This window comes from Mycobacterium sp. pR1184, from assembly GCF_041287235.1.
GTDB lineage: Bacteria > Actinomycetota > Actinomycetes > Mycobacteriales > Mycobacteriaceae > Mycobacterium.
In genome coordinates this window covers 1-57,196 of record NZ_JBGGKR010000006.1, presented here as the reverse complement: position 1 = coordinate 57,196, position 57,196 = coordinate 1, and the positions used below count along the sequence as shown (strand labels likewise).

At 63.0% G+C, this 57,196-nt stretch carries 53 protein-coding genes (1 of these 53 cut by a window edge); 31 read left to right on the top strand and 22 right to left on the bottom strand.

What is annotated here, in order from left to right; translation table 11 throughout:
* The 6 genes in view from ACAG21_RS12300 to ACAG21_RS12275 are tightly spaced (at most 43 nt apart) and all read left to right on the top strand, a layout consistent with a single transcriptional unit that may run on beyond the window.
* Positions 1-545: the 3' portion of a hypothetical protein gene (locus tag ACAG21_RS12300; RefSeq protein ID WP_370496389.1), read on the top strand. The gene continues 31 nt to the left of window position 1, outside the view; the window shows 545 of its 576 coding nt (coding positions 32-576); its start codon lies beyond the left edge, outside the window; the stop codon is at positions 543-545.
* Between the two features lie 43 nt (positions 546-588).
* Positions 589-1,719: a 4Fe-4S dicluster domain-containing protein gene (locus tag ACAG21_RS12295; protein WP_370496388.1), complete on the top strand. Its 1,131-nt coding sequence runs from the start codon at positions 589-591 to the stop codon at positions 1,717-1,719.
* Entirely contained in the window at positions 1,712-2,572 is an 861-nt protein-coding gene (locus ACAG21_RS12290) for an FAD/NAD(P)-binding protein (protein ID WP_370496387.1), read from the top strand. Before ACAG21_RS12295 ends, ACAG21_RS12290 begins: the two co-directional genes overlap by 8 nt.
* Positions 2,573-3,331, top strand: coding sequence for an oxidoreductase (locus tag ACAG21_RS12285; protein ID WP_370496386.1), 759 nt, complete (start codon positions 2,573-2,575; stop codon positions 3,329-3,331).
* On the top strand, positions 3,328-4,620 hold the full coding sequence (locus ACAG21_RS12280; RefSeq protein ID WP_370496385.1) for a Ni/Fe hydrogenase subunit alpha: 1,293 nt from the start codon (positions 3,328-3,330) through the stop codon (positions 4,618-4,620). The genes ACAG21_RS12285 and ACAG21_RS12280 overlap by 4 nt, the downstream gene beginning before the upstream one ends.
* Positions 4,617-5,075, top strand: coding sequence for a hydrogenase maturation protease (locus tag ACAG21_RS12275; RefSeq protein ID WP_370496383.1), 459 nt, complete (start codon positions 4,617-4,619; stop codon positions 5,073-5,075). The genes ACAG21_RS12280 and ACAG21_RS12275 overlap by 4 nt, the downstream gene beginning before the upstream one ends.
* On the opposite strand, the gene ACAG21_RS12270 is transcribed toward ACAG21_RS12275, so the two are convergent.
* Positions 5,062-5,469, bottom strand: coding sequence for a DUF302 domain-containing protein (locus tag ACAG21_RS12270; RefSeq protein WP_370496382.1), 408 nt, complete (start codon positions 5,467-5,469; stop codon positions 5,062-5,064). The genes ACAG21_RS12275 and ACAG21_RS12270 overlap by 14 nt on opposite strands.
* Positions 5,470-5,543: 74 nt before the next feature.
* A complete protein-coding gene (gene mgtA, locus ACAG21_RS12265) occupies positions 5,544-8,201 on the bottom strand; it encodes a magnesium-translocating P-type ATPase (protein WP_370496380.1) in 2,658 nt (885 codons plus the stop codon).
* A 217-nt stretch (positions 8,202-8,418) separates the two neighbouring features.
* On the opposite strand from mgtA, the gene ACAG21_RS12260 reads away from it, so the two are divergent.
* Genes ACAG21_RS12260 through ACAG21_RS12250 form a run of 3 tightly spaced genes read left to right on the top strand, consistent with a single transcriptional unit; the run spans position 8,419 to position 11,866 of the window.
* The gene (locus tag ACAG21_RS12260) at positions 8,419-9,600 is read left to right on the top strand and encodes a site-2 protease family protein (RefSeq protein WP_370496379.1); all 1,182 of its coding nucleotides are present in this window, start codon (positions 8,419-8,421) and stop codon (positions 9,598-9,600) included.
* 31 nt (positions 9,601-9,631) lie between these two features.
* Positions 9,632-10,426: a universal stress protein gene (locus ACAG21_RS12255; protein WP_370496378.1), complete on the top strand. Its 795-nt coding sequence runs from the start codon at positions 9,632-9,634 to the stop codon at positions 10,424-10,426.
* Positions 10,427-10,471: 45 nt separating this feature from the next.
* Positions 10,472-11,866, top strand: coding sequence for a bifunctional lysylphosphatidylglycerol flippase/synthetase MprF (locus ACAG21_RS12250; RefSeq protein WP_370496377.1), 1,395 nt, complete (start codon positions 10,472-10,474; stop codon positions 11,864-11,866).
* Between the two features lie 20 nt (positions 11,867-11,886).
* On the opposite strand, the gene ACAG21_RS12245 is transcribed toward ACAG21_RS12250, so the two are convergent.
* The 7 genes from ACAG21_RS12245 to acsA all read right to left on the bottom strand — a co-directional run bounded on the left by ACAG21_RS12245 (position 11,887) and on the right by acsA (position 18,707).
* Positions 11,887-12,330, bottom strand: coding sequence for a pyridoxamine 5'-phosphate oxidase family protein (locus tag ACAG21_RS12245; RefSeq protein WP_370496376.1), 444 nt, complete (start codon positions 12,328-12,330; stop codon positions 11,887-11,889).
* A gap of 91 nt (positions 12,331-12,421) precedes the next feature.
* A complete protein-coding gene (locus ACAG21_RS12240; RefSeq protein ID WP_370496375.1) occupies positions 12,422-13,399 on the bottom strand; it encodes an NAD(P)H nitroreductase in 978 nt (325 codons plus the stop codon).
* A gap of 88 nt (positions 13,400-13,487) precedes the next feature.
* Complete coding sequence (locus ACAG21_RS12235) at positions 13,488-13,748, bottom strand: acyl carrier protein (protein WP_370496374.1); 261 nt, start codon at positions 13,746-13,748, stop codon at positions 13,488-13,490.
* A 6-nt stretch (positions 13,749-13,754) separates the two neighbouring features.
* Positions 13,755-14,963 carry a dihydrolipoamide acetyltransferase family protein gene (locus tag ACAG21_RS12230; RefSeq protein ID WP_370496373.1) on the bottom strand — a complete coding sequence of 403 codons (1,209 nt, stop codon included), beginning with the start codon at positions 14,961-14,963 and terminating at the stop codon, positions 13,755-13,757.
* Entirely contained in the window at positions 14,960-15,937 is a 978-nt protein-coding gene (locus ACAG21_RS12225; protein ID WP_370496372.1) for an alpha-ketoacid dehydrogenase subunit beta, read from the bottom strand. Before ACAG21_RS12225 ends, ACAG21_RS12230 begins: the two co-directional genes overlap by 4 nt.
* Positions 15,934-16,905 (bottom strand): pyruvate dehydrogenase (acetyl-transferring) E1 component subunit alpha, encoded by a 972-nt coding sequence (gene pdhA / locus ACAG21_RS12220; protein ID WP_370496371.1) that lies wholly within the window; start codon positions 16,903-16,905, stop codon positions 15,934-15,936. The genes ACAG21_RS12225 and pdhA overlap by 4 nt, the downstream gene beginning before the upstream one ends.
* On the bottom strand, positions 16,902-18,707 hold the full coding sequence (acsA, locus tag ACAG21_RS12215) for an acetate--CoA ligase (RefSeq protein WP_370496369.1): 1,806 nt from the start codon (positions 18,705-18,707) through the stop codon (positions 16,902-16,904). The genes pdhA and acsA overlap by 4 nt, the downstream gene beginning before the upstream one ends.
* 242 nt (positions 18,708-18,949) lie before the next feature.
* Between acsA and ACAG21_RS12210 the strand changes: the two genes are divergently transcribed.
* Positions 18,950-19,936, top strand: a complete 987-nt coding sequence (locus ACAG21_RS12210) for a nitroreductase family protein (RefSeq protein WP_370496368.1) — start codon at positions 18,950-18,952, stop codon at positions 19,934-19,936.
* Positions 19,937-19,982: 46 nt separating this feature from the next.
* Here ACAG21_RS12210 and ACAG21_RS12205 read toward each other — a convergent pair whose 3' ends face one another.
* The gene (locus ACAG21_RS12205; protein WP_370496628.1) at positions 19,983-20,318 is read right to left on the bottom strand and encodes a nitroreductase family deazaflavin-dependent oxidoreductase; all 336 of its coding nucleotides are present in this window, start codon (positions 20,316-20,318) and stop codon (positions 19,983-19,985) included.
* A 333-nt stretch (positions 20,319-20,651) separates the two neighbouring features.
* Here ACAG21_RS12205 and ACAG21_RS12200 point away from each other — a divergent pair, with 333 nt between their 5' ends.
* From ACAG21_RS12200 to fdxA, 9 genes are all read left to right on the top strand, one after another.
* Positions 20,652-21,464, top strand: coding sequence for a universal stress protein (locus ACAG21_RS12200; protein WP_370496367.1), 813 nt, complete (start codon positions 20,652-20,654; stop codon positions 21,462-21,464).
* A 309-nt stretch (positions 21,465-21,773) separates the two neighbouring features.
* The gene (locus tag ACAG21_RS12195; protein ID WP_370496366.1) at positions 21,774-22,205 is read left to right on the top strand and encodes an HSP20 family small heat-shock protein; all 432 of its coding nucleotides are present in this window, start codon (positions 21,774-21,776) and stop codon (positions 22,203-22,205) included.
* Positions 22,206-22,217: 12 nt separating this feature from the next.
* Entirely contained in the window at positions 22,218-24,263 is a 2,046-nt protein-coding gene (locus ACAG21_RS12190; RefSeq protein WP_370496365.1) for an erythromycin esterase family protein, read from the top strand.
* Positions 24,264-24,288: 25 nt separating this feature from the next.
* Positions 24,289-25,263, top strand: coding sequence for a 1-phosphofructokinase family hexose kinase (locus ACAG21_RS12185; RefSeq protein ID WP_370496364.1), 975 nt, complete (start codon positions 24,289-24,291; stop codon positions 25,261-25,263).
* Between the two features lie 139 nt (positions 25,264-25,402).
* The gene (locus ACAG21_RS12180) at positions 25,403-26,059 is read left to right on the top strand and encodes a response regulator (protein ID WP_370496363.1); all 657 of its coding nucleotides are present in this window, start codon (positions 25,403-25,405) and stop codon (positions 26,057-26,059) included.
* A 244-nt stretch (positions 26,060-26,303) separates the two neighbouring features.
* Positions 26,304-27,953 carry a GAF domain-containing protein gene (locus ACAG21_RS12175; RefSeq protein WP_370496627.1) on the top strand — a complete coding sequence of 550 codons (1,650 nt, stop codon included), beginning with the start codon at positions 26,304-26,306 and terminating at the stop codon, positions 27,951-27,953.
* 135 nt (positions 27,954-28,088) lie between these two features.
* The gene (locus ACAG21_RS12170; protein ID WP_370496362.1) at positions 28,089-28,646 is read left to right on the top strand and encodes an N-acetyltransferase family protein; all 558 of its coding nucleotides are present in this window, start codon (positions 28,089-28,091) and stop codon (positions 28,644-28,646) included.
* Between the two features lie 13 nt (positions 28,647-28,659).
* Positions 28,660-29,544, top strand: a complete 885-nt coding sequence (locus tag ACAG21_RS12165) for a universal stress protein (protein WP_370496361.1) — start codon at positions 28,660-28,662, stop codon at positions 29,542-29,544.
* A gap of 85 nt (positions 29,545-29,629) precedes the next feature.
* Positions 29,630-29,989, top strand: a complete 360-nt coding sequence (gene fdxA / locus ACAG21_RS12160) for a ferredoxin (protein ID WP_370496360.1) — start codon at positions 29,630-29,632, stop codon at positions 29,987-29,989.
* An 11-nt stretch (positions 29,990-30,000) separates the two neighbouring features.
* On the opposite strand, the gene ACAG21_RS12155 is transcribed toward fdxA, so the two are convergent.
* Both ACAG21_RS12155 and otsB read right to left on the bottom strand, forming a co-directional pair.
* Positions 30,001-30,816, bottom strand: coding sequence for a universal stress protein (locus ACAG21_RS12155; RefSeq protein ID WP_370496359.1), 816 nt, complete (start codon positions 30,814-30,816; stop codon positions 30,001-30,003).
* Between the two features lie 129 nt (positions 30,817-30,945).
* Positions 30,946-34,539, bottom strand: a complete 3,594-nt coding sequence (otsB, locus tag ACAG21_RS12150) for a trehalose-phosphatase (RefSeq protein WP_370496358.1) — start codon at positions 34,537-34,539, stop codon at positions 30,946-30,948.
* Between the two features lie 140 nt (positions 34,540-34,679).
* Here otsB and ACAG21_RS12145 point away from each other — a divergent pair, with 140 nt between their 5' ends.
* The 8 genes from ACAG21_RS12145 (at position 34,680) to ACAG21_RS12110 (ending at position 45,009) form a co-directional block, all read left to right on the top strand.
* Positions 34,680-35,588, top strand: coding sequence for a universal stress protein (locus ACAG21_RS12145; RefSeq protein ID WP_370496357.1), 909 nt, complete (start codon positions 34,680-34,682; stop codon positions 35,586-35,588).
* Positions 35,589-35,647: 59 nt separating this feature from the next.
* A complete protein-coding gene (locus tag ACAG21_RS12140; protein WP_370496356.1) occupies positions 35,648-36,535 on the top strand; it encodes a universal stress protein in 888 nt (295 codons plus the stop codon).
* A 40-nt stretch (positions 36,536-36,575) separates the two neighbouring features.
* Positions 36,576-38,123, top strand: a complete 1,548-nt coding sequence (locus ACAG21_RS12135; protein ID WP_370496355.1) for an AAA family ATPase — start codon at positions 36,576-36,578, stop codon at positions 38,121-38,123.
* 16 nt (positions 38,124-38,139) lie between these two features.
* A complete protein-coding gene (gene ppsA, locus ACAG21_RS12130; protein WP_370496354.1) occupies positions 38,140-40,431 on the top strand; it encodes a phosphoenolpyruvate synthase in 2,292 nt (763 codons plus the stop codon).
* 33 nt (positions 40,432-40,464) lie between these two features.
* Entirely contained in the window at positions 40,465-41,568 is a 1,104-nt protein-coding gene (locus ACAG21_RS12125) for a 3-oxoacyl-ACP synthase III family protein (RefSeq protein ID WP_370496353.1), read from the top strand.
* Positions 41,552-42,448, top strand: coding sequence for a 3-oxoacyl-ACP synthase (locus ACAG21_RS12120; protein ID WP_370496352.1), 897 nt, complete (start codon positions 41,552-41,554; stop codon positions 42,446-42,448). The genes ACAG21_RS12125 and ACAG21_RS12120 overlap by 17 nt, the downstream gene beginning before the upstream one ends.
* Complete coding sequence (locus ACAG21_RS12115) at positions 42,448-43,842, top strand: wax ester/triacylglycerol synthase family O-acyltransferase (RefSeq protein ID WP_370496351.1); 1,395 nt, start codon at positions 42,448-42,450, stop codon at positions 43,840-43,842. The genes ACAG21_RS12120 and ACAG21_RS12115 overlap by 1 nt, the downstream gene beginning before the upstream one ends.
* 384 nt (positions 43,843-44,226) lie before the next feature.
* The gene (locus ACAG21_RS12110; protein WP_370496349.1) at positions 44,227-45,009 is read left to right on the top strand and encodes an SDR family oxidoreductase; all 783 of its coding nucleotides are present in this window, start codon (positions 44,227-44,229) and stop codon (positions 45,007-45,009) included.
* Positions 45,010-45,087: 78 nt separating this feature from the next.
* Here the strand turns inward: ACAG21_RS12110 and ACAG21_RS12105 are convergent, their stop codons facing one another.
* From ACAG21_RS12105 to ACAG21_RS12075, 7 genes are all read right to left on the bottom strand, one after another.
* Positions 45,088-47,979, bottom strand: coding sequence for an RND family transporter (locus ACAG21_RS12105; RefSeq protein WP_370496347.1), 2,892 nt, complete (start codon positions 47,977-47,979; stop codon positions 45,088-45,090).
* On the bottom strand, positions 47,976-48,392 hold the full coding sequence (locus tag ACAG21_RS12100) for an MmpS family transport accessory protein (protein ID WP_096288146.1): 417 nt from the start codon (positions 48,390-48,392) through the stop codon (positions 47,976-47,978). Before ACAG21_RS12100 ends, ACAG21_RS12105 begins: the two co-directional genes overlap by 4 nt.
* A gap of 301 nt (positions 48,393-48,693) precedes the next feature.
* Positions 48,694-49,302: a TetR family transcriptional regulator gene (locus tag ACAG21_RS12095; RefSeq protein WP_370496345.1), complete on the bottom strand. Its 609-nt coding sequence runs from the start codon at positions 49,300-49,302 to the stop codon at positions 48,694-48,696.
* A 58-nt stretch (positions 49,303-49,360) separates the two neighbouring features.
* Positions 49,361-50,302, bottom strand: a complete 942-nt coding sequence (locus ACAG21_RS12090; protein WP_370496344.1) for an alpha/beta hydrolase — start codon at positions 50,300-50,302, stop codon at positions 49,361-49,363.
* 72 nt (positions 50,303-50,374) lie between these two features.
* Positions 50,375-50,995, bottom strand: a complete 621-nt coding sequence (locus ACAG21_RS12085; protein WP_370496342.1) for a hypothetical protein — start codon at positions 50,993-50,995, stop codon at positions 50,375-50,377.
* A complete protein-coding gene (locus tag ACAG21_RS12080) occupies positions 50,992-51,594 on the bottom strand; it encodes a methylated-DNA--[protein]-cysteine S-methyltransferase (protein WP_370496341.1) in 603 nt (200 codons plus the stop codon). Before ACAG21_RS12080 ends, ACAG21_RS12085 begins: the two co-directional genes overlap by 4 nt.
* Positions 51,581-52,072, bottom strand: a complete 492-nt coding sequence (locus ACAG21_RS12075) for an RNA polymerase sigma factor (protein ID WP_370496626.1) — start codon at positions 52,070-52,072, stop codon at positions 51,581-51,583. The genes ACAG21_RS12080 and ACAG21_RS12075 overlap by 14 nt, the downstream gene beginning before the upstream one ends.
* A gap of 175 nt (positions 52,073-52,247) precedes the next feature.
* Between ACAG21_RS12075 and ACAG21_RS12070 the strand changes: the two genes are divergently transcribed.
* From ACAG21_RS12070 to ACAG21_RS12060, 3 genes are read left to right on the top strand one after another with little or no spacing between them, the layout of a single operon-like run.
* Positions 52,248-52,760 carry a methylated-DNA--[protein]-cysteine S-methyltransferase gene (locus tag ACAG21_RS12070; RefSeq protein WP_370496340.1) on the top strand — a complete coding sequence of 171 codons (513 nt, stop codon included), beginning with the start codon at positions 52,248-52,250 and terminating at the stop codon, positions 52,758-52,760.
* Positions 52,760-53,473, top strand: a complete 714-nt coding sequence (locus ACAG21_RS12065; protein ID WP_370496339.1) for a 2OG-Fe(II) oxygenase — start codon at positions 52,760-52,762, stop codon at positions 53,471-53,473. Before ACAG21_RS12070 ends, ACAG21_RS12065 begins: the two co-directional genes overlap by 1 nt.
* Positions 53,474-53,508: 35 nt before the next feature.
* Entirely contained in the window at positions 53,509-54,174 is a 666-nt protein-coding gene (locus ACAG21_RS12060) for a nitroreductase family protein (RefSeq protein WP_370496338.1), read from the top strand.
* 12 nt (positions 54,175-54,186) lie between these two features.
* Here ACAG21_RS12060 and ACAG21_RS12055 read toward each other — a convergent pair whose 3' ends face one another.
* From ACAG21_RS12055 to ACAG21_RS12045, 3 genes are all read right to left on the bottom strand, one after another.
* On the bottom strand, positions 54,187-54,510 hold the full coding sequence (locus tag ACAG21_RS12055) for a cupin domain-containing protein (protein ID WP_370496337.1): 324 nt from the start codon (positions 54,508-54,510) through the stop codon (positions 54,187-54,189).
* Positions 54,511-54,656: 146 nt separating this feature from the next.
* On the bottom strand, positions 54,657-55,268 hold the full coding sequence (locus ACAG21_RS12050) for a sigma-70 family RNA polymerase sigma factor (protein ID WP_370496336.1): 612 nt from the start codon (positions 55,266-55,268) through the stop codon (positions 54,657-54,659).
* Positions 55,269-55,419: 151 nt separating this feature from the next.
* Positions 55,420-56,337, bottom strand: a complete 918-nt coding sequence (locus ACAG21_RS12045; RefSeq protein ID WP_370496335.1) for a LysR family transcriptional regulator — start codon at positions 56,335-56,337, stop codon at positions 55,420-55,422.
* Positions 56,338-56,549: 212 nt separating this feature from the next.
* Between ACAG21_RS12045 and ACAG21_RS12040 the strand changes: the two genes are divergently transcribed.
* Positions 56,550-57,134 (top strand): carboxymuconolactone decarboxylase family protein, encoded by a 585-nt coding sequence (locus ACAG21_RS12040; RefSeq protein ID WP_370496333.1) that lies wholly within the window; start codon positions 56,550-56,552, stop codon positions 57,132-57,134.
* Positions 57,135-57,196: the final 62 nt, after the last annotated feature.

The following is a 57,196-nucleotide window of genomic DNA, read 5'->3' as shown; positions in this document are numbered from 1 at the left end:
GGTCAATCGCTCGCATTGTCGGTCGCAACGGCTTGCTTCGCCGATCCGATCGCGTGGAAGCTCTGGTCACACTCATCGCGTTCGTCGTGGCTTTGCTGGCGATTCCCTTCGCGGGGGTGGCGGCCGGCAGCACTTACGGTGTGCGCGAACGGGTTTATGTCCAACAGGCGCACCAGCGTCATGCGGTCACGGCAACGATCACGCAGACTGCCGTCGATGATTCGGGTATCGCGGTCGTGCAGGCGAAGTGGCCTGTACCGCAGGGTGAGCGCACGGGCCAGCTCGAACTTGCCGATGCTGTCGAGGTGGGCGACCGCACCACGGTTTGGGTTGATATGCATGGTGATCTCGTGACGGCGCCGACCCCCACCTGGCAGGCGGTGGGGGACGCGTTTGCCGCCGCCCTGGGGACGTTGCTGGTTATCGCTGCCGGGGTGGTAGCACTGGTGATCAGCGTGCGTTCACGGCTCAATCACGCCCGTGACGCTCAATGGGATCGTGAGCTGAATTGCCTGCAGGGAGACGGCGGCCAGACGATTCCTTGAGAGACGAGCGCCTCTATGCAGCGCACCCGACGGGACGGATGATATGTCGATGGCCGGCGAAGATTCTCAGGTCGCAGTGTTCGACGCGGCGGCACTGCATCGTCTTGTTGAGGTGTTGGTTGAACAGGGCTATCGGGTGATCGGTCCGACCCTGCGGGACGACGCGATCGTGCTGGCAGAGTTGGAGTCGGCGAACGATCTGCCCCGCGGCTGGGGTGTAGACGTGAGCCCGGGACATTATCGGGTGCGCCGACGCGAGGATGACGCGGCATTCGGGCATTCGGCCGGCCCCCAGTCCTGGAAACAGTTCCTTCACCCACCACGGCAGCGACTGTGGGCCGGTACTCGGGACGGGACAAGCCTCGACGAGGATGACGAGGTCCCCCGATACGCATTCCTGGGAGTGCGAGGGTGCGATCTGGCCGCAATCGGAACCCTCGACGGCGTGCTCGGCCGCGCCGAACATCCCGACAACTCGTTTGTCGGACGTCGGCAGCGGACCTTTGTCGTCGCGGTGAATTGCACGGAACCCGGCGGACTTTGCTTCTGTGCATCGATGGGTACCGGTCCCGCGGTCGGGTCTGGTTATGACCTCGCGCTCACGGAGCGTGTGGAGGGGGCCACTGCGTCGTATCTTGTCGACATCGGTAGCCGGCAGGGTGCCGATGTGCTCGCGCAGATACCGCACCGTACCGCCGAAAAACAGGAAATCGATTGTGCGCGAGCCGATGTCGAATCGGCATCGGGTCGGATGGGCCGGCAGATGCCGGACGTGAACCTGCGTAACCTGCTGATCGAGTCGAGAGAGTCACCGCAGTGGGACGAAGTCGCGAGCCGTTGCCTGACGTGCGGCAATTGCACGATGGTGTGTCCGACCTGCTTTTGCACGAGTACCGAGGACGTGAGCGACCTCACCGGTGAGCATGCCGAGCGGTGGCGGCACTGGGCGTCATGTTTCGAGTTCGATTTCACCTTCATCCACGGCGGGGGCAGCGTTCGTCAGTCTGGGGCATCGCGCTACCGGCATTGGCTGACCCACAAGCTGAGCACCTGGCACGACCAGTTCGGGATGTCCGGCTGTGTCGGCTGCGGAAGATGTATTGCCTGGTGTCCCACCGGGATCGACATCACCGCGGAGATGAACAAGATGGCCCGGACGGCGGACGATGAGTGACACGGTGACCGGTGTTGCGCCGGCCGCGCATTCCGCGATGGCGCCGGTACCTTATCGAGTGCGCAGCCGTGTCGTGGAGAGCCCCGATTCGGCAACGCTCACCCTGGTCCCGCTCGGCGAAGCACTGCGCCGTCCGCAACCGGGGGAATTTATGATGTTGTACGCCTTCGGGGTAGGCGAAGCCGCGATTTCGATCAGCGGCGACCCGACGGTTACCGACGGATCGATCACCCACACTATCCGCGCTGTCGGTGCGGTCAGCCGTGCCTTGCACGACGCCGAACCAGGCACCGTGATCGGGATACGGGGTCCGTTCGGCACATCATGGGGATTGGCCGAGGCTGCTGGGCGAGATCTGGTCATGGTCGCCGGCGGCGTCGGATTGTGCCCACTGCGTCCCGCCGTGCTGGGGGCGCTGGCCGAGCGCGCGCGCTACGGCAAGGTGACGCTGATCGCGGGCGCACGCTCCCGAGCCGATTTCGTCTTCGCGGCTCAACTCGAACAGTGGGCAGCAGAACCGCAAATCGAACTGCATCTTGTCGTCGACGCGCCGACGCCCGGCTGGAAGGGCGAGGTCGGATTAGTCACCGCACCGCTGAGCCGGTTGGAGCTCAACCCCGATCGCACCACGGCCTTTCTCTGCGGACCAGAGCCGATGCTGCGCTTCGGGGCAGCCGCACTGATCGCGAAAGGACTGGCCGCCAAGGATATTCGCGTCTCACTGGAGCGCAACATGCAGTGCGGGGTTGGGTGGTGCGGCCATTGCCAGCTGGGTCCGCTACTGCTGTGCCGCGATGGCCCGGTTGTCGGCTACGACATAGCCGGACCACTGCTTGCGGTGAAGGAGCTTTAAATGACCCGAACCAGCTTGGCCGTGTGGAAGTTCGCCTCGTGCGATGGTTGTCAGTTGACGCTGCTCGACTGCGAAGACGAGCTCCTGACCCTCGCTGATCAAGTCGAGATCGCCCACTTCGCCGAGGCTTCCAGCGCGACGGTCGGCGGCCCGTACGACGTGTCACTGGTCGAAGGTTCGATCACTACTCGACACGATGAACAGCGGATCCGGGCAATCCGGGACCAATCGAAACTGCTGGTCACCATCGGCGCCTGCGCGACGGCCGGGGGAGTGCAGGCGCTGCGCAACTTTGGCGACATCGCCGAGTTCACCTCGGTCGTCTATGCCAACCCGGAGTACATCGACACGCTGGCGAGCTCCACTCCGGCATCGGCACACGTCGAGGTGGACTACCAGCTGCCGGGTTGCCCGATCGACCGCGGACAGTTGCTCGACACTCTCGCGGCGCTGCTGATCGGACGCAAGCCGCGGCTGCCGGCCAAAACGGTGTGCACCGAGTGCAAATTGCGCGGGGTGACTTGTGTGATCGTCGCCGACGGCACCCCGTGTCTCGGACCAGTCACCCACGCCGGCTGCGGAGCACTGTGCCCGCGACATCGTCGCGGCTGCTATGGCTGTTTCGGGCCCTCCGCGGCGCCGCGGACCGCTACGCTGATTCCACTGTTGCGCCGCGACGGTATGTCCGACGCCGACGTCGACCGGGTTTTCTCGACATTCAATGTCGCCAGCTTCGCCGCCGAACGGAGCAATGAATGACGCCACCAATCCGCAGTCTGCGGGTCGACGCGCTCACGCGGGTGGAAGGCGAAGGCGCACTGAACGTTACGCTCAAGGATGGCGAACTCGAGAGTGTACAGCTCAATATCTATGAACCACCTCGATTCTTCGAGGCGTTCCTGCGTGGGCGCGCCTACACAGAACCACCGGACCTGACCGCTCGGGTATGTGGAATCTGTCCCGTGGCGTATCAAATCAGTGCATGCAACGCGATCGAAGACGCGTGCGGCATCCAGGTGGACGAGGATATCGTCGCGCTCCGGCGGTTGCTGTACTGCGGCGAGTGGATCAACAGCCACGCGCTGCACATCTACCTGCTGCATGCACCCGACTTCCTCGGCTACTCCGACATCGTGGGCATGGCACGCGATCACCCGGCCGCTGTGGAGCGGGGGCTGGCGCTGAAGAAGGCCGGCAACCAGTTGATGGAGTTCGTCGGCGGTCGCGCCATCCACCCGGTCAATGTCCGGCTGGGCGGCTTCTATTCCGTGCCAACGCGATTGGAATTCGTGCCGATCGCTGAGCAGTTGCGCCGAGCGTTGGATGACGCGCTGGCCACTGTCGAGTGGGTTTCGCGCTTTGAGTTCCCCGACCTAGCGGTCGACCACGAGTTTCTGGCACTCACGGCGACAGGCCGGTACCCGATCGAAAACGGCGCCATCGCGCGCAGCGCGGGCGTGCCCTTTTCGGTTGCCGATTTCACCAGCCACGTCGCCGAAGCTCAGGTTCCCCATTCCACGGCGCTGCATGCGACCCTCGATGGCGGTTGCTACCTGACCGGGCCATTGGCCCGATACTCATTGAACTCTTCGGCACTCTCGGTGGTCGCTGCCCAGGCGGCAGCAAGTGCCGGGCTACCGCCGGAATGCCGAAATCCTTTTCGCAGCATAGTCGTCCGCGCCGTCGAAGTGGTGTATGCGATCGAAGAGGCGTTACGGATCATCGCCGAGTATCAGCGTCCGGCGCACCCATTCGTTGACGTTGAAGCCCGCAGTGGTATCGGACACGGCGTCAGCGAAGCGCCTCGCGGCCTGCTGTATCACCGATACGAGATCGACGCGGATGGACTGGTTTCCGCCGCGACCATGATTCCGCCAACATCGCAGAACCAAGCGGCCATTGAGGCCGACTTAGGCCGCGCCGTCTCCGACAATCTGTCCCTTGACGACGCCGCGCTGACCATGCTGTGCGAGAAAGTAATCCGCAGCTACGACCCCTGCATCTCATGCTCCACACACTTCTTGACACTTCGGGTTGAGCATCATTGACCGGCGAGGTGGTCATTATCGGCCTCGGTAACATCCTTCGCAAGGACGACGCAGTGGGCATCGTCGCCGCCGTGGCGCTCAAAGACCTTGACTTGCCCGGTGTTTGCGTAGTAGCCGGCGTCGCGGAACCGCTGAGCCTGCTCGATGCGTGGTCGGGGGCGCGGCTTGCCTTGGTGATCGATGGCGCGGTTTCCTCGCCGCCAACGCCGGGCCGGGTCCGCCGTTGCTCGGTCGGTGATGTGGTCGACTCTTCGGGTGCATTGAGTTCGCACACGGTCGATGTCGGCCGCACTTACACGCTCGGCAAGGCGCTTGGAAATCGGGTACCCGACGTGCTTGTGGTGTTCACCATCGACATCGCGGACACCGATCACGGCGTCGGTTTGACTCCACAGGTCGCGCGCGCCATTCCGCATGTCGTCGAAATGGCGGTGGATGAAATCAACCGCAACTAGCATCGAGCGAGGCGATGGCGGCGCCCAGCTTGGTGGTGACCTCGTCGGCGATCGCGATCAGCGCCGGTTCGCCGGTTACCTCCAGCAACAGTTTCGGATCCATCGCCTCGACGATTATCGTGCCAGGATTGCTCTGGTCGGCGCGCAGCAAGATATTGCAGGGAAGTAGCAATCCAATCTCTCGATCGATGTTGATTGCTTGGTACGCCAAGGCTGGATGGCACGCACCAAGGATCAGATAATCCTCCATCTCCACACCGAGCTTGGTATTGAGCGTTGCTTTGATATCGATTTCGGTTAGCACGCCAAACCCCTGTTGCGCAAGGGCTTCTCGGGTGTATTTGACCGCGCGCTCGAAGTCCGTATTCAGGTGGGTCGACAGCGCGATGCTCATAGCAAACATCCGATCGTTTGGAGACCTGCCACGGTAGGGGCGAAAGTCCCAAGACCGTGGATTTCGAGGACCGTTTAGGCGGCCGGCGATGGTAGTGGCCCCGAATGACTGAAGCGGGCCGCTCGCCGGTGAATGCGGTGGGCCGTTCCCCGGGTCCGCAACAGTCGATCCCCGATGTGCATCGGACTCGAATAGAACCATTTCTTGGTGATCTCCACCAACACCATGTAGGTGAGGGTGAGTCCTAGCAAGGCGGCGAAGAACTGCCACGGTAGCGCCCGAAATCCAAGGTTGGCGGCGAGCGGCGACACCGTCAGGATCACGCCGAGCGCAACTATCGACAAAGTGGCGGCGGTGAGCAGTCCGCCCGGTCTGCTGCGCAGGAACGGCACCCGCCTGGTGCGAATCGCGAAGATGATGAGCGTTTGGGTGGCAAGGGATTCCACGAACCAGCCGGTGCGAAACTCGATCGGTCCCGCATTCAAGACGCCGAGCATGAGGCCGAACGTGAGGAAGTCGAACAACGAACTGATCGGCCCGAACGACAGCATGAACCGTCGTATGAACGCGATGTTCCAGTGCGCGGGTGCGTGTAGCTGCTCTTCGTCCACCCGGTCGGTGGGAATCGCGAGCTGAGAGGTGTCGTAGAGCAGATTATTGAGCAAGATTTGACTTGGCAGCATCGGCAGGAACGAAAGGACGGCCGATGCCGCGGCCGCACTGAACATGTTGCCGAAATTACTTGAAGTGCCCATCAATACGTATTTGATCGTGTTAGCGAAGATACGCCGGCCCTCGGCGACACCGTCGGCCAACACGCCGAGGTCCTTCTCCAGGAGAACCACGTCGGCGGCGTCCTTGGCGACATCGGTGGCCGTGTCGACCGAGATCCCGACGTCGGCCGAATGAAGGGCCAGGGCATCGTTCACTCCGTCCCCGAGAAAACCGACCGATCGCTGGGAATTCCGCAGCGACGAGATGACGCGGGCTTTTTGCTCCGGTGAGATGCGAGCGAAGATCGTGTGGTTGCGCGCTACGACGGTGAGTTCTGCGTCACTGAGCTGCTGCAACTCGGCGCCGGTGATGGTGCCTTTGGACGGCAATCCGATGTCGTTGCAAACCTTTTCGGCGACGCTGGCATTGTCGCCGGTGGCTACTTTGACCTCGATTCCCAACGCCTTGAGTCGTGACAACGAATCATGCACGTCGGCTTTCGGGTTGTCCGCGAAGACCAGAAAGCCCTCGAGTGTCAGAGCAGCCTCGTCGGCTGCGCACAACGTCTCCTGACCCGGCGCTGGTTTACTGGCTATCGCCACGACTCGACGCCCGTCGGCAAACAACCGTGTCAAGGTCCGTTGCGCGGCTTCGGGGACGTCGTCGCAGCGTGCCATGACCTGTTCGGGTGCGCCTTTGACCACGATGCGCCTACCGCCGTGGCCATCGACGAGCGCCGAGGTGGCCCGTCGGGTGTGATCGAAGGGCAACGTCGCCAGGCGGGTGACCGCGGCGATGGCGGGCCGACCGCGCCACAGGGCCGCGTCGAGGTCGTTCGCGCTTACCCCGCCTGTCGACGGGTCGACATCGGTGGCGAGCAATCCGGAATTCAACACCGAGTCTGCGTGGGTGCCGAAGACATCGACGGCGTCGATCAAGTCGAGTCGGCCGTCGGTCAACGTGCCGGTTTTGTCCGTAATCAAGATGTCGATGTCGCCGAGGTCCTCGATACACACGAGGCGCTTCACCAGGACCTTCAGGCGGGCCAGCCGTCGTGAACCCGAGGCCAAGCTCGTGCTGACGACAGCGGGAAGCAATTGGGGCGTGATGCCGACCGCGATGGCCAATCCGAACAGCGCCGCATCGATGAGTGGCCGTCGCAGTAGCAGATTGCTGACGATGATGATGACGGTAAGTGTCAACGCGACTTTCAGAAGCAGATAGGAGAAGCGTCGCAGTCCCTGCTGAAAGTCGGTCTCCGGTTGGCGCGAGCCCAAACCGACTGCGATGCGACCGAATTCGGCGGCGGCACCGGTCGCGAAGATCACGCCGGTCGCCTCACCCGCACTGACCACGGTGCCCATGAACGCCAAACTGGATGCGTCGGTGATGTTTGCATCCGGTGCGGCCGGCTCCGCCGACTTCTCCGACGGCGCCGATTCGCCGGTGAGGATGCTTTCGTTGCATTCCAATCCGTTCACCGTGATCAGTCGCACGTCGGCGGGCACCAATTCACCGAGTTGGAGACGGATGACGTCCCCGGGGACCAGAGCGGTGACGTCGACACGGCCGAACTGGCCGTCGCGGCGAACCACGGCCGTATGACGGACCCGCTCGTGCAGAGCGGCCGCTGCCCGTTCTGCCCGGTATTCGTTGAAAAACGACAGGCCAACGCTGATGAGCAAAATGATGCCGATGATGATGGCCTGTGTTCCGTCGCCGAGGAAGAAGGACAGTATCGCGGTAACCGCCAAGAGCACCAACACCGCATTGTTCAACTGGCGGCCGAGCACTGCTAGAGCGCTAACCCGATGGGTCCGAACCGAATTCGGTCCGATTGATGCCAGCCTGGATTCCGCCTCGAGTGAGGAGAGCCCCTCTTGAGAGGTATGCAGCGAGCGCATCACGTCGGTGAGCGGTGCGCTCGCGACGTCCTGCAGCGATCGGGTAGCGAGCCTAGGGGCATCATCGTCGAGGGTCGACCCACTGGTTCTCCCCGCGGTGTGACAGGTGCCCATGCGTCCACGATGGCCGCTGCACCGGTGTCGCTGTAGCGCCGGAAGGCCGGTTACCCCTCGCTGAAAGTCACTAGGTGCTAGGGCATTAAGTCCCTAGTTCATACGCATGGGACTTCAGGCCCTTTTCAAATGCAGGGGAAGACGATCGGATGAAGTCCGGAGGTCAGCTGGCCGACCTTCAACTCATGCGACACACACGCTTTCGGAGGTTTCCACGGTGTCTGAGGCAATCCCGTTGGGACGATTTGCGGGTTTTCCGGTGCGGGTTCACTGGAGCGTGATGGTGATCCTGTGGCTGTTCACGTGGAGCCTGGCAACCACATTGCCCCACACCGTCGCAGGATATTCGCGGCCGGCTTACTGGTTGGCCGGAGCGTGCGGCGCGGTGGTACTGCTGGCATCGCTGTTGGCCCACGAACTCGCCCATGCAGTGTTGGCCCGTCGCTCCGGGGTACCCGTCGACGACGTCACACTATGGCTTTTCGGTGGTGTGACGAGTTTGCAAGGAGAGGCGAAAAGTCCAAAGGCCGCCTTTCGTATCGCATTGGCGGGCCCGGCCACCAGCCTGGTCCTGTCGGCGGTGTTCGCAGGGATAGCGGTTGCGCTTTCGGCCTTGCACGCCCCGACCATCGTCGGCAGCGTCGCCGGGTGGCTGGCCAGTATCAACTTGTTGCTCGCGCTGTTCAATCTGCTGCCGGGTGCCCCTCTGGACGGCGGGCGGCTGGTGCGCGCCTACTTATGGCATCGCCACGGCGACAGTGTGCGCGCGGCGATCGGCGCGGCGCGTGCCGGACGAGTGGTCGCGATCATCCTGATTGTGTTGGGGCTGGCTGAGTTTCTCGCTGGCGGCCTGATCGGTGGTGTCTGGTTGGCGTTCATCGGCTGGTTCATCTTCGTCGGCGCCCGCGAGGAAGAAGCGCAGGCGACCAGTCAGCAGATCTTCGCGGGCGTGCGTGTTGCCGACGCGATGACCCCGCAGCCGCATACCGCTCCCGGATGGATAACGGTCGAGGATTTCATCCAGCGTTATGTACTCGGCGATCGGCACTCGGCGTACCCGGTTGCGGCCCCGGACGGATCGATCACCGGCTTGGTCACGTTGCGGCAGTTACGCGAACTCGCGCCCCATCGGCGCACCACCACGAACGTTGGCGAGATCGCCCTGCCGTTGCAAAGTGTGCCCACCGCCGCTCCGCAAGAGCCGCTTCAAGATTTGTTGCGTCGGATGGCGCCTGCTGGTCCTCGCAGTCGCGCTCTGGTCGTAAACGCGGGCACGGTCGTCGGCATCGTCACGCCCAGCGATGTGGCACGCCTTATCGAGGTCTATCAGCTAGCCCGGCCCACGTCGGACGGAGTCGCCGATCATCACGATGTGGGCAGCTATTCCGGTGCCGGGTGAGCCGGTGATGATCACGGAAGGAGTACGGACCATGAAACCTATCGTCGTGGGTATCGACGGTTCATCGGCCGCGATCGCCGCCGCGATTTGGGGTGTCGATGAGGCCGTTGGGCGCGGTGTCCCGCTGCGGCTGATCTCGGTCATCAAGCAGACGCACTCATCGCCGGAGGACTACGCCCGCGATCTCGAGCATGCCGAAAAATCGCTTTGGAAGGCGCAATCCGCGGTCGAGGCAAGCCAGAAGCCCGTCAAAATCGAAACCGACATTCCGCGCGGCCCGGCTGGATCGGTCATGGTGGAGGCGTCACGCGATGCCGAGTTGATCTGCGTCGGCTCGACAGGCATCGGGCGCTACGCCCGCGCCCTGTTAGGCTCCACGGCAACCGAACTCGCCGAGAAGGCCCACTGCTCCGTTGCGGTGGTGCGGACGGATCCGGACCAACCGCCGCCCGACATCAACTGGATCGTCGTGCGGATGACCGATGCGCCCGGCAACGACCGCGTCGTCGAATACGCTGCGTGGGAGGCGAAATTGCGCGAGGCGCCCATGTTGGTCCTCGGTGGTCGGCCCGAAGACCTCAGCGAGCAAGCCGACGGCGCTTTCGAACGGCGAGTGCAGGATTGGCAGCGCCGTCATCCCGAGGTGCGCGTGTACCCAATTACCACCAAGTACGCCATCGCCAGCTTCCTGCGCGTCAACGAGGAGCGAGTGCAACTCGCCGTGATCGGCGCCGCGGAGGCCGCTGCGCTGGCGCATCTGGTGGGTCCCTCCGGGCATCCGCTGTTCCACCACGCCGAATGTTCAGTTCTCGTGGTTCGCGAATAAGTGGGCCCGCCGGTGAAGATCAAGCACCGAAGTGGTGAAGCCGCAATGGTGAACGCCGGGGGGCGGGTGCTGGTCAAAAGCGATGTTCGGATGGGCCGCGTCGTTTGCGGGTTGACGATGTTGGGTGTCGTAGCGTGGACGGCGGCGCTGGTCGTCAGTGACCAATTCGGTTACCGCCCGGTTGCCCCCGGCCGATTCGGTTGGTCGCTCGCGCTACTTGCCGCGGTGGCATTGATTGCGCGAGGGGTCTTTCTCGGCCGCCCGGTGACGAGTAGGCATGCGATGGCCGCGGCCGTGAGCGTGTGTTTAGGGCTTGGTGTGCACTTCTTGTCATACGGTGCCCTGGGCAACATTGCGTTGGGTGCCAGTGGACTCGCGCTGATGTGGCCCACGGCGACGCGACCTCAGCCCGAGCTACTGCCACAGGTGTGGGCTCTCGTCCAGGTCACGCATGGGGATCCCTTGGCGCCATTCGCCATGCGCTCGAGCAAGAGCTATTTCTTCAACGTCGACAAAACCGCGGCTATCGCCTATCGCACCCGGCTTGGGTTCGCCGTAGTCAGCGGCGACCCGATCGGGGACGAGACCCAATTCCAGGCGTTGGTTGACGATTTCACCCCCATGTGCCGCAGTCGGGGTTGGCGCATCCTTGTATTAGCCTGTGGCGAAAGATATTTGAAACTATGGCGTACCAAGACGGGTGGGCGGCTGAAGCTCGAGGTCCCGATCGGACGCGATGTCGTCGTTGACGTTCGTCACTTCACCCTGAAGGGCAGACGCTTTCGCAACCTGCGCCAAGGTGTACAGCGCACCCACAATTGCGGTATCACCACCGAAATCGTTGACGAGCAGGAGATTTGCGGCCAGCTGGTCGGCGAACTGACCGAGGTCCTGTACGCCGCGCACCACGCGGCCGGTACCGAGCGCGGGTTCTGTATGACTCTGGACGCAGCCTTGCAGGGCCGATTCCCGGGGATCAAGTTGGCGATCGCTCGGGATCGCGACGGTCGGGTGGTGGCGTTTCACCGATATGCGACCGCCGGGCACGGAACGGAAGTGAGTCTCGATGTGCCCTACCGTCGACCGGACGCTCCCAACGGGGTAGACGAGCGGCTCACCGTCGACATGATTGCCATGGCGAAAAGCCAGAACGCAGAGAGGCTTTCGCTGGCTTTCGCAGCGTTTCCGGAAATCTTCCAGGCCGCCCACCCCGGCGGGATGCAGCGGCTCGCGTATCGGTTGATTCATCTGCTGGACCCATTTATCCGGCTCGAGTCCTTATATCGGTATCTCCGCAAGTACCACTCGCTGGGCAAGCGTCGCTACGTCCTGCTGCGTGCCGGCCACATCCCCGCGGCGCTGCTGGTACTGCTGTCGCTGGAGTTCACACCGCGGCCACACCACGCGCGGCCGATTCGAACCGGCGTGCCGCGACGCTAGCAGCAGTCCCGCGAGCTCGGTCAGATGTGAATGGACTGTTCCATTGGCGGCGAGCCGAATTGGAAACGCCGGCCCGTCACCATCTCCGGAATCACCCGTACATAGTGCGACTTCTCGGAAGTCGTCCACGGCAATACCTGAGCACGCTGCGCATCCGCGATCTCCTCGTCGCTGCGAAGAGAGCGCGCGGTGCCGCGCACGATCACACTCCAGCCCCCGGCGACGTTATGGTCGTCGACCTCGAACACCACCTCGTTGTTTATCGCGGCGCTGACCAACTTCGTGCCGGGCGCGGTGCGAAACAGGATCGTTCGCCGCTGGACGGCATAGTTGACCGGAAAGATCTGCGGCCGGCCGTCCACGCTCGTGACCAGCCGACCCAGCGTGGCACTTGAGAGCAGATCCCAACACTCATGCACAGGCAAGACGATGGCGCCGTCATCGGTTTGGGTTTGATTCGTCATGGGGACGACCTTATTGACGAAAACCGTCGATCTCGCCTGCCGAAGGTCCTGCCCCGTTGGGACCAAAGTTGGTCAACCTCCGGTAGCGCGCCTAGCGAACGCGCAAGACGTCGTGTAGTGGGCGCCGCGGCGTCGGGGCCGCCGCACGATCCATCAGCGGTGCTATCCCGACTCTGATCAGAACCTGGGGCTCGCCCGACTGGTCGATCAGGTCGCGAACGATATCGCGGCTTTCGTCGAGCTCGATGAGATGGGTCAGCGGGCAGGTCGCCATGCCGGCCATGGTGCATTCGAGCAATATGGTCGACAACACTTCGCCGGACCTCAACCAGTCCGCTCGAGTGTCCCCAGCGGTGGAGAGGACGAGAATTTTCGACCAGTCGGCCTCGACCTCCGGGCGTCGATCGGTATGGATCCTGACGGGGAATTCCCGCCCGATGTCTACGCGGAGGTGTTCTTTGTCGGATGCGAGCGCGCTGGGAGGGATGCCCTCATCGACCGCATAAGGCGTTGTCCACCAATCTAATTCGGCGAGATAGAGCCAGTCGCCGTTACGGATGTCTTCGGTGAGTTTCGCCGCTTCAGCCAACCGTGGTCGCGAGTCATCGCCGAGCACATACAGGTCCACTCCGCTGTCACCGACGACGTCGTATAGTGCGCGTTCGAAGAAATCCCAATAGGCCGGCTGTCGTAGTGGAAGGCGGTCGGCTCTGCGCTGCAAAATCGCCAGTGCGCGCTCACGCTGAGCGCGGGTGACGTGTGCGGCGAGGGTGAATTTGATCGATGCGAGCTCATCGGGATCGGTTTTGTCGGGGAAGCGCTTGATGTCGGGTTGCCAGCCGGCCGCCAGCATGGCGATACGAAGGTGATCGAGGACCGCACCGCAACTGATGATCGCGTCGCGATCGAAGCTGTCCGTGCCGGGGACTGTGCGGTGACGATCGATGAATAGGTGCAGCGCACCGCCTTCCGCCACCCATCGCCAAGGCTGGCTGTTATGCACCGACGGAGCCCGGCACGCCAATCGCACCGCTCTTTTCAGTACCTGGGTATCCAGCGTCGGATGCATGACGTCAACCCCTCGTCCATGTTGTGACTCGACACCGACGCTAGGGTGTCGTCGGGCCTAACGCCTAGGGTCGTATGTCCCTGCGGTACTAGGCCGTCGGACTGCTCTGCTGGTTCTTTTCCACGTACCTGACCACGTCGGACAGGGTCCGCAGCGATGCATAGTCGGATTCGGGGATATCCACCCGTAACCGGTGATGGATGCCGCGCAGAAAGTTCAGCCAGTCCATGGAATCGAGATCGACCTGATCCCGGAGTAGGACGTCGTCGCGAAGCTCGTCCGTGTCGATTTCCGGAGCGATCGTGGTCAGCACCGCCAGGATCGTGCCGCGGGTGTCCTCGTTAGTCATGGCTCATCACTTCTCCAGAAGGTCAGGCTGCTGCAGCAGGTCATTGATTGCGCTGAGGAACAACGCTCCTCGGTGACCGTCACTGGCGCGATGGTCTGCTGCCAGCGTCGCTTGGACCGCGCTGACGACCCGGATGCCGCCGTCGATGACAGCTACTCGTTGAGTCGGCCGGCCGAAACCGACGATCGCCACCTGGGGTGGGTAGATCACGCCGAAGACCGTATCGACGCCCTTGTCGCCCAGGTTGGTGACGGTGATGGTCGGGTCGGACATCTCTGAGCTTCGCAGCGAGAAGGAGCGCGCCCGTGCCACGAGGTCGGCGAGGTCATGCATCAATTCGTCAAGCTTCTTGTCCGCAACATCATGAATCGCCGGCGCGACGAGACCGCCGCCGCGCAGCGAGATTCCGACGCCGACATGAACCCCGGTCGCGGGCTGGAATCCGCCGTCGCGCCAGAACCCGTTGAACTCGCCGAATCGCTGCGCGGCAACGCCAACCGCCTTGAGCAGCAACGCGGCCGGCAGTACGCGTTCATCGATCGAACGCTGCGCATTTCGCGTCGTCAGCCAGGTCATCGAGCTGTCCAACAGCATTTCGTCGGCGAGGTAGTAGTGCGGAATCTCGCGCTTCGCACGGCTCATGGCGGCCGCGATCGACTTTCGCATCTGTGCGGCACGGTCGGCGGCTGTGGGCTTGGATGTCGGCTTGATTGTCGGTTGCACCGGCTCTTTCGGCGCAGCTGCGTGCTCGACGTCGCCGATGGTGACCGCACCCTGCGGACCGGTGCCGGTTACCGTGTCGAGATCAACGTTGAGAGTTTGGGCCAGCCGTCGGGCCGCGGGTGACACCCAACGACGTCGTTGCAGGACGGACGGCGCAGTGATCACCGCGGTCGCCGTGTCGGCACGCGCCGCCGGTTTGGCCGCTGCTTTCGTCGTATGCCGCCGCCGGCGCGGCGACGCCTTCACCACGGCCTCATCACGTTCCAGCAGAGTCGCCAATACCGTTCCCACTTCTACGGTTTCGCCGACCGGGACGAGCAACTCGTTAACCGTGCCTTCCTGCCAACATTCGATTTCGACGGCGGCTTTGGTGGTGTCGACGACCGCCACGATCTGACCTCGGGTTACCTTGTCGCCGGGCTTGACCAGCCATTCGTCCAGCGTGCCCTCGTCCATGTCGGCTCCCAGGGCCGGCATTTTGAACTCGATCATTGCCGGTCGCCGAACAGGCTATGCACGGCCGCGACGATTTTTTCCGGCTGGGGCAAGGCGGCCTGCTCGAGGTGCTTCGCGTACGGCACGGGAACCTCGGCGCTGCACACGCGAGTAACCGGGGCGTCGAGATCGTAGAACGCTTCTTCCATGATCCGTGCCGTGATCTCGGCCGCCAGACTGCCACTGCGCCAGGCTTCGTCGATCACGACCGCCCGATGTGTCTTGCGCACGGATTCGAGAAATGTGTCACCGTCGAGCGGTCGCAAAACCCGCAAATCGATGACTTCACACTCGATTCCGGCTAGTGACAATTCGTTTGCGGCATCGAGCGCCTTGGAAAGGCACCCGCCGTAGGCGATCAACGTGACGTCGGTGCCCTTGCGACGGATGGCCGCCCGCGAGATGTCCGTGGCGGCAAGAGCATCGATATCGGTTGAGGTGTTGTAAAGCTGGACGTGTTCGAAGATCACCACCGGATCTGGGTCCGCCAGGGCGGGGGCGAGCATGCCGTAGGCATCGTCGACGGTGGCCGGAGCCAGCACCTTGATGCCGGGGATGTGGGCATACCACGGTTCGAGGCTGTGCGAGTGCTGGGCCGCGAGCTGACGTCCGGCACCCGTCGCCATTCGGACGACCAACGGTACCGAGAATTGCCCGCCGGACATGTGGCGAAGGGCCGCAGCGGTGTTGACGATCTGGTCGAGTGCCAACAGGCTGAAGTTCACCGTCATGACTTCGACGATTGGGCGTAAGCCGTTGATCGCCGCGCCGATTCCGATACCGACGAACCCCAATTCCGAAAGCGGTGTGTCGCGCACTCGGTCGGGACCGAATTCTTCCAGTAGACCTTTGGAGGCAGCGTAGGTTCCTCCGTAGCGTCCGACGTCTTCGCCCATCACCACCACCCGCGGATCGTCGCGCAGCGCATCGCGAAGGGCGTCGTGCACAGCGGTTCGGTAGCTGGTCTTCATCGCGGCGACTCCACAGTCAGCACGTCGCGGCCCAGATCCGCCACGTCCTCCCACGTTCCGGCTTCGGCGAATGCCACCGCAGCCTCGATCTCGGCCAGGGCGGCATCTTCGATCTCCTGTATGTCGGCGTCGGTCAGCGCGCCACCGCGCCTGCATTGCTCGGTAAACGACCGGATCGGGTCACGTTCGCGCCACTGCGCAACCTCGGTCTTGTCCCGATACAGTTCTGGATCGAACATCGAATGCGCGCGGAAGCGATAGGTGCGGAACTCGATGAAGAACGGCCCGCCGGTGTCGCGGACGTGATCGACACCCTGCTGGGCGGCCGCGTGGCACGCCTGGACATCCATGCCGTCGACGGCCAGTGTGGGCACCCGGTACGACGCCGCCTTGACGGTGAGGTCGGTCTGCGATTGTGCGCGATCCAAGGCGGTTCCCATGGCGTAAAGATTGTTCTCGCAACAGAACAACACCGGCAGGTTCCATAGGGCGGCCATGTTGAGCGACTCGTGAAACGCACCCTCGGCTACCGCGCCGTCGCCGAAATAGCATGCGGTTACCCGCTTTTGCTGCAACATGGCGTCGGCGAGAGCGATGCCGACCGCGAGTGGTAAACCACCGGCGACGATTGCGTTACCGCCGTAGAACCGCTTGGACGCATCGAAAAGGTGCATCGACCCGCCGCGTCCGCGTGAGCAGCCCTCTTGCTTGCCGAACATCTCGGCCATGATCGAGGTCATCGGGATGCCACGCAGCAGTGCGTGGGCATGCTCGCGGTAGGTCGCGACGACCGCGTCATCGTCGGCCAGTGCGCGTAGCGATCCGGCGGCGACGGCCTCTTCACCGACATAGAGATGCAGGAATCCACGAATTTTGGCCGCGCTGTAAAGTTCCGCGCACTTCTCTTCCATCCGGCGCACGCGAATCATGTCCGACAAGAGTTCATGGGCCAGCTTGGTATCGGTCATGACGGCACTCCCTCGGCGTGGCGGTCAGCTTGACGCTCGATGGTCGAGGTATCGCCTTCGGGCAGGCCAAGTTCGCGAGCCTTGAGCAGACGACGCATGATCTTGCCGCTGCTGGTGTGCGGCAGCGCGTCTGCGAATTCGATCTCTTTGGGCGCCACCGCGGCCCCGAGCCGCTTGCGCGCGTGGCCGAGCAATTCCAGGCGCAAGTCTTCGTCACCGACTACACCATTCTTCAGAGTGACGAAGGCTTTCACGATTTCACCCACGGTCGGGTCGGGTTTTCCGATGACAGCGGCTTCGGCTACCGCCGGATGGTCGGTGAGCGCGCTTTCAACCTCGAACGGACCGATGAGATGGCCAGCGGACTTGATTACGTCGTCTTTGCGTCCGACGAACCAGAAATAGCCGTCGGCGTCCTTTTTGGCGAGATCTCCCGTCAGGTAGAGACCGTCCGCAAAGGACTTTCGGTAGCGGTCCTCGGCGTGCAGATAGCCGCGGAACATCGACGGCCATCCCGGTTTGAGCGCGAGTTCCCCCTCCACACCTGGCTTATCGACGAGCGAAGTCGTCCCATCGTCGTTGTGGCGCACTATGTATGCGTCCACACCCGGCAGGGGCCGGCCCATCGAACCGGGCTTGATGTCGAATGCGGGGGTGTTGGCGATCATGATGCCGCCCGTCTCGGTCTGCCACCAGTTGTCGTGAATCGGCAAGCCCAGCACCCGTTTTCCCCACCAGACCGCTTCGGGGTTAAGCGGCTCACCCACGCTGGCGATGAATCTCAGCCGCGGAAATTGGTATTGCGCAGGCATCTCCGGGCCGGCCTTGATCAGCATCCTTATTGCCGTCGGTGCCGTGTACCACACCGAGACCCCCTGATCCTGCAGGATTGCGTACCAGCGCTGCGCGTCGAATTCCGCTTCGTCGACGACGGAGGTGACGCCGTGTAGCAGTGGACTGATAATTCCGTAGGACGTCCCCGTGACCCAACCGGGATCTGCAGTGCACCAATAGATGTCGTCGGGATGGAGGTCCAGCGCGTAAAGGCCGGTGATGTAGTGCATCGCGACGGCCCCGTGCACATGCATGGCGCCCTTGGGTGTTCCGGTGGTGCCGCTGGTGAAGTGCAGCAGCGCAGGATCTTCGGCGGTCGTCGGTTCGATCGGCGTCGATTCGTTGGCGGCATGCATCCAGTCCCAGAAGTTGAGCGTCCCGGGTATTTGGCCGCCGGCGCCGTCGTCGTCGACTACCAGGATGTGCCGGACGGAGGGCATACTTTCGCGAATCTTGGCGATCTTGCGCTGATAAATAGCCTTGGTGGTAACCAACACCTCGGCTTGTCCGATGTTGACTCTGGTGGCGATCGGTTCGGGGCCAAACGCTGAAAACAGCGGCGAAACGACGCTACCGTTACGCAGCGCACCAAGCATCGTGATGTAGAGCTCGGGGACGCGTCCCATAATGGTGAACACCCGATTGCCTTTGTTGATACCGAGCGCCCGCAACACCCCCGAGAAGCGTTTGGCAAGGCCGTCGAGTTCTGCGTAGCTGAGATCTCGCGTGGCGATCGCACCGTCCCAGCCCTTGTCGGTGATGAAGCGCAGGGCCGTGCGTTTGGCGGCCGGGCCCGACGCGTGCCGGTCGACGGCGGCATAAGCGATGTTGCAGCCGCCCGGCCCCATTCCGTCGCACAGGTTGGGAACGTCGGCCCAGCGGAATTTTGCGCGTGCCTGCTCGTAGTCCGACAAGTTCGGCTCGACAAGGTGGTCGCGGGGCGTTTTACGAATGACATCCGCGGTCATGACCGCCTCTTTCGGTTGGTGGGGCGTTTTCATCGTTTTCCGCGCGTCCATCCCGCAATAGAGACGAAGGTCACCAGTCAATACGCGCTTTTGTCGTCGCGTCGAACGGCGGGTTTCGACGAGCGAGCGCGTGCCACCTATCTCCCGAAGGTCGAATGACCTGGTGTCGGGGACCAAGGACTCTGGCGTCAGCCGTCGGCGGGCACGAGGGTCGTAGCCATACCGAATGGAGGGTGGCGACGATGGCGGAGACGCTGGCCGATACGAAAGTGATCACGACGGCAGTCGAGCTGGCCTGCCATGCGCCCTCGCTGCACAACTCGCAGCCCTGGCGGTGGATCACCGATGGCGTCAGGGTCGATCTGTTCGTCGATCCCGAGCAAAAAGTACGAGCAACCGACACGTCGGGCCGCGAAGCGATCATCAGCTGCGGCGCCGCGCTCGATCACTTCCGGACCGCGATGGCCGCCGCCGGGTGGGCCACGAATGTCGATCAGTTTCCCAACCCGAACAATCTCGACCACCTGGCAACGGTCGATTTCGTGCCGGTCGACTTTGTGGCACAGGCTCGGCGTGACCGCGCGAGCGCGATACTGCGCCGCCGAACTAACCGTCTGCCCTTTCGTGCGCCGAAACACTGGGCGTCGTTCGAACCGGTGCTACGAAGCTCGTTCGACAATGACCTGGTCAGTTTGGATGTACTGCCCGCGGATGTGCGACCGCGACTCGCCGAAGCGGCGCGACTCGCCGAAGCCTTACGTCGCTATGACGACCTGTATCACGCCGAATTGCTCTGGTGGACAAGGCTGGAAGAAGGATCAGAAGGGATTCCGCAGAGCGCACTGGCGTCGCAGGCCGATGCCCGCAGGGTTGACGTGAACCGACGTTTCCCGGTCGATCCCACGAACGAGCGCAGCTCTGCCGGCACTTACGACCAAGCGAAGATTCTCATGTTGTCCACCGTCGGCGACGCTCGTGTCGATGCCCTCAACTGCGGCGAGGCGCTTTCGGCCATCCTCCTGGAGTGCACGATGGCCGGATTGGCCACCTGCCCCGTCACGCACGTCACGGAGCTCGACGCCAGCCGGGACATGATCCGCGAGTTCGCGACCGGTCTGGCCGCGGTCCCGCAGGTCCTGATCAGAGTCGGCATCGAACCGGAAGGCGAGTTGGCTCCAGAACCGACGCCGCGCAAACCTCTGCACGAGGTGTTGGAGGTTCGCAGCTAGGGGGGCGAATGGCCGCACACCGCAAAAGCCTTTGTGTGCAGTGGTTCTAGATCTGTTCGGACGTCACTTTGAGGTAATTCTTGACCTTGAACAGATCGTAGGTCCGTCGCCGTTCGGGCCGCAGCTCGGCGGCAGCCGACGCCGCGGAGATGATTTCCGGTTCGGCGACTCGATAGCTTTGGCCGTCAGCCCGGATGGTCGCTTGCCCGGCGGCAAGAACATTCCGGAGCCAATCGACGTCGGTGCCGTAGGGCAGCGGAACGATGAACCCGTCTGGCACGCGTTCGGTGACTACCGGTGTCGAGTACTGCTTGCCGGAATGCCGGCCGGTGTGCTCAATCACCGAGGCATACCAGTGCTTTCGCCCGGCCAGATGCAGCATCAGTGGATTGAGTAGATGCTTGTTGAAAACCCGCACGTCGTCGAGGACGGCCACTGCTGTTTCTCCTGTCTATCCCGCTATCGGGTGGAGGGAATGATGTTTTGGCACAGCCATTTCCGCGCTGGCGGCTGCACGCCCGCTTCACACCTATCTGACGCCATCCGATCAGCTCGCTCGGTCCGCGGGTAGGGCCCGAAGTCCCTAACCATGTGCACCGCGCCTCGTCCGCCGAACGGATCCATAGGTGAGGACCAATGCCTCTGATCTGGCAGGGGCCCGACTCCGTAGCGTCCTGAACAGATATGTAAATGCCGTTGGTCGCCAGGAGTTCTCATGTTCGATCGGTATCCACCGAAGTCCGTCGTCGTAGGTGTGGACGGTTCGGCGGCCGCAATTCGCGCTGCCCGGTGGGCAGTCGACGAAGTGGCCGGCACCGACATTCCGCTGCGTCTGCTCTATGTCACCCAACGCGATGTCGATGCCAGTCCACGCCAAGCGCGACTGGCCGTGGCCGCGGCAGAGCACGTCGTCCGCGACGCGTACGAGGCGGTTGAACAGGTCGGCAAGCCGGTCAAGGTCGAAACGGAGATCCTCGACGGCGAGCCGGTGGCGGCACTCATCGCTGCTTCGCGGTCCACAACGTTGCTGTGTGTCGGAGACACGGGGGCCTCGATGCGCCCGACAATCTGGTTGGGTTCGACTGCGAAAGAACTCGCACAGTCCGGCCACTGTTCGGTGGCCGTCGTCCGGGCGTCCACCAGCGACGCGGACACCACCGATACCCGCTCGATCGTTGCGTTCGTAGACGAATCTCCGGATGGCATGGACGTTCTGGAGCTGGCGATCCACGAGGCCCGCCATCGTGGCGTGCCGTTGCGGGTTCTGACATCAACGCAGTCGCGATCGGGTGACTCGCATCTGAAGCGTTGTACGGACAACTATCCGGAGGTCGAATTCGACACGGTTCATCTGCAAGCGTCGCTGGTCGACTACCTCGCCGTGCATGCCGAAGCCATTCAGTTGATCGTGGTCGGTGCGGCCCAGACCGCGGCAATCGAGCAGCTGCTTGGTGCTCCCGGCGCTGAAGCTTTGCGTGAGAGCGACTTGTCCTTGCTTGTGGTCGGTTTCAAGCGGCCCGGCCGCTGATCCGCGGAGGGGGACGAACGGTGTCAACATCGGACAAGGAAACGAGCAAGCACCCTGGTCGCAGGATTCCCGAACGGGCCCAGCTGAATCGCGACCAAGCATTTATCATCGCCAGTTCGCTATGGCCGTTTGGGTGGTGGAATCGGCATCCCATGGGTCGCGTGACCCGGGCTGCCCGCCGACGCGAACGCCTCCCGCAGGCGCGCTGACCAACGACCCACAATCTTTGGGACTTCGGTCTCTTTCCGGGATTTCGGCCGATTGGTCGGATAGAAATCGCCAGTGATTCTTTCAATCTAGGAGCTAGAGATGAGCAATCTTGCCGTTCGGCGACACCACGCGTCGATCTTCCCGGATCTGTCAGAACTGTTCGCGGGCTTTCCCAGCATCGCCGGCTTGCGCCCGGCCTTCGATACCCGTGTGATGCGGCTGGAGGACGAGATGAAGGACGGCCGCTACATTGTGCGCGCGGAGATGCCGGGGATCGACCCGGCGAAGGACATCGACATCACGGTGCGTGAAGGGCAATTGAGCATCAAGGCCGAGCGCACCGAGAAGAAGGATTTCGATGGGCGCTCGGAGTTCGCTTACGGGTCGTTCGTTCGAACCGTGTCGCTGCCGGCGGGCGCTGACGAAGACAACATCGAAGCCACCTACGACAAGGGGATCCTGACAGTTTCGGTGGCGGTTTCGGAGCCGAAGGCAACCGAACGCCACGTCCAGGTGCAATCCGCGAACTGACGCAGGTGTGTGATGACTAGAGCAGCTGATATCACCCGACGCTCGCCGCGACGAGTATTCCGTGACCGTCGCGAGGCAGGCCGGGTGCTGGCGAACCTACTGACCGCCTACCGTGACCAACCGAATGTGATCGTCCTGGGACTCGCCAGGGGCGGGCTACCGGTGGCATGGGAGGTGGCCGCCGCGCTGCATGCACCGCTGGATGCCTTTATCGTGCGAAAGCTCGGCGCTCCCGGGCACGAGGAGTTCGCGGTCGGGGCGCTGGCAAGCGGCGGCCGCGTAGTGGTGAACGACGACGTGATTCGTGCCCTGCAGATCTCGCCGGGACAGTTGCGTGCCGTTGCCGAACGTGAAGGCCGCGAGCTGGTTCGGCGCGAGGCCGCATATCGCGGCGGACGGCCGCCGCTTGAGGTGGCGGGCAAGACGGTCATCCTCGTCGATGACGGGTTAGCCACTGGCGCAAGCATGTTCGCCGCGGTACAGGCGCTCCGCGAAGCTGAGCCCGCTCACATCGTGATCGCGGTGCCGGCGGCCCCGGAATCTACCTGTCGGGAATTCGCCGGTCTGGTGGACGATGTGGTCTGCGCGAGTATGCCCACTCCATTCCTCGCGGTGGGGGAGTCGTTCTGGGATTTTCGCCAGGTTACGGACGAGGAAGTTCACCAGCTGCTGGCTACTCCGACGACGGATCGAACGGCCGCCGTGCCGGCACAGGCGCTGATGCCCGCCCAGGTGCTGCGCAGCGTGGCCATCGACGCTCCATCGGGTGTTCCGCCGCGAGAGGCGTTGGAGCAGCTGATAGGTGACGCCCGGATCGTGCTGATTGGCGAGAGTTCGCATGGGACGCACGAGTTTTACGAGGCTCGGGCATCCATAACCAAATGGCTGATCGAGGAGAAGGGATTCTGCGCTGTAGCGGCGGAGGCCGATTGGCCCGATGCCTACCGGGTTAATAGGTACGTGCGGGGCCTCGGAGTGGACGAAACCGCCGAGGAAGCATTGCGTGGGTTCGAACGATTTCCGGCCTGGATGTGGCGCAACACGGTCGTTCGCGACTTCGTCGACTGGCTGCGCATACGCAACCGGCAGTGCGAGTCGAAGTCTGCGCGGCAGGCCGGCTTTTATGGGCTTGATCTCTACAGCCTGCATCGATCCATGCAGGAAGTGGTGACCTACCTGGACAGGGTCGATCCCAAGGCGGCGATGCGGGCCCGAAATCGTTACGCGTGCTTCGATCATGCCTCGGCGGATGATGGTCAGGCGTACGGCTTCGCGGCGGCCTTCGGGGCGGGTCCATCGTGCGAAAACGAAGCGGTCGAACAGCTCGTTGATATGCAGCGCAACGCCTTGGCGTATGCGCGCCGGGGCGGGCTACTCGCCGAGGACGAGCTCTTCTACGCCCAGCAAAACGCCCAGACGGTACGCAACGCCGAGGTTTACTACCGTGCGATGTTCAGCGGCCGGGTGAACTCGTGGAACCTGCGTGACGAGCACATGGCCGAGACTCTCGAGGCGCTGCGCAAGCACCTGGACCGTCACGATGGCTCCCCACCTGCGCGAATCGTGGTGTGGGCGCATAACTCTCACGTCGGCGACGCACGGGCAACCGAGGTGTCCTCTGACGGACAACTCACGCTGGGACAATTGGTCCGGCAGCGCTACGGCGATGAGTCACGCCTGATCGGGTTCAGCACATACCGCGGCACCGTGACCGCCGCAAGCGATTGGGGCGGTGACGCGGAGCGCAAGGCTGTTCGGCCCGCGCTCAACGGCAGCATCGAAGAACTGCTTCACGAGACCGGCGGAAGCTCCTTCCTGGTGTCGGCCGACCTCAGCCCGGAAGCCGTCGATCCGCTCAGCGTCGTTCGGTTGGGGCGCGCGATCGGGGTGATCTACCGGCCGCAAACGGAGCGGCAAAGCCATTACTTCCATGTTCGGCCCGCTGACCAATTCGACGCGATGATCCACATCGACCGGACTCGAGCGCTCGAGCCGTTGGAACCGACGAGCCTGTGGATCGCCGGCGAGACACCGGAAACGTACCCGTCCGGGTTGTAACGAACGACGAGCGGAGTCAATGGATATGGATGCGCCCATCGCACCGGTTCGAGCGCAGATCGTCACCCTGACCATGAACCCGGCACTCGACATCACGACAAGTGTCGACGTGGTTCGGCCTACCGAAAAGATGCGCTGTGCGACACAGCGCTACGACCCGGGCGGTGGGGGTATCAACGTCGCTCGCATTGCGCATGTGCTGGGCGGTTCCGCTTCGGCAGTGTTTCCCGCCGGCGGGCCAACCGGCGGTCTTCTCATGTCGCTCCTCAACGAGGAGCGAGTTCCATTTCGGCACATACCCATCACGGCTTCGACCCGGGAGAGCTTAACCGTCAACGAGAACAGCACTGGCCGGCAATATCGTTTCGTCCTTCCGGGGCCGCGGTTGACGTTCGCCGAGCAGGCGCTGTGTCTCGACGAATTGCGGGCCGCGGCCGAATCGGCCGAGTTCGTGGTGGCCAGCGGTAGCCTGCCCCCTGGGGTGCCCGCCGACTACTATCAGCGGGTTGCCGATATCTGCCAAAGCTTGGGCGTCCGCTTCATTCTGGACACCTCTGGCGGCGGGTTGCAGCACGTCTCTTCCGGTGTCTACCTGCTTAAAGCGAGTGAGCGCGAGTTGCGCGAATGTGTCGGGCGTCCGCTGGCCACCGAATCGGAGCAGTTCGCCGCTGCCCGTGGACTCATCGAAAAGGGTTGCGCGGATATCGTCTTGGTGTCACTGGGTTCTCATGGCGCGCTTCTTGTGACACCGGCTGCGGACCAACGGTTTTCGGCGATTCCGATGCGGAGTGGAAGTGGTGTCGGGGCGGGAGATGCGATGGTCGCGGCGATCACGATAGGGCTCAGTCGCGGATGGCCGCTCGACAAGGCGGTCCGGTTGGGCATTGCGGCAGGCGCGGCGATGCTGATGACGCCCGGCACGGCCGTCTGCGACCGGGCGGACATCGAGAAGCTGTTCGCACTCGCGCCAGAGCCCTGCGACGTTACGCTCTGCGACTGAAATATGAGCCACACCCGGGACGAGTGGTTGCCCCGTGCCGCCGCAGGCCAGCCCTTGTGGTCAATCGGCGACGGCAATTGTGAATCTAGGCGATTATCAATGATGTGGAATATTGAGACAGGGGCAGGAAGGACTCGCCATGGTTAAGGTTTTCCTGGTCGACGACCACGAAGTCGTTCGGCGCGGACTTGCCGACCTGCTCGCAGCCGACCCCGAACTCGAGGTCATCGGCGATGCGGGCTCCGTATCCGAAGCGATGGTCCGGATACCCGCGTTGCAGCCCGACGTCGCAGTGCTTGACGTACGGCTGCCCGACGGCAACGGCATCGAATTGTGCCGCGACCTGTTGTCTGACCTTCCCGAGTTGCGATGCCTGATGCTGACATCGTTCACCTCTGACGAGGCGATGCTCGAAGCGATCCTGGCCGGTGCCAGCGGCTACGTCGTCAAAGACATCAGGGGCATGGAATTGGCGCAGGCGATCAAGGATGTTGGTGCCGGCAAGTCACTGCTCGACAACCGGGCGGCCGCCGCCTTGATGGCGAAACTGCGCGGCAACGCCGAGCAGAAGGATCCGCTGTCCGGCTTGACCGAGCGCGAGCGAACTCTTCTCGGGCTGCTCAGCGAGGGATTGACCAACCGTCAGATTGCCGCGCGAATGTTCCTGGCCGAGAAGACGGTGAAGAATTACGTATCCCGGTTACTGGCCAAGCTCGGCATGGAACGGCGGACACAAGCAGCGGTATTCGCCTCGAAGTTGAACCAACAGGCCCCACCACCGACCGCCGGGAAGTAACAAAAAACTGGCGTATTACAGCAGCTCGAAAGGCCGCACCGGTTGGACGGCGTTGATTTGTTGGGTTGTCATCTCGATAAGACTATGCTGAGCGACGGTATCTTCGTGTTGCTCGCTGCGTTTTCGCTCCGTGGACGACGCGGTGATGCCGCGGGAGCTGAAATGCCGGAGGTGTCAGGCAGTGGCCAGCGACGACAGTAGCTCGGCTTTTTCGGGACTCGGCCAGCGTGGGCTGGTCAGCAGGATGCACCAGCAACTCGACGAGATGCTCGCATCGCGCGATCAGATGGAGCAATTGCTCCAGGTGATCGTCGAGATCGGCGCCGACCTCGAGCTGGATGCAACTCTGCGTCGCATCGTCGTCGCGGCCCGGAAGTTGACCTCCGCACCCTATGGCGCTTTGGCGATACGGGACCGCGACGGAATGTTGATCGCGTTTGTCCACGAAGGAATTGAAGTCGACCACGCGCGCCAAATCGGGCATCTGCCGGTCGGCAAGGGCGTGCTGAGTCTGTCACTGTTCGACACGCCGGCTTTGCGATTGGACGATCTGACGAAGCACCCCGCCGCGGTCGGGTTCCCCGAGCACCATCCTCCGATGCGGGCTTTCCTTGGCGTGCCGATCACCATCCGGGGCAAGGTATTCGGCAACCTCTATCTGACGCACGACGAGCCCGGTCGGCTGTTCTCCGAATCCGATGAAGTGGCCGCTCGCGCACTGGCGTTCGCGGCCGCGGTGGCCATCGACAATGCGCAACTCTTCGAGCGCGAGCGCACGGCGGTGAAATGGATGGAGGCAAGCCGCGAAATCACCACCGCGCTGCTGTCCAGTGTCGAACCCAGCCGGACTCCGTTGCAGGTGATCGCCGAAAAGGCTTGTGCGCTAACCGAAGCCGAACAGGCAATCGTGCTTGTTCCGGATGATGACGATTTGCCGATAGACGAAATCGACACGCTGGTCATCTCCGCAGCGGTGGGATTGAACGCTTCAGAGGTTATCGGGCAACGGATTCCCGTCGATGCGTCCACCAGCGGCGCGGTGTTCCGTTCTGCTGAACCACTAATCACCGAAGCGCTGAGTTACCCGATCCAGGCATTCACCGACGTCGGGCAGCGAAGCGCTATTTTGATGCCGCTACGTGCCCGCGATCAGGTTGCCGGGGTGATTGTGGTCGCTCGCAGCTCGCAGCGGCAACCATTCGATGACAGCTACCTCGACCTCGTCAGCGATTTCGCAACGCATGCCGCGATAGCGCTGATGCTTGCGTCCGGCCGCGAAAACACGCGCCAACTGACGCTGGTGGCTGAGCGAGAGCGCATTGCCCACGACCTGCACGACCATGTCATCCAACGGCTCTTCGCCGCGGGGATGGACCTACAGGGCACGGTGGCCCGGGTCCGTTCGCCGGAGGTTGCCGAGCGGCTCAACCGCACCCTCGACGACCTCCAGACGATCATCGAGGAGATTCGCACGACCATCTTCCAGCTGAAGTCGCCGGCCGGCAACGGCGGTGGCTTCCGGAATCGGATTCAACGAGCGGTTGCCGACCTCACCGAGGGACGCGACATCGTCACGACGGTGCGAATGCGCGGCCCGATGACCGCTGTCGGCGCAGAGCTCGCCGACCACGCCGAAGCAGTGACCTCCGAAGCCGTCAGCAACGCGGTTCGTCATTCTGGCGCTTCACGTCTGACAGTCGAGGTCAATGTCGCAGACATGCTGACGGTTGACATTGTCGACAACGGTTGTGGCCTGCCCGTTGACAATCCGCGCCGCAGCGGTCTGGCGAACATGCTGTACCGCGCCGAACAGGTCGGAGGGCGCTGCGAGATCAGCAACGCGCCGGATGGCGGTACCCGAATCTATTGGACCGCTCCGCTGACCGATCACTGACTCACGGCGAAATCCCGGACGCCAGGGGCCTGCGGGACCAATGCCGCCGGAGTGGAGTCTAACGGCCCTGCCGAACAGGGCGGACCGTGAATAACGTTGCTCGCAAGCAACTGTGGCCGGCAATCGGGAGCACTCATGGGTTATCAGCTGGCGGAATACTCCGCCACTGCTCGCCTGATTGACGGCAGGCTGGTGTCATTGCGACGCCTCACCGCCGAAGACGCCAACGCCACGTTGGCGTTCCATCAACGCCTCACCGACTTCGAGCGCTACTACCGTTTCTTCACGCTGAACCAAATCGATCTCCGCCAGCTCGTCCAAACGATTACCGAGGCGTCCGATGACCGATACTCGCTTGGTGCGTTCGACGCCGACCGATTGATCGGTGTGGCCCACTACGTCGTTGTGCGCGATGATGCCAAAGCTGCCGAAGTCGCGGTCGCGGTCGCCCACGAAGATCATTCGCTCGGCGTCGGAACGGCCTTACTCAAGCACCTCGCGCACATTGCGCGGGCTCACGGCATCGAGCGGTTTGTAGCAGACGTCCTGAGCGAGAACCATCTGATGCTCACCGTGCTGTTCGATCTCGGCTGGGGTTGCAAGCCAACGTATTACGGAGCCATACGCCACGTTGAGATTGAGTTACCGGATGTCCTCGACGAACAGTCATCGGGTGTGAATGCGATTTCATAGGTAGGAGCACGAAATGTCGGAGCCCACAAAGAAACACGGGATATTGGTCTGCGTCGACGGATCGGCGGCGTCTGACGCCGCGGTGGTCTGGGCGGCCCGGGAGGCGGGCATGCGCCACTCCACGATCACGCTGATGCATGCCGTTGCGCCCATCGTCGTCGGCTTCCCGGTGGGCCGACTGTATGACGAAATGCCCGGCTGGCAGAAAGAGGCCGGACAGCACGTCATCGACCAGGCCCAGAAGACACTCAGCGCCAGCCTGGGCGAATCCGAGGCACCCGAAATACGCACCGAGGTCGTCTATTCCAACGTCGCACCCGCACTGATTGAGGCATCCAAAGATGCCCGGATGGTCGTGGCCGGCAGCCAGGGCCTTGGTGCGTTGGGCCGGCTGCTGTTGGGCTCGGTCACCACGTCGCTCGTCCATCACGCCCACTGCCCGGTCGCGGTCATTCATTCCGATGGCGACGCGGCTGTTGATTCCACCGCTCCCGTGCTCGTCGGCATCGACGGTTCACCGGCCTCGGAGTCGGCGACCGCATTGGCTTTTGACGAAGCCTCACGTAGAGGGGTCGGTTTGGTGGCGTTGCATGCATGGAGCGACGTCGGGGTGTTTCCGATGCTCGGAATGGACTGGCGGGACAGCGAGGCCAAAGGGGAGGAGATACTTGCCGAACGCCTCGCCGGTTGGCAAGAACAGTATCCCGATGTGCACGTCAGGCGAGTGCTCTGCTGTGATCTGCCTTCTCGATGGCTGTTGGAAGAATCGGAGCACGCTCAGCTGGTGGTGGTCGGAAGCCATGGGCGTGGGGGTTTTGCCGGCATGCTGCTGGGCTCGGTCAGCTCTCATGTCGCGCAATCGGCAACCGTTCCGGTGATCGTTGTCCGGGGCGACTAGACGCATTCGGGGAGGGTCTTTGGTCCTCGACGTTGAGGCCATTCGTTGAGTGCGCTCTCGGGCGCCGGCTCGTTAACGTAAATCTATGACGTATGTGATCGGCGCCGACTGCGTTGACGTGCTGGATAAATCCTGTGTTCAGGAGTGCCCCGTCGACTGCATTTATGAGGGCGCCCGGGCGATGTACATCAATCCCGACGAATGCGTGGACTGCGGAGCATGCAAGCCGGCTTGCCGCATGGATGCGATTTACTGGGAGGGAGATCTGCCCGCCGACCAGTTACAGCACCTGCAAGACAATGCCTCCTTTTTCCGGCGTCCACTCACAGGCCGTGCTGCGCCGCTGGGCTGCCCGGGTGGTGCCGCCGGTGTGGGTCCGCTCGGTGTCGACACCGAGTTGGTAGCCGCCATGCCCGAACGCGAGGGTCGGTTAGACGCCCACTGACGATCGAATTGTCATGGGCGCACGACGAGTACCGAGCATCCGGCGTGTCCGAAATGGGGCTTGATCGGACCGACCAAACTGGCGACCTTGTCGGCGTCCGAACTGTCCACCACCGCGAGTTGTACGGGTTCGGCTGTGCTGGAGAGGAATTCAGCGGCTCCGCTTCGCGCGGCAGCCGGAAGGACATGCACCTCACGATACTCAGAAACCCACGGGCTGAGGCGGTGATCCAGTTGAGAATACGGGATTTCACCCAGACCCCAACGCCAGACTCCCATCGCCAACACCGGTGCGTCGCGTAGGCGCGCTTCCCGGAAACCGTGCTCGAGCACAGCGTCGTTGCCGGGTTTGTCGTCGACGACGACGGCAACCCACCCCGAGCCGGGATCTTCGCCCTCGCGGTTGTGGCGGATGATCGCCACGGGACAATGCGCATTCTCGGCAACGGTGGCAGCGGTCGAGCCGAGAACTTTGCGGGCGACCCGCCCGATCCCGATCGAGCCCAGGCAAACCATTGCCGCGTGGGCAGATTCGTCGATTAACGCGCTCCCAGTCGATCCGCGCACCAGGTCGGTTTCAACTTTGACTTGCTTTCCCATCGCATTGACCGCGGCGCAGGCGGCGCGCAGCGCTGTTTCGCCGTATTCGATATCCAGGCTGTCATCGCGCGCGGTCCCATCGGATTCCCGTTGGGGGATCGCATGAACCAGACGCAGCGGAACGTCTCGGCTGACCGCCTCGCTCACCGCCCATCTGGCCGCGTTGATCGCTGCATCGGAACCGTCGATACCCACGACGACCCGCTGCGATGATTGCGGACGATTCATTGCATTCTCCGATCGGAACCGACGCTGGCGGGAAACCCCGCCTCATCGGCGATGTTATGAGTCTCAACTGATGTACAGCAGGGCCCTTCGGCCCGATTTTGGTGGCAATGGTCATCCCGGAGGCTTTGGTTACTCGACCTCGATCGTGCTTCCGGGCAACAGCTTTCGCACACGGCCTCGGCATTCTACGTCGACGGAACCGGCGTTGCCGGCCTCAGAAGTCACGGTGGCGGTCCGCCCGCTGACTTGAAGATGAAGGCGCTGACCGCGGTACACGAGTGGGAACTCAATGGGGCCGAGGTCTTGCGGCCACTGGGGCCCGAGAATGAGTCGGTCGTCCCGTGTTTCCAGTCCGGTGTAGCACCGTTGCAGCAGGTCGATGCTGCCGGCCATCGCCGCGAGGTGTATACCTTCGGCCGTCGTGCCGCCCTGGATGTCGGCGACGTCGGACTTCAGTACTAGCTGGAAATACTCCATGGCCCTGCGCCGGTTGCTCCGGGCGAGCACCCAGGAGTGCACGATGGCGCTCAATGTCGACCCGTGCGAGGTGCGGGCAAGGTAGTAATCGACTGTTTTCGGGATTTGCTCCGGGGCAAAGTGATATCCGAGCCGGCCGAACAAACCCAGCAATTCGTCGGATGACAGTAGATAGAACAGCATCAGCGCATCGGCCTGTTTGGACGCCTTGTAGTTGTTCACGCTGTCGTTTTCAGCCTCCAGGATGCGATCGAGGCGCTGAATGTTTCCGTAGCGTTCCCGATAGTGATCCCAGTCCAGTTCAGCCAGATCCGAATAGCCTTCGAACTGACTGATGACGCCGTCGTGGAATGGGACAAACATGTGCCGGCTCACGTGATCCCACCGGTCGAGATCCGCTGTGTCCAGACCGATCTTGCCGACGAGATCGAGTCGGTCGCGCAACGACAACAGGTCCAGCGCGTCCAGTGCCCGAGTGATCACCCAGACCGCCATCACGTTGGTGTAGGCGTTGTTGTCGATGCCGTCGTACTCTTTGCCCGGATAGCCGGAATGGAATTCGTCGGGGCCGATGACTCCCCGGATCGTATAGCGGCCGCGACTTTCGTCGAACGTGGCCAATCCGACCCAGAATCGGGCGATCTCGACCAGCATCTCGGCTCCGTAGTCGACGAGATACTGACGGTCGCCGGTCACCTGATAGTGCTGCCACGTGTTGAATGCGACGGCGAGACCGACGTGATGCGCGCGTGCGCTGGGATCGGGATTCCATCGGCCGGATCGCGGGTTGAGGTGGAGTTCCTGGCTCACCTCACTACCGTCACTGCCTGACTGCCACGGGTACATCGCGCCCAGGTAGCCGGCCCTGCGCGCGGCGCGTCGGGCCTCGTGAAGTCGCCGATACCGATAAAGCAACAGCGAACGCGACACGTTTGGCATCCGCAGGCTCAAAACAGGGGACACAAACAGCGCGTCCCAAAAGACGTGTCCGCGATAGGCTTCGCCGTGCAAGCCCCGCGCCGGGACGCTGGCATCAAGTTCGGCGGTGTGCGGGGAAAGCGTTTGCAGCAGCTGCACCAGATGCAGTCGAAGGATCCGCAAGGCTTCCACGCCGTCGTCAAGTCCGACGTCGCATTGCTCCCAGAGTCGGTCCCACGCCCGCCGGTGGTGCCGATGAAGATCCGCGTATCGGCCGGCTTCTTCCAGAAAGTGCTGTGCGGTGCTCGCCGGCTCAGAGATCGCGGCGTCCCGCCCGGTGAAGACCGTGACAACCTTCTCGAGCGTGATGGACTCTCCGGCGGACAAATTCACCCGGACGTTGTGACCGCCACGGCCGCCTTCCCGCACAAGGGTGTACTGCGCGTCGACGGGCGAGTCGCCGCGCCACAGCGAAGTACGGGCGGCCATCCCGATCGAGATATGTGATTGCGACGTTTGAGTCCGCAGCAGCACTGATCCAGGTGAGATTTCATCCAGGGTGGCCGGCGTCAGGTGGACACTCGACAATGAGCCATAGCGTTCCACCATTGAATTGCTGACGTCGCCATCCAAGCGCGACATGAATTCCACTGTGCCCGACCAATTCTCCGCAGCTACGATGCTCTTCATCGCGACTATGTTGTGCTGATGCATCGACGCGAATCGCTGCTGATTCAGTGTTGTCGTTCTACCGGCGTGATCCCGAAATCGCAGTGTACGGATCAGTGTCGCGTGTCGTAGGTCGAATGTTTGCTGATAGGACAGCAATTCGACGTCGTCCACACTGAACCACGGGCCGTCGTCGATACGAAACGTCACCGGCAGCCAGTTGGGCAGGTTGACGAGGCTCTCATTCTCGATTCTGCGGCCGGCGATCTGGTCGGCCAGGGTGTTGTACACGCCGGCGGCGTAGGTGCCGGGGTAGTGCGCCTCGCCCGCAGATGCCTCCGGCGCGCAGCCACGGGTGGCAACGTAGCCATTGCCAACGGTGCACAACGTCTCGCGCAGCCGCTCTTGGCCCCGGTCGTAGCCGTCAAAGACCAGTCGCCACGCATCGGCCGGGCTGGTCGCTTCATCTCGAAGGTCGTGTGCCAGACGTTGGATGAATTCACACACTGCCGAAGGGTTTTCCAAGCTGAATCGAGCGGCCGACGGTCGGTCACCGACCTCGTCGTGGCGCACCACGATCCCCACGCCGTCGAATCGAACCGCATCGAAAGCATCCTCGTCGGTGAGGTCGTCGCCGATGTAGATCGGCAATGCGGCGGGGGAGGCAGCGGTCCGATCCTCTGCCAGGATCCGTTCGAGAAGCCAATCGGGAGTGTCGCTTTTGTTCCAGGCAACGTTGGGGACCAGTTCGATGACTTTGCGTCCCTGGGTGACACGAAGATGCCTCGCCCGTCCCAGCCGAGACGCCGTGGTGACGACCCGGTCGACGCAGGCTGGATCAGCGTTGCGGTAATGAACTGTGACCGCAAACCGCTTGTGCTCCACTACTGTTCCCGGGAGGTCGCGCAGCGATTCGGTCAACTCGGTGGCGGCATCGGCCAAGACGGTAGCGGCGGCAACGGCAGCGGAGTTCTCGAGATGGGTGCCGTCCGGCCCGAGTAGCTCGAAGCCCTGGCTGCCCGCGTACCACAAGCCGTCGACGTTGACTCGCCCTTGGACGTCTTTCAGGTCTCGACCGCTTATCACGGCCACGGGACATTGCGCGGCCAGTGCGCGAAGCGCTTCGGCGGCACCGTGAACCAACACCGCGGCGTCGGGGTTATCGACGATATCGGACAGTGTGCCGTCGAAATCGAGGAACACCACGGGCCGCCGGGCGACGACAAGTTCTTTCAGTTGGCCGTAGGACTGCAAGGCATCGGCGATGGTCGACAAGGCAGAGTCGCGGCTGCGCACCGAAATCTCGGCGACATCGGCGATCACGATGTCCGCCCCCTCGGTGACCACGCCATCGGTACGGTTGCGGTCGAGGCCGATGACCAGTCCGATGCCGGAGTCTCTGGCTGTCCGGATACCGGAGTCATTGTCGGCGATCACCACACAGCGCCCGGGGCTGACCCCGAGTCGGGTGATCGCCTCGGTCAACGCCATCGTGCCGGGTCCGACCTCCGCCACGCCGACGCCGATTCCTCGCAGCTGTCGCAGCAGTGGCACGTCGGTGGGTGGGCGGGCTTGCTCGGTGTTGACGATCGCGTTGTCCAAAGTGAGGATCACGGCGTCGTGGTAGCGCCTGTCGATCGTGACGGGCCATTGGGTCACATTTGTGACGATGCCACAGCACCGACGCGGGTCAACCCTATTCGCCCGTTGAAGGTCTCTCGTCCATGCAGTTAGGGACGAAAGTCTCATGACCGATGAGTGTTTGGACCATAGCGTTCTCGATGAGCGAAGGAGAAAGCATGTCAGCGTCGGAGAAGCGTTACGGAATCGTCGTCGGCGTCGACGGATCGCCCGCGTCGGATTTCGCGGTCTGCTGGGGTGCGCGGGATGCGACGCTGCGTGGTGTTCGGCTGACCTTGGTCCACATGGTGAACCTGGCCGCTCCGGTGTGGCCCCCGATGCCACTGACCGCAGATACTCCGATATGGCAGGAAGACTATGGCCGTCGCATCCTCGAAGAGGCGGAGAAGATCGCCGAAGATGCCTCGAAGATCCACGGCCGCATCGATATTGCGACAGAACTGATGTTCGCGTCACCTGTTGCGGCGCTGGTCGATTTGTCCGACGAGGCCGAGATGGTCGTTGTGGGCAGCAACGGGCGCGGAGCACTGGCCCGAACGTTTCTGGGCTCGGTCAGCTCGGGCGTCGTGCGCAGCGCCAGGTGCCCGGTCGCGGTCATCCGTGACGAAGATCCGTTGGTGCCCAACCCGATTGACGCCCCTGTGCTGGTGGGCATCGACGGTTCTGCGGCTTCGGAGCTGGCGACGGCGATTGCTTTCGACGAAGCGTCCCGGCGCGGCGTCGAATTGACGGCGTTGCATGCGTGGAGCGACGTCGGATTGTTCGAACTTCCAAAGCCGGAGTGGACCGCGGTGCGGGCCGAGGCCGAGGAGATCCTGGCTGAACGTCTGGCCGGTTGGCAAGAACGCTATCCCGATGTCACGGTGCATCGACGTCTCGTGTGCGACCAACCTGCGCGGCAGCTGATCGAGCAGTCGGAGTCGGCCCAGTTGGTTGTCGTCGGCAGCCACGGCCGGGGTGGCTTGGCCGGCGCGCTGTTGGGCTCGGTCAGCAATGCGGTCCTGCACGGGGTCTTGGTGCCGGTGATCGTCGCGCGGCCATCGGTCGGCGACCCAGATCGGGACTAAAGCCTCATGATCGACGACCGCGCAGGCAATAGCGTTTTCAGTGACTGGAGGAGGACGCCATGACGGCTGTCGAGAAGCGCTACGGGATCGTCGTCGGAATCGATGGATCGCCCGCATCGAATGCCGCCGTGGTTTGGGCGGCACGTGACGCGGCGTTGCGAAATCTCTCTTTGAACCTCGTGCACATGTTCGAGACATTCGTGCCGACCTTCCCGCAGGTACCGATGCCGAGCGGAGTCGCGCTGTGGCAACTCGACGACGGTCGCCAGGCTCTCGAGCAGGCCGTCAAGATCGCCCAGGACGCCGTGCAAACAGACCGGAAGCTTGTCATCACGAGCGAAGTGAAGCCTTCGCCCGCGGTGCCGACGCTCATTGAGATGTCCGAAGATGCGCAGCTGGTGGTCGTCGGCTCCAACGGGCGCGGCGCGATGGAGCGGGTCTTGCTCGGTTCGGTGAGCTCGGGTGTGGTCCGCGGCGCGAAGTGTCCGGTCGCGGTGATTCGCGCCGAGTCCGGGCCTCTTCCCTATGCCCAACAGGCTCCGGTGCTGGTAGGAATCGACGGGTCGCCGGCGTCAGAGCTGGCGACGGCCATCGCGTTCGAAGAGGCGTCGCGACGTGGTGTCGAACTGGTAGCCCTGCACGCCTACAGCGATACCGAATTCTTCGAGCTTCCCGGATATGACTGGGCAGCGGTCAGGGCCGAAGCGGAGCGAAATCTGGCTGAGTGTCTGGCGGGGTGGCAAGAACGCTTCCCAGATGTGTCGGTCCAGCGGCTCGTCGTCAGAGACCGGCCGGCCCGGCAGCTGATCGAGCAGTCGGGGTCGGCCCAACTGGTGGTTGTGGGCAGCCACGGCCGCGGCTCCCTGTCGGGCGTAATGCTCGGTTCGGTGAGCAACGCGGTCGTTCACTCGATTCACACGCCGATCATTGTGGCGCGTTCTTCATAAGCCCCGACCAATTCCCGAATCGACAGGACCGTAGAGAGCGATGAACGTGACGATTGCCGCCGATCGGCCTAGCTCTGCGTCGGTGGCAGTTGCCTTGCCCTACATCGATGTCCACGAGACCCACACCGGCCTGGTGGTGCTCGCCGGGGATCGCGCCTTCAAGGCAAAGAAGCCGATCGCGACCCACTTCCTCGATTTCCGCACAGCCGAGCAGCGCGAACGCGCGTGCCTGCGAGAGGTCGAGCTCAACAGCCGGCTGTCGCCCGAAAGCTATCTCGGTGTCGCGCATCTCACCGACCCCTGCGGAGGGCCGGCCGAACCAATCGTCGTGATGCGGCGCTACCGCGAAGAAGACCGCCTGACGGCTTTGATAGCCCGAGGTCCCGACGAATCCGTGCGCGTCGTGCTGGATACCATCGCTGACGCGTTGGCCCGATTTCACGCACGCGCCGAGCGCAGCCCCGAGATCAACGCAGAGGGTAAATTGTGTGCGGTCGACGGCCGCTGGCGCGAGAACCTGTCGGAACTGAACAGCTTTGTGGGCGAGCCAGTTTCGGAGATTTCCTTCAAGGTGTTGGCACGTGTTCAGCGCCTTGCCGCTGAATTCGTTTCGGGTCGGGCCCCGTTGTTTGCCCGACGGGTCGAGGAAGGATGCATTGTCGACGGCCATGGCGATCTGCTGGCCGACGACATATTTTGGGCTGACGGCAAACTGGCGTTGCTCGACTGTCTCGAATTCGACGATAAGCTGCGCCATATCGACCGCATCGACGATGCGGCCTTCCTGGCAATGGACCTGGAGTTCCTGGGCCGCAAAGACCTTAGTGACTACTTCATCCAACGCTACATCGTCCATTCGGGTGATAGGGCGCCGTCATCGTTGTGGGACTTCTACATCGCGTATCGCGCCGTGGTGAGGGCCAAGGTTGACTGCATTCGGCACTCACAAGGCAACGCGGAGGCGGCCAGAGACGCGGGCCGGCACCTGGCCATCGCCGTCCGGCATCTAGAAAACGGCAGCGTCCGCATGGCGCTGGTCGGTGGGAATCCGGGAACTGGCAAGTCGACCGTCGCACATGCGCTCGCTGAAACTGTAGGTGCGCAGTTGATCTCAACCGATGACGTGCGCCGGGAGCTGACAGATTCAGGCGTCATCACCGGCAGCACGGGCATCCTGAATGGGGGCTTGTACCGGCCCCGAAACGTCAGGCGCGTCTACGAGCTGGTTCTAGACCGGGCCCGCGCGCTTCTCGGCGATGGGTACTCAGTCATCCTTGACGGGACCTGGCGGGATCCGCATTTACGCGCTTACGCCCACTTGCTCGCATCCGAGATGTTCTCGGCTGTTGTGGAACTCATGTGCATTGCACGCGTCGAGACCGCTGCCAAGAGAATACTGACCCGTCGGCCAGGCAACTCCGAGGTGACGCCCGAAATCGCAGCAGCGCTGGCGCGCGAACAGAACGGCTGGGACACCGCATGTGCGTTGGACACGTCCCAGCCGATCGAGCAGACCGTCCAACAAGCGCATGCCATGTGGCGTCGGTCGATTTACCCGCCCGGGTTGCACCGCGGCGTTCCATCCTGATTGATGAGGAGTCATCGTGTCGACGAATATTCTTGCAAGTCAATATGTCTCAAATATCGCCGATCTGCGGCTCTCCGATTCGGAGGAGGCGGGCGGCAAAGGCGCGAATATGGGCGAATTGGTCGCTGCCGGGCTTCCGGTTCCTCCTGGGTTCGTCTTGATGCGAAGCAGCTACTTGGCTTCGATGCAGGCAGGTGGAGTCGAGGCGGAACTGGCGGCGCTGCATGCCGAGGCGTTGGCAGAGGTCAGCAACAATTCACGCCTGTCCGAACTCTGCCAGCGCATGCAGAATCTGGTCCTCAAGGCCGGCCTCAGCGAGGAGGTGCGCGGCCCACTGCTCGATTCCTACCGCGCCCTGGGGCCGGACTGCACTGTGGCGGTTCGATCGTCGGCTACCGGCGAGGATGGTCGTGACGCATCGTTCGCTGGAATGAATCAGACACTGACGAACGTGTCGGGTGAAACGATGTTGGTGGATGCCGTCAAGGCATGCTGGGCATCGCTTTTCAGCCCTCGCGTGATCACCTATCGAGCCAGCCGCGGCTTCCTCGCGACGCCCGCAATGGCGGTCGTGGTGCAGCAGATGATCGCTTCCGAGCGGTCGGGGGTCGCGTTCACCTGCGATCCCAGCACCGGGGAGCGCGACCATCTGGTCATCGAAGCCGCTCTGGGACTGGGTGAGGTCGTCGTATCCGGAAAGGTCCAGCCCGATACCTACGTCGTCGACAAGAAGACGCTGGAAGTGCTTGATGTCAAGATCGGCTATCAGGCGTTCAAGATCGAGCGTGGTCCCGATGGCCGCGACGTGGTTGTGGATTTGGACCCCGAGCAGGCCCAGGCGCGGGTGCTCGACGACGCGTCCTTGCGGCGTATTGCGGAGCTGGCTATTGCCGTCGAATCGCACCACGGATGTCCCCAGGATGTTGAGTGGGCGATCGCGGCTGGCGAGAGTTGGCTGGTGCAAGCAAGACCGATTACGACCCTGCAAACCCACACCTCCGATGATCCGGGAACAGACGGTATCCTGGTTCGCGGATTGCCCGCGGCGCCGGGCTCGGCGTCCGGCCGGGTGCGGGTCCTGCACACGCCGGACGAGGGTAACCGGTTGCTCGACAACGAGATTCTGGTTGCTCCGATGACCAACCCGGATTGGCTCCCGGCGATCCGTCGCTCGACCGCGCTGGTGACCGAGACCGGCGGTATGACATGCCATGCGGCGATCGTGGCGCGCGAACTCGGCGTCCCGTGCGTAGTGGGAGCCCGGAATGCGACCACCATCCTGCATGATGGTCAGACGGTCACGGTCGACGGCGGACAGGGAAATGTCAGTGCCGGACGGCACGACGCGCAGGTGCGGACGACGACGGCCGAGCCACCCGCCAGGGGGCCGGAACGTAGCGAGACGACCGGCACCAAGATTTACGTCAACCTGGCGATGCCTGACTCGGCAGAAGCGGTTGCGGCCCAGGATGTCGACGGAGTGGGCCTGCTGCGCGCTGAATTCCTGCTCACCCAGGCGCTTTCGGGGCGACACCCACGCGATCTGATCGCGCGTGGCGAGCAGGCAGATCTCGTGGACGCGATGGTTGCCTCCATCGGCCGCATCGCCGCTGCATTCGGGACACGCCCGGTCGTGTACCGGGCCACCGACTTTCGTAGTAACGAATTCCGCGGTTTACGTGGCGGCGAAGCCTATGAGCCAGTCGAGCACAATCCGATGATCGGGTACCGCGGGTGCTACCGATACGTTAAAGAACCGGACCTGTTCGGTCTGGAGCTCCAGGCCCTGGCCAGGGTGCGCGAGCGGAACCCGAACGTGCACTTGATGATTCCATTTGTACGGACACGCTGGGAACTGGAAACATGCCTATCGCTTATCGATGTGAGCCCGCTAGGTGCTCAGCGAGGTTTGCATCGCTGGGTGATGGCCGAGGTGCCATCGGTGATGTATTGGCTCCCCGAGTACATCGGGCTGGGCGTGGACGGTGTATCGATCGGTAGCAACGACCTGACCCAACTGATTCTGGGTGTCGATCGAGACTCCGACATCTGTGCCGAGCTGTTCGACGAATCCGATGGCGCCGTACTCGACGCTATCGGGCGCATCGTTTCGATAGCTCGTCAGCACGGGATCACCTCGTCGCTGTGCGGTCAGGCGCCCTCGACCAATCCCGCGTTCGCCGAGCATCTTGTGCGCATGGGCATCACGTCGGTGTCGGTCAACCCCGACGCGGTTTCCGCGACTCGGCGTATTGTTGCCGCCGCGGAACGGCGGTTGCTGCTGGAATCAGCGCGTGGTCGTGAATAACTGGGCACGCGTTCAACCGCAGGAGTAAGACAGATGGCTCGGCATTGGTTGGTGATGGAGGCATCCGGCGATGGGCCTCCGGCACCGTTCGTCGCCCGGCTGGCAGCTGCCGGCCGGCATTTGCCCGAAACCCACCTGACCACAGACGAACTGATGGCGACCACACGTCACCGTACCCACATCGATCTGGAGCGATTGACCGGGATCCACGAGCGGCGCGTTTCGGTGGGGGACGAGGATTCCTACACGCTGGCCACCTCGGCGGCACTGAATTGCCTTGCCACCGCACAACAGGATCCGGCATCCCTTGACGTGGTTATCAGCTGTAGCATCACGAAACTTCGTGGCGGCCTGACCCAATGGCTCGAGCCGTCGATGAGCGGTGCGATAGCTCGTGGGATTGGGGCGCCGCAGGCAATGACGTTCGATGTGTCGAATGCATGTGCCGGAATGCTCACCGGGGTAACAATTTTGAACAACTGGATCCGGCAGGGCATTGTCGAGCGTGGACTCGTGGTCAGCGGCGAATATATCTCGCAGCTCGGCCACAACGCGGCCCGACACATTCGCAACATCATGAGCAAAGAGCTTGCGTGCCTGACTCTCGGGGACGCCGGCGCGGCACTTCTGTTGGAGCGCGCGCCCGCCGGCTCAGCCGGTATCGGCCTGGCCGGATTCACTACGGTCGCCGATTACAGCAGGCTCTGCCTGGCCTATCCAAAAGGCCACGATCCGGGTGCGCGCATGTTCACCAATTCGCGGGCGATTCAAAAGGCCGCGATCGCCAACACTCCACTGTTGCTGCATGAAGTGCTTGATACCGTTGGCATTTCGATTCACGACATCGACCACGTGATCACCCACCAGACTTCGGCGCGCGCTATTCGCAAAGGAATGGCCCGGATGTCGGAGGCGTTCGGCGACAGTCCCCGGCACGACGCCGTGATCACCGTCGACCGGTACGGCAACACGGCGTCGACGACTCACACGGTGGCCCTCGTCGAAGAACTCGAAGCGGGACGCATCAAGGCCGGAGAAAGGGTCGCGCTGCTTGCCCTGGCTTCGGGACTCGAGATCGGTGTGGTGTTACTGACCCTGGATGAGGATTTGGTGAGCCGTTATGGGCACCGTGATTGAACAAGTCGACATCTCACACGCACGGTGGCGTGACCGGCACAGCGCGCTGCGCCTCGCGGTCGGTGCCGCCGAGGATTGCCTGCTGCACGCTGGTTGCGAGCCAAGTGAATTGGACCTCGTCGTCAATGCCGGTATTTACCGCGACCGCAATTTGGGGGAGCCCGCGCTGGCGGCGCTGATTCAGGACGACATCGGCGCCAACCCCGAGGACCCGCACAGTGACGCACACGGCACTTTCTCCTTCGATATCGCCAACGGTGCCTGCGGAGTGCTGACCGCGCTGCAGATCGTCGACGGATTCCTGCGAACGCGCAGCATCCGGCGCGCGCTTATCGTGGCCAGCGACGCCGATCCGGGCCATGGCATGAGCGAGCACTTTCCCTTTTCGGCGGCCGGTGCCGCGTTGCTCTGCGGATGGACTGATGACAGCTATGGCCTCAGCGGCGTCTCCTGGGTGAACGACGCGGCAGGCGGTGACGAAATATTCTCTGCGACAGTCGGATTCGCCGACGCGCGTAACGTTCTTCGGTTCAATCAGTCGGCCACGATGGATGAGCGATTCGCTGCAGCGGCCGCGGAGGCGGCGCGCGCATGCCTGGATGCGCAATCGCTGCGGCTTTCCGACATCGACATGATCGTCGCCGCACCGGCGCGGCACGAATACCGCACCGCGCTGAGCAACCGGTTTGGGTTGCCGGTCGACCGGATCAGCATCGCCGACGACCAACGGATGCATACCGCCGCGCTGGCGGCAGCATTCGAGCGGCAGGCCGCTGGGCTGCCCGCGGGCGCGCAAGTTCTGTTCGTCGTTGCCGGTGCGGGCGTCACCGCCGGTGCCGCCGTGTACCGTCAGCCGCCGCAAGCAGGGACGGTGTCGTGATGGAGCATTTGAGCGCTTTCGATGCCACTTTCCTCGAGGTCGAGGATTCCGATCCGCACGTGAGTTTGGCGATCGGCAGTGTCTCGATCATGGAAGGCCCAGCTCCGAGCTACGAAGAGTTGGTTTCGACCTTTGCCGAACGGGCTCCGCAAATTCCGCGCTGCAAGCAGGTGCTGCGGACGCACCCACTGGATCTCGGCCCACCCGAATGGGCCGACGATCCGCACTTCGACGTCTCGCGTCACCTGCATCGTCTAGCCCTGCCGCACCCTGGCGACGACGCGGCGTTATTCGAGATGGTCGCGTCTGTGATGGAGCGACGGCTCGATCGCGAGCGCCCACTCTGGGAGTGCTGGATCTTCGAGGGGCTGAGCGAGGACCGGTGGGCCGTGCTGACCAAAGTCCATCACTGCATCGCTGATGGGATCGCGACGACGCAGATCCTGGCAAAGTTCAGCGATAGCGGCGGCGGCGACAGCTTCGCGACCGCTATTCGTGCGGCCAGGGAGCCGGTCCGTCACGGGTTGGGTTTCCCGAAGATCAGTTTGAACCCGGTGAACTGGGTCAGCGGGCTAGGGCGAAGCGCGTTTGCCGCGGCGGCCGCGGTCGAGCACATGGTGATGGGTGCGGCAGAGCTGACAGCCGGTGTGCTCAGCCCGGCGCCCGATTCGTCGCTGAACGGCCCGGTTACGTCGCTGCGTCGCTACAGTGTGGCCCGGGTTCGGTTGGCTGACCTGCAGAAGGTTGCTCGGGCATTTGGCGTGACGCTCAACGATGTAGCGCTGGCGGCGATCACCGACAGTTACCGCAAGATCTTGCTGGAGCGCGGGGAGCGGCCCGGCCACAACTCGCTGCGCACGCTGGTTCCGGTTTCGGTCCGCGCGACGAACCACTTCAATATGGCCGACAACCAGGTCTCGGCAATGCTGCCGTTGCTACCCGTCGACGAGGCGGACCCGCTCAAGCAGCTGCAGCTCGTGCACAGTCGGCTCACGCGGGCCAAGGCCAGCGGTCAACGTGAAGGAGGCTCGGCGCTGACCGCGGCGGCCAAGAATGTCCCTTTCGCGTTCACCGCATGGGCCATCCGATTGCTGTCCCGACTGCCCCAGAAGGCAGTGGTCGCGGTGGCGACCAACGTTCCCGGCCCGCGGGACGGGCAGAAACTGATGGGCCGGCGGGTGCTGGAGATCCTCCCGATCCCGCCGATCGCTCTCAATGTGCGGACTGCCGTCGCGATGCTCAGTTACGCCGACCAGTTCATATTCGGCATCACCGCCGATTACGACACCGCGCCCGACATCGACGCGCTGGCCGCAGGAATTGCCGATGGGGTCGCACATCTCGTCGAGGCCTGCGCCGCGCACCGAGGCAAGCGTCTTCCTGACCAAGGGTAGAGCTGACGAAAGTCCTCCACGCTAGCGACTTCGGTCCCTTTCAAGGGGTTTCGTGAACTGCTGAGATGAGAGTTGACCATGGCCTTGGCCATTTTCGCCGGTAAAAGGGGTGCCGATCATGGCTCGTGTTGCAGGGGCGAAAGTAATTGTCCTCGAGTCACACCCGGTTTGGATTGCCGCTCAACAGCTTGCGCGAGAACGTGGTGAAGCGATGCGCCGCCACCCTTCATTCCGCGCAATGCCGTTGCCCGGGTAGCGCGGCGATCGGCGAGCACGTCGTCATACACGCACACATTTATGTATGGTGACGACTGGGCCAGAGTTGCGTGCCTCGGCTGTGGCCTATTCAGACCCGGATGACACAGCACATGACAGGAGAACGCAGTGGCAGAGCGGTTGGCGGGCAAGGTGGCGCTGATTAGTGGGGGCGCGCGGGGGATGGGTGCCTCGCATGTGCGGATGCTGGTGGACGAGGGGGCCAAGGTCGTGTTCGGCGACATCCTCGACGACGAAGGCAAGGCAGTGGCGGCAGAGGTCGGCGACTCGGCTCGTTACCTGCACCTCGATGTCACGAAACCCGACGACTGGGATGCCGCGGTGGCCGCCGCACTGCACGAGTTCGGCAGCCTCGACGTGCTGGTGAACAACGCCGGCATCATCAACATCGGCACCTTTGAGGACTACGCGCTGGCCGAATGGCAACGGATCCTCGACATCAATTTGACCGGTGTGTTTCTCGGCATCCGTGCCGTGGTGAAACCGATGAAAGAAGCCGGACGAGGCTCGATCATCAACATCTCTTCGATCGAAGGTATCGCCGGCACGATCGCCTGCCATGGTTACACGGCAACGAAATTCGCTGTCCGGGGTCTGACCAAGTCGGCGGCACTGGAGCTCGGGCCCAGCGGAATCCGGGTGAATTCGATCCATCCCGGCCTGATCAAGACCCCGATGACCGAGTGGGTTCCCGACGACATCTTCCAGACCGCGCTCGGCCGGGCTGCCGATCCTAAGGAAGTCTCCAGCCTGGTGGTCTATCTGGCCAGCGACGAGTCCAGCTACTCCACGGGTTCGGAGTTCGTGGTCGACGGCGGCACCACCGCCGGTTTGGGGCACAAAGACTTCTCCGCTGTGCAGACGGACGCACAGCCGGAGTGGGTTACGTAGCCTTCTTCCGCGAGACGGTAACTGGCAACGCGTTTCTCGACTAGCGCCGTCCGCAGTGACAGTCTCGCGACGCAATCGCTAGACGAGCTCTTCGGATCTCTCGGCCGGCTTCGGCCATGGCGATGGAACCGGGCGCTGCCGCACCCGTTGTGGCCACCAGAACCACTTGCCCAACAGCGCGGCAATGGACGGCGTCATCAGCGACCGCACGATCAGCGTGTCGAAGAGCAAGCCCAGACCGATCGTGGTGCCGACCTGACCGATGACGGTCAGCTCGCTGACCGCCATCGTCATCATCGTGAAGGCGAAGACGAGCCCCGCCGAGGTGACCACGGAACCGGTGCCGCCCATCGACCGGATGATTCCGGTGTTCAGGCCGGCGTGAATCTCTTCCTTGAAACGCGCCACCAACAGCAAGTTGTAGTCGGCGCCCACGGCAAGCAGGATGATGACCGACATCGCCAATACCATCCAGTGCAGCTCGATGCCGATGATGTGTTGCCAGATCAGCACCGACAGCCCGAACGACGCGCCCAATGAAAGCAGGACGGTTCCGACGATGACCGCCGAGGCCACCACACCTCGAGTGATGATCAACATGATGATGAAAATCAAGCAGAGCGAGGCGATTCCGGCGATCAGCAAGTCGTAGGTGTTGCCGTCACTGAGGTCCTTGTAAATCGCCGCGGTGCCCCCGAGATAGATCTTGGAGCCCTCCAGTGGCGTGCCTTTGAGCGCTTCGTAGGCAGCCTTCTTGATCGCCGCGATATGCGCAATGCCTTCTTGAGACATCGGATCGCCATCGTGGCTGATGATGAACCGCACGGCGTGGCCGTTGGGGGAGATGAAGTTCTTCATGCCCTTTTTGAACTCGGCGTTGTTGAAGATCTCCGGCGGCAGATAGAACGAGTCGTCATTCTTGGACGCGTCGAACGCCTTGCCCATCGCGTTCGAGTTCTTCTGGGCCTCATTCTGCTGATCCTGCAGACCCTTCTGGGTCGAATACATAGTCAGCATCGTCGTTTTCATGGCCTTCATGTTCTCGATCATCGACGGCATCAGCGCCACCATCTGAGGCATCAAGGTGTCGAGATGATCCATGATCGGAAGCAGGCTCTCGATGTCATCGGTCATCGTGTCAATGCCGTCGAGGCCGTCGAAAACCGAGCGCAGTGACCAGCACACCGGAATGTCGAAGCAGTGCTTTTCCCAGTAGAGGTAGCTGCGGATCGGCCGGAAGAAGTCCTCGAAATCGGCCATGTGGTTGCGTAATTCGTTGATGTCGATCGTCATGTCGTGCATCTTCTTGACCATCTGATGCATGTCGTTGGACATCTGCACGGTGATGCTTTGCATCTTGGTCATGCTGTCGATCGTCGTCTGCATCATGTCGGCCTGCTTGAGCATGTCGGCCATCTGGTCTTCTTGGTACTTCTGGTTCATCTGCTGGGTGACGCCCTGCATGCTCATCTGGAACGGGATCGAGGTGTGCTCGATCGGCGTGCCCTCGGGCCTGGTGATGGCTTGCACGCGACCAATTCCCGGTACCCGGAAGATCGTCTTGGCGATCTTGTCGATGACCAAGAAGTCGGCGGAGTTGCGCAGATCGTGGTCGCTTTCGATCATCAGCACTTCGGGATTCATGCGGGCATGCGAAAAGTGCCGATCGGCGGCGGCATATCCCTCGTTGGCCGGCAGATCGTCGGGCAGATAGTTGCGGTCGTTGTAGTTGGTACGGTACCCCGGCAGTGTCAGCAGGCCGACGAGTGCGATCCCGATCGTCATCACCAGGATCGGCCCAGGCCACCGCACGATAACTGCGCCGATCTTGCGCCACATCCGAATACGTTGCGTGCGTTTGGGTTCGAGCGTCTTGCCGAAACGCGTCGCCAGCGTGATGACCGCGGGCCCGAGTGTCAAGGCCGCCAGCACCACCACCACCATGCCGATGGCCAACGGGATACCCAGCGTCTGGAAGTACGGCAGGTTGGTGAAGTGCAGACAGAACGTCGCGCCGGCGATCGTCAGGCCCGAGCCGAGCACCACATGCGCGGTGCCGTGGAACATGTCGTAATAGGCGTCTTCGCGGGAATCGCCCTTACCCCGGGCTTCCTGATATCGGCCGATCAGAAAGATCGCGTAGTCCGTGGCGGCCGCGATCGCCAATGTGACGATCAGGTTGGTCGCGAAGGTCGACAGCCCAATGATGTTGTAATAGCCCAAGAATGCGACCATTCCGCGTGCGGCCGACAGTTCCAGTACCACCATCACCAGCGTGAGCAACACCGTGACGATGGACCGGTAGACCAGCAACATCATCGCGATGATCACGGTGAACGTGCACATCGTGATGATTTGCACGCTGCGGTCACCGGCCACATGCTGGTCGGCTGAAAGCGCGGCGGGTCCGGTGACGTAGGCCTTCACCCCGTTGGGCGCAGGCACACTTTTGACGATGTTCTGAACCGACTCGACGGACTCGTTGGCCAGCGACTCGCCCTGGTTTCCGGCGAGATAGACCTGGACATAGGCGGCCTTGCCGTCGTTGCTCTGCGCACCCGCCCCGGTCAGTGGGTCACTCCACATGTCCTGAACGTGCTCAACGTGTTTGGTGTCGGCGTCGAGCTTCTGGACGATTTTGTCGTAGTAAGCGTGCGCCTCTGCGCCGAGCGGCTGTTGCCCCTCGAGAACGATCATGACCGAGCTGTTCGACTTGTATTCGTTGAACACAGCGCCCATGCGCTTTGTCGCGACCACCGATTGTGCATCGTCGGGGGCCATCGAGACCGAGCGCATCTTCCCGACCGTGTCCAGGTCCGGGACGATCGTGCTGAGCACCGCGATCAGTGCGATCCAGCCCAGGATGATCAGTACGGCGAATTTCCGGATGAAGCGCGGGATCTTCTCCCGCACCGGCTCTGCGGCGGTGGGGAGCGCGTCGGTGCGGGCGTCGTTGAACGTGGTACTCATGCGGATTTCACCAGGCAGAAGGTCAGGGCGTGCACGCCGGTAGTTATCTTCTCGTCCTTGATTTCGTCATCGATGGTGATGCGGCACCCGAGGTAGTCACCGTCGCTTTGCGCCGACAGGTTTGGGAAGACCGACGGAGCGGTGGTCTTGAGGACCATCGTCCAGGGCAACGGCGCACCGTCGATCCGCTGCGGGTCGGCCGACAGATCCAGGTAATTCACGTTCGCGTGGCTCGCCGAGCCGAAGACCTCATACTTGACGACCTTGGGCTTGAACGGCTTGGAGTCGTCGAGCCGCGGGCTCGTCAGGACGCCGGTGTCGTTGGCGCCGAAGAAGGACTTGACCCGGACGACGGCAAAGCCACCGACCACCACCACCGCCACGATCAAGAGCGGCAACCAGGCGTTGCGCACAATCTTCGATAGCAACAACTACGTGAGTCCTTTTCTCGTCACCATCGTGTGGCCAACGCCCGCATAACCCGCGGACCCTCGAGCGCACGAGCCGCTTGATTCGGCATCGGAGTTCGGCCCCTGCCGTGACGTGGCGCCCGATCGTTGCGTGCTGATGAAGCTGACGACGCGCGCCGGCGATCGTCTCCGGTACCGCCGCGTGCCTCGCTGCGCGGAAGCGTCCCCGAACTCCGCCACCAGCGCATACTACATGATCTGCATATCTTGCAGATCATGCAAGATTTCTCGGCGGTGTTTCAGATCACTCTGTGAAGATGCTGTTCACCAGGGCAGCGGCCCGCTCGACATACGGCATCGGCGTGTCGTCGGGATCCACCGACTCGCTACTCGCCCACTTTTCGAGGCCGGAACGTACCGCGGTCAGCGCAAGTGCGGAAATCAGGGCGGCCATCTCGTCGTCCGGCTTCATGTCCTGACGGCGCACGATGATGTCGGTCAGCTGAAGCTGAAAGCGCTCCAGGTCCGCGAGGAACGCGGCCAACACCGCCGGGGAGGTTTTGGCGAGTTCGAGCATATGGGCCGCCTGCTCGCGCAGTGGCGGCACATCGCGCAGATGGTGCGCTGCCAGGGTGATCAGCTCTGCCAGCACCACCGAGTACGGGGCGGGCCCGGCCGCGACGAAATCCGCGACCAGCTCGGCCGGAATGTCCGATGGGCCGTAGGCGATGGCCGACTCTTTGTTCGGGAAGTAGTTGAAGAACGTGCGCGTCGAGATTCCGGCTTCGGCGCAGATTTCCTCGATAGTCACCTTGTCGAAGCCGCGCTCGAGGGCCAGCCGCACCGCGGCGTTGCGGATGTCTGCGCTGGTTTCGCGGCGACGCCGCTCACGCAGTCCCATCGGGTTGGCCATCCCCCCATGGTTGCACGTTCTGCACATTTTGCAGTCAACTGCTCCTTAAGAGGAGCGCTCAGCCCGGCCGATCCTCCGCCGGGGCTGCCAAAGCGGCCCAGAGGTGATCGCGCTGGCTGGCGAAGAATCTCGCCGAGATCGGCGCCTTTTCCACGATGTTGTCGAACGCGTGAAACGCGCCGGGGGCGATTTCCTCGTGGACGGGCACGCCCGCCTCGCGTAGCCGCCGCGCGTAATCGAGGCACTCCTGATAGAAGAGGTCCAATGTCCCGACGCCGATCCACGCCGGCGGTAGCCCGGAAAGATCCGTTCGACGCCCCGGGGCCGCCACGATCGGATCCGCTCCGTCGAGGTACCACCGCCAGGCCTGTTGGTTATCGCCTTCGGTCCACATAATCCGTTTGCGGCCGTCCCCATTTGCGCCGGTGCGATCGTCGAGCATGGGATACACCAGCATCTGGTAGGCGAGTTTGACGTCGCCGCGGTCGTGCGCGCGTTGGGCCAGTGCTGCCGCGAAATGCCCACCGGCGCTTGCCCCGCCGACGGCGATTCGTTCGGGGTCGACCCACCGCTGGCGGGCGAGCCACAGCAGTGCCGCATAGCAGTCGTCGACCGGTACCGGGTACGGATGCTCGGGTGCGAGGCGGTACTTGACGGCAGCCACCGCGACACCGGTGAGACGAGAAAGCTTGCGGCAGAACTTGTCATCCTGGACAGGCGTCCCCATGATGGTGCCGCCGCCATGGATCCACAGCAGCGCGGGTGCCCGGTCGGGGAGGCCAGTCGGACGATGCAGGCGGACTTTGACGTGTTCGTTGACCGCGACCACCGGTACATCGCGGAGCCGGCCGGCGTTGCCCAGGACACCCATGATGGCTCGCTGAACCTTGTACCCGCGATGCAGGGCGTATCCCCGGGGCAGCAGGCGGGCCACCTTACGCAGATCGGGATCCACGGTTTGTGGTCCGGTGAAGGCATCCTCAGGCAGGGCATTCGCCATGGGTGTTCTCTGTTCCCTTACGCCGGCAGGCCCCTTTGACCATACACAGCGAGAATTCTGTTCGACGCGGGGCTAGCGGGCCGCGTCATCAATCTGAACGGGGTATCCGGCGCGCAAGATTCCCACCGTGGACGGCGGGGTGAGCACCGTGGCCTGGCCGCTCGCAGGCCGAAGTAACTTGCCCCGGTAGATGTTGTCTTGGTCCCAGACCGCGAGGTGGCCGCCGACGACGACGGCTGGTCCGAAGTCTGTGACCACGAATGCGCCGTCGGGCAGATCGATCCAACAGGCGCGATGGCTGGTCTTGTCGCGCCGTTCTCGGTGTAGCTGGGCGTCCATTTTCGTGGCGTAAGTCGTTGTCGCAGAATGTGTTTCGTTCCATAACGATCGATAGGTCAGGTAGGCGTGGTGGCGGCATTCACCGCACGGACGATGTCCGGCAGCCAGCGCGACCGCCTCGTCGAGGAAGAACAGCGGCGTGTAGCGGTCGGGTGCCCACTGCGCCACGCGGCGGCCCCGGAACGACAGCACACAGGTAATCCAGGTCTTGTGCTGATGGTTGCGCACGACGTCGCGGCTGGCGTGGCCTTCGTGCAGTCGCCCGCGGTTGCCCATCCAGGCGCCCCGGCCGGGAGCGGCGATGATCACGCCCGACGGTGAGACGCGGTTGCGCGCCGGCCCTGCCGTCGTCATCCCCGGTGCTCAAGGTCGAGCAGCAGGCGTTTGGCGACGGGTCCGCCGCGGTAGGCGCCCACGGCACCGTCGGATCGGATGACCCGATGACACGGCACCACGATCGGGATCGGGTTGGTCGCGCACGCGGTGCCCACCGCGCGCACCGCGTTGGTAGAGCCGGCGAGTCGCGCCAGTGTGGCATAGCTGGCCGTGGCGCCGTAGCTGACGTCGGTGTGGAGGTGCTCTAGCACCGTGCGCCGAAACCCGTGCGACAGTGACCAGTCCAGCGTGACGTCGAAGGTGTGCCGGCGGCCGGCGAAGTATTCGTCGAGCTGTCGCACGATCGGATCCAGCCGCGCCGGCGCCTCGAGCATCCGCGGACTGATCCGCTCCGACAGCGTCAGCAGCACGCCGTCGCGGTCTTCGTTCGCGAAAGCTACCCTGACCAATCCGAGTGGGGTGGCGGCCAACAGCAGCGGCCCGACTGCGGAATCCACTGTGCGATAGGCGATGTCGAGCATATCTTGGGACTGGGCGTCCCGTTCTAGTCGGGTGTGCAGGCGACGCAGATGATTCGCATCGACGGGGTAGAGGTGGGCGAGTTCAGTCGAGGCCATATTCATTCCTTGTGGTGTCGAGCAGGGGATAGGTGCGCCGCAGGGTTGCGATGCCATCGGCTGCGGCCCGGCGGGCAGCGTCAACGCTGCTGTCGAGGATCGTTGCGATCTCGGCGTAGGGCAGGCCCGCCAGATAGTGGTAGGCCACGGCGTGACGTTGCTTGGGCGGCAGTGCACCGACGGCCGCATCCAGGTCGAGATCGTGTCCATCGGCTCGTTCCCCGGCGGGGGAGTCGGGGGTAGCGGCGACCGGAATGGCCCGCTTTGCTGCCGCTCGAGTGATGTCGATGGCCTTGCGGTGAGCGATGGTGACCAGCCACGCCTCGACATTGGCCTCGGCCGGCAGTTGCGGGTAGGCCTTCAAGGCGGCCAAGAAGGTGTCCGACCAAGCATCGTCGGCGTCGCTGTGGCCGACCACGGCGCGCACCACCCGCAACACTGTCGCGCCGTGTTGCGCCACGACGGCCTCAAACGGCATCTTCACCTGCTGGTTGGCATTCACCGTGATGTCATCGGTTGGTACGGCTGATCATGTGATCTCCTCTTGTTCCTGATGGGAAGACGTCGGCGGATCGTGAAATGTGAGAAATCAATTCGCATCCCATCTCACGCCGCCGGACCGATGATCGTCTACGGGCAAAGGAGGTTCAACGATGACAGCGCGACACACGATGATCGAAAGCCCGTTGGGCGAGCTGACCTTGGTCGCTGACGACGACGCCCTGACAGGTGTGTACTTTCGGCATCATTGGCATCCGCCGGCCGCAGATGCCCTTGGCGAGTGCGTCGAATCGGCTGCCGACGACCTGCTTCGTCGCACCACCGAGCAGCTGAATGAGTATCTCGCCGGAGAGCGCACCCGATTCAACCTTCCGATCGCGTTGCCGGGTGACCGCCTTCGGCGCCGAATCTGGGATCGGCTTGGCGGAATCGGGTACGGCCAGACGAAGACATACGGTGAGCTGGCCGCGGAACTGGCCGACGGCACCACCGCATATGACGTAGGCCAGGCGGTCGGGCACAATCCGCTGAGCATCGTGGTTCCGTGCCATCGGGTCGTCGGAAAGGACGGCGCGCTAACGGGTTACGCGGGCGGCCTGAAGCGCAAGCGATTCCTGTTGGAGCTGGAGGCGCCGGCACCCACGTTGGCTGGCAAGCTGTTCTGATGGTCTCGACCTGGCGTAACCGCGTCGATGCCGCCGATTGGGACGCGGTCGCCGCCGATATGAACGACGTCGGCGGTGCACTGCTCCCGGAGCTGTTCACGCCTGCCGAGTGCGCCTCGGTCATCGATTTGTACGCCGACGACAGTCGTTTCCGCGCAATCGTCGACATGGGCCGACACCGCTACGGGCAAGGCGAATATCGCTATTTCAAACAGCCCTACCCAGGTCCGATCGAAGATCTGAAACAGGCGCTCTACCCGCGACTGTTGCCGATCGCACGGGACTGGTGGACGAAGCTCGGGCGGCAGGCTCCGTGGCCCGACACCCTCGACGAATGGCTGGACACGTGCTACCGCGCCGGCCAGACCAAGCCCACGGCACTGATGCTGAAGTACGGCCCGGGCGATTGGAATGCGCTGCACCGAGACCTCTACGGAGAGCTCATCTTTCCGTTGCAGGTCGTCATCAATCTCAACGAGCCGGGCGTCGCGCACACCGGGGGCGAATTCCTGCTCGTCGAGCAACGGGCCCGGGCGCAATCACGGGGGACAGCCACAACATTGCCGCGCGGACACGGCTACGTCTTCACCACCCGAGAACGGCCGGTGCGATCGACCCGAGGATGGTCGGCGGCCCCGGTACGCCATGGTGTGTCCGTCGTCCGCTCCGGCTGGCGCTACACGCTGGGTTTGATCTTCCACGACGCGGCCTGAACACCGCCGCCGCCGGTTGCGGCACGATGGTGAGCATGGAGTTGTACGAGGCTATGCGTTCGACCGCGGCAGTGCGCGAATTCACCGGCGACCCGCTTCCCGATGACGTCCTCGAGCGCATCCTGGATAACGCGCGCTTCGCACCGACCGGCGGCAACCGGCAAGGGGTGCGCGTCATCGTGCTGCGCGACCAGGAAACCCGGGCTGCTTTGGCCGATCTCGGACTTACCGCGGCCCGCCGCTATACCGCCCAGCTCGCCAATGGCGAGTCGCCATGGAACCCGTTGCAGCCGACCAGTTTAGATAAATCCGCGATCGAGGCGGCGCAGGTGCCTGCACAAATGTCGGCGCCGTTTCGCGAGGCGCCGGTCGTGTTGATGTTCCTGGTGAATCTCGGCGTCGTCGCTGCGACCGATCAGGATCTCGATCGCATCGCGGTGGTACCCGGTGCCTCCGTGTACCCGTTCGTGTGGAACGTGTTGCTCGCCGCCCGCAATGAGGGATTTGGCGGAGTGCTGACAACGATGGTTGTCGCCGAGGAACCACGGGCGAAAGATCTTCTCGGCATCCCCGACTCGTATGCCATTGCCGCACTGGTGCCGTTAGGCAAGCCGGTGCGGCAACTTTCGAAGTTGCGACGCCGGCCGGTCTCGGAGTTTGCTACCTGCGACCGGTTCGACGGAGCGCCCTTCGTCGGCTAGCCGGTTGTTCTCTCAAGCGAACGGGCAACCGGGATTCGGGGCATCCTCGGCAAGCGGTTTTCCCACCGGCATGATGTAGATGACTTCGAGGAGCACCGGCGTGCTGCCGAGGTTCCGCCCGATGTGCACGTGGTCGGAACCCGCGGGCTCGACGACTGGATCGCCCGCGTTGTACACGCCGTCAATCGAGCAATCGGCGGCGTAATGGGTGAGTGCGCCGTGTTTGACCGCTCCGACCAGGGTGCCGTCGTGCCAGTGCCAGCCGGTACTGCCGCCGGGCTCGATGGTGATGTCCCGCACGATGAAATCGCGCCCTTCTTGTGACGACTGGCTCATTTGCGCCGAATTCACCCCGGTCGCGGGCGTCGCTGTGCTGCGCGCGGGCGGTAAAGACAGTGACAGCAACAGCATAAGAGCGACAAGCCCTGTGCGGTGTGAACGCATCGGTGTGACTCTCAGCTTCACGTCGTTCCTACCAGCTATTAGGCTGCGGCTACCACGTCGTCACCTCTGCGGATGTATCGCTGCTCAATCGCGAAGTCCGTCAGCAGCTTTCGCATGTTCTTGCGCCCACGGTGGATGCGAGACATGACTGAACCCAGGGGTATGTTCAGGATTTCACCGATTTCCTTGTATCGGAAGCCTTCGACGTCGGCATAATAAACAGCCAGCTGCTGTGACTCTGGAAGTTGTTGAAGTGCCTGGCGCACCTCGGGATCACCGATCGAATCAAGCACTACTGCCTCAGCCGACAATCGTCCCGCCGTCGACTGTGGGGGTCCCGCGGGAATCAGAAAGTCGCTGATGTCGCCGGCCAGCCACTCGGTTGGACGACGTTTGGCGGTGCGGTAGTGGTTGATTCGCGTGTGGTTCATGATCGTGAAGAGCCACGCGCGTAGGTTCGTGCCTTCCCTGAAGGATCCGAATCCGATATACGCCTTGATCATGGTTTCCTGTACGAGGTCTTCGGCGTCGGCGTGGCTTTGGGTGTACCTGCGTGCCGCACGCAATAGCTGATCCCGCAGCGGAATGACGTCGCGTTCGAATCGTGTTGCGAGATCATCGAGCTGGGGGCCTTGCGGGGACAGCGACATGATCATCAACCTCGTAATCTTTGAGCTCGGTTGTGTCTCTTCATCAGAGCAACCGAAGATCATCGTGTCCAATGAATGGTTCTGATCCGACCCATCAAAGTTGGAGATGACGCTTCGATCAGCGTGACCGACGCGCGAAAGAAGCCGTCGGCTAAGGCGACTGGGTTGTCGACTGCTGTCCTGGCCTCGATGCCGACGCCAGGATCAACTCGGCCAGTTTGGCGGCGGCCGGCGAGACCCGCTTCGGTCCGCTCATGGCGAGGTAGATGGGCCACACCAGCCCTGGCTGCAGCGGCACCGCCCGGAGGTTTGGAAAGCGGCCGGCGTCGCTGGCGGGCATGAACATGGTGCCCAATCCGTGTTGCACCAAACTGGATGCGACGCCGTAGTTGACCGCCGCTTCGTACCGGGTGCGCGCCGTAATGCCGGCAGCCGTGAATGCGTTCTCCACGATGCGGCGCAGGCCGAATTCGGCGGGGAAACCGATCAGGTTCTCGTGGGCAAGCTCAATGATGCCGACGCGGTCGCGCTGCGCTAAATGATGATCGGGCCTGCAAACAAATACCATCGGCTCCTCGGCCAGCAGCCGCATGTCAATACTCGTCGGGAAGCGGTCCGGAGCGGAAACGAAGGCCAGGTCGAGCGTGCCGTCGGCGATCGCGGAGAGATGCGGCATCGAACCCGATGGGCTCAGTCGCAGAATGATCTGCACATGGGGATACGTGCGATGAAATTCCCCCAATACCCGCGGGACATCCAGCGCCCCAAAGGATACGAGTGAACCCACCTCGACGGTCCCGGACAGCTCGCCGAGGTAATCGTTGATGGAGTCCTTGGCGAGCCGGGCGCTGTGGACGATGCGGCGCGCATGCTCGCGAAACAGCTCGCCCGCCGGCGTCAGTCTGATCTGTTGCTTGGACCGATTGAACAGCTCTACGCCCAGTTCCCGCTCCAGCTTGCTGACTGACGTCGAGAGAGCGGACTGAACGACGTGGACCCGCTGCGCCGCGCGCGAAAAGTTCATTTCGTCTGCCACAGCGATGAAGTACTCGAGCTGACGTAGTTCCATCCTGGCACACCCTGTCAATGGAGTTGAGGAACATGTCAGTTGTCATCGGTCGGCGTGATGCTGTGCGCATGCTCCAACGAGATGTAACACCCGTCAAGCTGTATTGCGTGCGCTGGCGATCCTGCGGGATTCCTGCCGAGTCGTGATTGCCACTAACTGCTGAAATGGCGATACTCCAGGTGCCCAGACAGGTGCACATAGGAGACGATGAAGTGACACGAATTGCGCCATCCGCAGCCTTTGCCGGGGTGCCCACCGAAGATCTCGGTCAGGGGGATCGAATCAATCTGGGCGTTGCATCCATCGTGAGTCGCCTGCCCGCGGCGGCCGAGGCGCTGGGCGCGTTGACCGCGGCGCTTCGCAGCAACGGGAGTTTGCCGCCCCGGCTTCTCGAATTGGTGCGGCTGCGCATCGCGTTCTTCAATCAGTGCCGAAGCTGCATCGCGGTGCGCTACCAAAGCGCCATTGACGACGGGCTCGACGAGGACGCGGTCTGCTCGCTGGAACGACCAGCCGAGGCGGACAATCTTTCGGATGCCGAGCGATCGGCGCTGCGCTTCGCGGAGTTGTTCGCGACCAACCATCTCGCCATCGACGACGGGGTCTACGACGAGTTGCGTAAGCACTTCAGCGAGGACCAGTTGGTGGAACTCGGTCTGCACTGCGCAATTGCTCTAGGAGTGGGGCGGCTCTCCGCGACGTGGGATGTCAGTGACGATCTGCCGGAATCGAACGGATCGTCCGAGCGCTTGGCGCCCTGGAACTCCGCGTCGGTCGTTGCTGTCCGTTCTCATTGAATCTGGGGCACATTTACTAGTCTGACCTGCATTGCCCCAGATTGGATGAGAATTTCGATCGC

Excerpts from the sequence above, each read along its gene's own strand:
- ACAG21_RS12255 (WP_370496378.1), top strand. The coding sequence starts at position 9,632 with ATGAAACCTATCGTCGTGGGTATCGACGGTTCATCGGCCGCGATCGCC.
- ACAG21_RS12280 (WP_370496385.1), top strand. The coding sequence starts at position 3,328 with ATGACGCCACCAATCCGCAGTCTGCGGGTCGACGCGCTCACGCGGGTG.
- ACAG21_RS12105 (WP_370496347.1), bottom strand. The coding sequence starts at position 47,979 with ATGAGTACCACGTTCAACGACGCCCGCACCGACGCGCTCCCCACCGCC.
- ACAG21_RS12050 (WP_370496336.1), bottom strand. The coding sequence starts at position 55,268 with ATGTCGCTGTCCCCGCAAGGCCCCCAGCTCGATGATCTCGCAACACGA.
- fdxA (WP_370496360.1), top strand. The coding sequence starts at position 29,630 with ATGACGTATGTGATCGGCGCCGACTGCGTTGACGTGCTGGATAAATCC.
- ACAG21_RS12070 (WP_370496340.1), top strand. The coding sequence starts at position 52,248 with ATGACAGCGCGACACACGATGATCGAAAGCCCGTTGGGCGAGCTGACC.
- ACAG21_RS12230 (WP_370496373.1), bottom strand. The coding sequence starts at position 14,963 with ATGATCGAGTTCAAAATGCCGGCCCTGGGAGCCGACATGGACGAGGGC.
- ACAG21_RS12140 (WP_370496356.1), top strand. The coding sequence starts at position 35,648 with ATGACGGCTGTCGAGAAGCGCTACGGGATCGTCGTCGGAATCGATGGA.
- ACAG21_RS12225 (WP_370496372.1), bottom strand. The coding sequence starts at position 15,937 with ATGAAGACCAGCTACCGAACCGCTGTGCACGACGCCCTTCGCGATGCG.
- ACAG21_RS12120 (WP_370496352.1), top strand. The coding sequence starts at position 41,552 with ATGGGCACCGTGATTGAACAAGTCGACATCTCACACGCACGGTGGCGT.
- acsA (WP_370496369.1), bottom strand. The coding sequence starts at position 18,707 with ATGACCGCGGATGTCATTCGTAAAACGCCCCGCGACCACCTTGTCGAG.
- ACAG21_RS12170 (WP_370496362.1), top strand. The coding sequence starts at position 28,089 with ATGGGTTATCAGCTGGCGGAATACTCCGCCACTGCTCGCCTGATTGAC.
- ACAG21_RS12290 (WP_370496387.1), top strand. The coding sequence starts at position 1,712 with ATGAGTGACACGGTGACCGGTGTTGCGCCGGCCGCGCATTCCGCGATG.
- ACAG21_RS12195 (WP_370496366.1), top strand. The coding sequence starts at position 21,774 with ATGAGCAATCTTGCCGTTCGGCGACACCACGCGTCGATCTTCCCGGAT.
- ACAG21_RS12155 (WP_370496359.1), bottom strand. The coding sequence starts at position 30,816 with ATGAATCGTCCGCAATCATCGCAGCGGGTCGTCGTGGGTATCGACGGT.
- ACAG21_RS12190 (WP_370496365.1), top strand. The coding sequence starts at position 22,218 with ATGACTAGAGCAGCTGATATCACCCGACGCTCGCCGCGACGAGTATTC.
- ACAG21_RS12165 (WP_370496361.1), top strand. The coding sequence starts at position 28,660 with ATGTCGGAGCCCACAAAGAAACACGGGATATTGGTCTGCGTCGACGGA.
- ACAG21_RS12200 (WP_370496367.1), top strand. The coding sequence starts at position 20,652 with ATGTTCGATCGGTATCCACCGAAGTCCGTCGTCGTAGGTGTGGACGGT.
- ACAG21_RS12235 (WP_370496374.1), bottom strand. The coding sequence starts at position 13,748 with ATGACTAACGAGGACACCCGCGGCACGATCCTGGCGGTGCTGACCACG.
- ACAG21_RS12295 (WP_370496388.1), top strand. The coding sequence starts at position 589 with ATGTCGATGGCCGGCGAAGATTCTCAGGTCGCAGTGTTCGACGCGGCG.
- mgtA (WP_370496380.1), bottom strand. The coding sequence starts at position 8,201 with ATGGGCACCTGTCACACCGCGGGGAGAACCAGTGGGTCGACCCTCGAC.
- ACAG21_RS12045 (WP_370496335.1), bottom strand. The coding sequence starts at position 56,337 with ATGGAACTACGTCAGCTCGAGTACTTCATCGCTGTGGCAGACGAAATG.
- ACAG21_RS12240 (WP_370496375.1), bottom strand. The coding sequence starts at position 13,399 with ATGCATCCGACGCTGGATACCCAGGTACTGAAAAGAGCGGTGCGATTG.
- ACAG21_RS12135 (WP_370496355.1), top strand. The coding sequence starts at position 36,576 with ATGAACGTGACGATTGCCGCCGATCGGCCTAGCTCTGCGTCGGTGGCA.
- pdhA (WP_370496371.1), bottom strand. The coding sequence starts at position 16,905 with ATGACCGATACCAAGCTGGCCCATGAACTCTTGTCGGACATGATTCGC.
- ACAG21_RS12080 (WP_370496341.1), bottom strand. The coding sequence starts at position 51,594 with ATGGCCTCGACTGAACTCGCCCACCTCTACCCCGTCGATGCGAATCAT.
- ACAG21_RS12145 (WP_370496357.1), top strand. The coding sequence starts at position 34,680 with ATGTCAGCGTCGGAGAAGCGTTACGGAATCGTCGTCGGCGTCGACGGA.
- ACAG21_RS12205 (WP_370496628.1), bottom strand. The coding sequence starts at position 20,318 with ATGCTGCATCTGGCCGGGCGAAAGCACTGGTATGCCTCGGTGATTGAG.
- ACAG21_RS12095 (WP_370496345.1), bottom strand. The coding sequence starts at position 49,302 with ATGGCCAACCCGATGGGACTGCGTGAGCGGCGTCGCCGCGAAACCAGC.
- ACAG21_RS12115 (WP_370496351.1), top strand. The coding sequence starts at position 42,448 with ATGGAGCATTTGAGCGCTTTCGATGCCACTTTCCTCGAGGTCGAGGAT.
- ACAG21_RS12065 (WP_370496339.1), top strand. The coding sequence starts at position 52,760 with ATGGTCTCGACCTGGCGTAACCGCGTCGATGCCGCCGATTGGGACGCG.
- ACAG21_RS12060 (WP_370496338.1), top strand. The coding sequence starts at position 53,509 with ATGGAGTTGTACGAGGCTATGCGTTCGACCGCGGCAGTGCGCGAATTC.
- ACAG21_RS12055 (WP_370496337.1), bottom strand. The coding sequence starts at position 54,510 with ATGAGCCAGTCGTCACAAGAAGGGCGCGATTTCATCGTGCGGGACATC.
- ACAG21_RS12125 (WP_370496353.1), top strand. The coding sequence starts at position 40,465 with ATGGCTCGGCATTGGTTGGTGATGGAGGCATCCGGCGATGGGCCTCCG.
- ACAG21_RS12090 (WP_370496344.1), bottom strand. The coding sequence starts at position 50,302 with ATGGCGAATGCCCTGCCTGAGGATGCCTTCACCGGACCACAAACCGTG.
- ACAG21_RS12250 (WP_370496377.1), top strand. The coding sequence starts at position 10,472 with ATGGTGAACGCCGGGGGGCGGGTGCTGGTCAAAAGCGATGTTCGGATG.
- ACAG21_RS12180 (WP_370496363.1), top strand. The coding sequence starts at position 25,403 with ATGGTTAAGGTTTTCCTGGTCGACGACCACGAAGTCGTTCGGCGCGGA.
- ACAG21_RS12185 (WP_370496364.1), top strand. The coding sequence starts at position 24,289 with ATGGATGCGCCCATCGCACCGGTTCGAGCGCAGATCGTCACCCTGACC.
- ACAG21_RS12245 (WP_370496376.1), bottom strand. The coding sequence starts at position 12,330 with ATGACGAATCAAACCCAAACCGATGACGGCGCCATCGTCTTGCCTGTG.
- ACAG21_RS12210 (WP_370496368.1), top strand. The coding sequence starts at position 18,950 with ATGGCGGAGACGCTGGCCGATACGAAAGTGATCACGACGGCAGTCGAG.
- ACAG21_RS12175 (WP_370496627.1), top strand. The coding sequence starts at position 26,304 with ATGCACCAGCAACTCGACGAGATGCTCGCATCGCGCGATCAGATGGAG.
- ACAG21_RS12075 (WP_370496626.1), bottom strand. The coding sequence starts at position 52,072 with ATGCCGTTTGAGGCCGTCGTGGCGCAACACGGCGCGACAGTGTTGCGG.
- ACAG21_RS12085 (WP_370496342.1), bottom strand. The coding sequence starts at position 50,995 with ATGACGACGGCAGGGCCGGCGCGCAACCGCGTCTCACCGTCGGGCGTG.
- ACAG21_RS12270 (WP_370496382.1), bottom strand. The coding sequence starts at position 5,469 with ATGAGCATCGCGCTGTCGACCCACCTGAATACGGACTTCGAGCGCGCG.
- ACAG21_RS12285 (WP_370496386.1), top strand. The coding sequence starts at position 2,573 with ATGACCCGAACCAGCTTGGCCGTGTGGAAGTTCGCCTCGTGCGATGGT.